The sequence below is a fragment of the Streptomyces violaceus genome (assembly GCF_036014075.1).
GTDB classification, from domain to species: Bacteria; Actinomycetota; Actinomycetes; order Streptomycetales; family Streptomycetaceae; genus Streptomyces; species Streptomyces violaceus.
Window position 1 is genome coordinate 1,937,075 of record NZ_CP107911.1, and the last position, 56,783, is coordinate 1,993,857.

The 56,783-nt window shown below is 71.9% G+C and carries 50 protein-coding genes (2 of these 50 running past the window's edge); 25 read left to right on the plus strand and 25 right to left on the minus strand.

Features of this window, described 5'->3' with window-relative positions:
* The 5 genes from OG542_RS08700 to OG542_RS08720 all read right to left on the minus strand — a co-directional run.
* Positions 1-574, minus strand: partial view of an ABC transporter permease gene (locus tag OG542_RS08700; RefSeq protein WP_328409646.1) — the 5' portion only. Its footprint begins 92 nt before the window's first position; the window shows 574 of its 666 coding nt (coding positions 1-574); its start codon is at positions 572-574; its stop codon lies beyond the left edge, outside the window.
* Positions 571-1,269 carry an ABC transporter permease gene (locus OG542_RS08705; RefSeq protein WP_184589221.1) on the minus strand — a complete coding sequence of 233 codons (699 nt, stop codon included), beginning with the start codon at positions 1,267-1,269 and terminating at the stop codon, positions 571-573. The genes OG542_RS08700 and OG542_RS08705 overlap by 4 nt, the downstream gene beginning before the upstream one ends.
* Positions 1,266-2,402 carry an ABC transporter ATP-binding protein gene (locus tag OG542_RS08710; protein WP_328409649.1) on the minus strand — a complete coding sequence of 379 codons (1,137 nt, stop codon included), beginning with the start codon at positions 2,400-2,402 and terminating at the stop codon, positions 1,266-1,268. The genes OG542_RS08705 and OG542_RS08710 overlap by 4 nt, the downstream gene beginning before the upstream one ends.
* Positions 2,403-2,470: 68 nt before the next feature.
* Positions 2,471-3,952, minus strand: coding sequence for a sensor histidine kinase (locus tag OG542_RS08715; RefSeq protein WP_328409652.1), 1,482 nt, complete (start codon positions 3,950-3,952; stop codon positions 2,471-2,473).
* On the minus strand, positions 3,949-4,647 hold the full coding sequence (locus OG542_RS08720; protein ID WP_311128320.1) for a response regulator transcription factor: 699 nt from the start codon (positions 4,645-4,647) through the stop codon (positions 3,949-3,951). The genes OG542_RS08715 and OG542_RS08720 overlap by 4 nt, the downstream gene beginning before the upstream one ends.
* Positions 4,648-4,853: 206 nt before the next feature.
* Here OG542_RS08720 and OG542_RS08725 point away from each other — a divergent pair, with 206 nt between their 5' ends.
* From OG542_RS08725 to OG542_RS08740, 4 genes are read left to right on the plus strand one after another with little or no spacing between them, the layout of a single operon-like run.
* Positions 4,854-6,140, plus strand: coding sequence for a ferredoxin reductase family protein (locus tag OG542_RS08725; protein ID WP_408057855.1), 1,287 nt, complete (start codon positions 4,854-4,856; stop codon positions 6,138-6,140).
* Between the two features lie 13 nt (positions 6,141-6,153).
* Positions 6,154-6,567, plus strand: coding sequence for an FMN-binding protein (locus tag OG542_RS08730; protein ID WP_328409657.1), 414 nt, complete (start codon positions 6,154-6,156; stop codon positions 6,565-6,567).
* A gap of 4 nt (positions 6,568-6,571) precedes the next feature.
* The gene (locus OG542_RS08735; protein WP_311128317.1) at positions 6,572-7,309 is read left to right on the plus strand and encodes an FAD:protein FMN transferase; all 738 of its coding nucleotides are present in this window, start codon (positions 6,572-6,574) and stop codon (positions 7,307-7,309) included.
* A 42-nt stretch (positions 7,310-7,351) separates the two neighbouring features.
* Positions 7,352-7,894 carry an MOSC domain-containing protein gene (locus tag OG542_RS08740; protein WP_328409660.1) on the plus strand — a complete coding sequence of 181 codons (543 nt, stop codon included), beginning with the start codon at positions 7,352-7,354 and terminating at the stop codon, positions 7,892-7,894.
* 130 nt (positions 7,895-8,024) lie between these two features.
* Here the strand turns inward: OG542_RS08740 and OG542_RS08745 are convergent, their stop codons facing one another.
* The 6 genes from OG542_RS08745 to OG542_RS08770 form a co-directional block, all read right to left on the minus strand.
* A complete protein-coding gene (locus OG542_RS08745) occupies positions 8,025-10,085 on the minus strand; it encodes a beta-galactosidase (RefSeq protein ID WP_328409662.1) in 2,061 nt (686 codons plus the stop codon).
* Positions 10,086-10,111: 26 nt separating this feature from the next.
* Positions 10,112-10,930, minus strand: coding sequence for a carbohydrate ABC transporter permease (locus tag OG542_RS08750; protein ID WP_328409664.1), 819 nt, complete (start codon positions 10,928-10,930; stop codon positions 10,112-10,114).
* Positions 10,927-11,868, minus strand: a complete 942-nt coding sequence (locus OG542_RS08755; RefSeq protein ID WP_328409666.1) for a carbohydrate ABC transporter permease — start codon at positions 11,866-11,868, stop codon at positions 10,927-10,929. The genes OG542_RS08750 and OG542_RS08755 overlap by 4 nt, the downstream gene beginning before the upstream one ends.
* Before the next feature lie 100 nt (positions 11,869-11,968).
* The gene (locus OG542_RS08760; protein ID WP_328409668.1) at positions 11,969-13,318 is read right to left on the minus strand and encodes an ABC transporter substrate-binding protein; all 1,350 of its coding nucleotides are present in this window, start codon (positions 13,316-13,318) and stop codon (positions 11,969-11,971) included.
* 23 nt (positions 13,319-13,341) lie between these two features.
* The gene (locus tag OG542_RS08765; RefSeq protein WP_328409670.1) at positions 13,342-14,403 is read right to left on the minus strand and encodes a LacI family DNA-binding transcriptional regulator; all 1,062 of its coding nucleotides are present in this window, start codon (positions 14,401-14,403) and stop codon (positions 13,342-13,344) included.
* Between the two features lie 222 nt (positions 14,404-14,625).
* Positions 14,626-15,390: an SIS domain-containing protein gene (locus OG542_RS08770; RefSeq protein ID WP_328409672.1), complete on the minus strand. Its 765-nt coding sequence runs from the start codon at positions 15,388-15,390 to the stop codon at positions 14,626-14,628.
* A 153-nt stretch (positions 15,391-15,543) separates the two neighbouring features.
* Between OG542_RS08770 and OG542_RS08775 the strand changes: the two genes are divergently transcribed.
* From OG542_RS08775 to OG542_RS08800, 6 genes are all read left to right on the plus strand, one after another.
* Complete coding sequence (locus tag OG542_RS08775) at positions 15,544-16,428, plus strand: MurR/RpiR family transcriptional regulator (protein ID WP_311128309.1); 885 nt, start codon at positions 15,544-15,546, stop codon at positions 16,426-16,428.
* A gap of 140 nt (positions 16,429-16,568) precedes the next feature.
* The gene (locus OG542_RS08780; protein ID WP_328409675.1) at positions 16,569-20,777 is read left to right on the plus strand and encodes a glycoside hydrolase family 38 N-terminal domain-containing protein; all 4,209 of its coding nucleotides are present in this window, start codon (positions 16,569-16,571) and stop codon (positions 20,775-20,777) included.
* On the plus strand, positions 20,774-21,421 hold the full coding sequence (locus OG542_RS08785) for a peptidyl-prolyl cis-trans isomerase (protein WP_328409677.1): 648 nt from the start codon (positions 20,774-20,776) through the stop codon (positions 21,419-21,421). Before OG542_RS08780 ends, OG542_RS08785 begins: the two co-directional genes overlap by 4 nt.
* Positions 21,422-21,523: 102 nt before the next feature.
* Positions 21,524-22,897, plus strand: a complete 1,374-nt coding sequence (locus tag OG542_RS08790) for an extracellular solute-binding protein (protein WP_328409679.1) — start codon at positions 21,524-21,526, stop codon at positions 22,895-22,897.
* Between the two features lie 2 nt (positions 22,898-22,899).
* The gene (locus tag OG542_RS08795; RefSeq protein ID WP_328409681.1) at positions 22,900-23,940 is read left to right on the plus strand and encodes an ABC transporter permease subunit; all 1,041 of its coding nucleotides are present in this window, start codon (positions 22,900-22,902) and stop codon (positions 23,938-23,940) included.
* Entirely contained in the window at positions 23,937-24,815 is an 879-nt protein-coding gene (locus OG542_RS08800) for a carbohydrate ABC transporter permease (RefSeq protein WP_328409683.1), read from the plus strand. The genes OG542_RS08795 and OG542_RS08800 overlap by 4 nt, the downstream gene beginning before the upstream one ends.
* Here the strand turns inward: OG542_RS08800 and OG542_RS08805 are convergent.
* Positions 24,779-26,950 (minus strand): glycoside hydrolase family 3 N-terminal domain-containing protein, encoded by a 2,172-nt coding sequence (locus tag OG542_RS08805; RefSeq protein WP_328417842.1) that lies wholly within the window; start codon positions 26,948-26,950, stop codon positions 24,779-24,781. The two genes, OG542_RS08800 and OG542_RS08805, sit on opposite strands and share 37 nt — an antisense overlap.
* Positions 26,951-27,030: 80 nt before the next feature.
* Positions 27,031-28,227 (minus strand): N-acetylglucosamine kinase, encoded by a 1,197-nt coding sequence (locus tag OG542_RS08810; protein WP_328409685.1) that lies wholly within the window; start codon positions 28,225-28,227, stop codon positions 27,031-27,033.
* An 18-nt stretch (positions 28,228-28,245) separates the two neighbouring features.
* On the opposite strand from OG542_RS08810, the gene OG542_RS08815 reads away from it, so the two are divergent.
* The gene (locus OG542_RS08815) at positions 28,246-29,514 is read left to right on the plus strand and encodes a glycoside hydrolase 5 family protein (RefSeq protein ID WP_328409686.1); all 1,269 of its coding nucleotides are present in this window, start codon (positions 28,246-28,248) and stop codon (positions 29,512-29,514) included.
* 4 nt (positions 29,515-29,518) lie between these two features.
* Here the strand turns inward: OG542_RS08815 and OG542_RS08820 are convergent, their stop codons facing one another.
* A complete protein-coding gene (locus OG542_RS08820; protein ID WP_328409687.1) occupies positions 29,519-31,003 on the minus strand; it encodes a glycoside hydrolase family 3 N-terminal domain-containing protein in 1,485 nt (494 codons plus the stop codon).
* Positions 31,004-31,230: 227 nt separating this feature from the next.
* Here OG542_RS08820 and OG542_RS08825 point away from each other — a divergent pair, with 227 nt between their 5' ends.
* On the plus strand, positions 31,231-34,089 hold the full coding sequence (locus OG542_RS08825; protein ID WP_328409688.1) for an ABC transporter substrate-binding protein: 2,859 nt from the start codon (positions 31,231-31,233) through the stop codon (positions 34,087-34,089).
* 8 nt (positions 34,090-34,097) lie between these two features.
* Here the strand turns inward: OG542_RS08825 and msrB are convergent, their stop codons facing one another.
* The 4 genes from msrB to OG542_RS08845 all read right to left on the minus strand — a co-directional run bounded on the left by msrB (position 34,098) and on the right by OG542_RS08845 (position 37,458).
* Entirely contained in the window at positions 34,098-34,505 is a 408-nt protein-coding gene (gene msrB, locus OG542_RS08830; protein WP_311128300.1) for a peptide-methionine (R)-S-oxide reductase MsrB, read from the minus strand.
* Positions 34,506-34,519: 14 nt separating this feature from the next.
* Positions 34,520-35,911, minus strand: coding sequence for a UDP-N-acetylmuramate--L-alanine ligase (gene murC / locus OG542_RS08835; RefSeq protein WP_328409690.1), 1,392 nt, complete (start codon positions 35,909-35,911; stop codon positions 34,520-34,522).
* 81 nt (positions 35,912-35,992) lie between these two features.
* On the minus strand, positions 35,993-36,466 hold the full coding sequence (locus OG542_RS08840) for an indole-3-glycerol phosphate synthase (RefSeq protein WP_328409693.1): 474 nt from the start codon (positions 36,464-36,466) through the stop codon (positions 35,993-35,995).
* A gap of 185 nt (positions 36,467-36,651) precedes the next feature.
* Complete coding sequence (locus OG542_RS08845) at positions 36,652-37,458, minus strand: pyrimidine reductase family protein (protein WP_328409695.1); 807 nt, start codon at positions 37,456-37,458, stop codon at positions 36,652-36,654.
* A 37-nt stretch (positions 37,459-37,495) separates the two neighbouring features.
* On the opposite strand from OG542_RS08845, the gene zapE reads away from it, so the two are divergent.
* From zapE to OG542_RS08880, 7 genes are all read left to right on the plus strand, one after another.
* Positions 37,496-38,593, plus strand: a complete 1,098-nt coding sequence (gene zapE, locus OG542_RS08850; RefSeq protein WP_328409697.1) for a cell division protein ZapE — start codon at positions 37,496-37,498, stop codon at positions 38,591-38,593.
* A 199-nt stretch (positions 38,594-38,792) separates the two neighbouring features.
* Positions 38,793-39,221 carry a hypothetical protein gene (locus OG542_RS08855; protein ID WP_328409699.1) on the plus strand — a complete coding sequence of 143 codons (429 nt, stop codon included), beginning with the start codon at positions 38,793-38,795 and terminating at the stop codon, positions 39,219-39,221.
* 82 nt (positions 39,222-39,303) lie between these two features.
* A complete protein-coding gene (locus tag OG542_RS08860; RefSeq protein ID WP_328409701.1) occupies positions 39,304-39,885 on the plus strand; it encodes a carbonic anhydrase in 582 nt (193 codons plus the stop codon).
* A gap of 8 nt (positions 39,886-39,893) precedes the next feature.
* On the plus strand, positions 39,894-41,396 hold the full coding sequence (locus tag OG542_RS08865; RefSeq protein ID WP_193476606.1) for a SulP family inorganic anion transporter: 1,503 nt from the start codon (positions 39,894-39,896) through the stop codon (positions 41,394-41,396).
* Between the two features lie 193 nt (positions 41,397-41,589).
* Entirely contained in the window at positions 41,590-42,492 is a 903-nt protein-coding gene (locus tag OG542_RS08870; protein WP_328409705.1) for a slipin family protein, read from the plus strand.
* Between the two features lie 90 nt (positions 42,493-42,582).
* Entirely contained in the window at positions 42,583-43,965 is a 1,383-nt protein-coding gene (locus OG542_RS08875; protein ID WP_328409707.1) for a PhoX family protein, read from the plus strand.
* A gap of 86 nt (positions 43,966-44,051) precedes the next feature.
* A complete protein-coding gene (locus tag OG542_RS08880) occupies positions 44,052-44,921 on the plus strand; it encodes a PPK2 family polyphosphate kinase (RefSeq protein ID WP_328409709.1) in 870 nt (289 codons plus the stop codon).
* Positions 44,922-44,930: 9 nt separating this feature from the next.
* Here OG542_RS08880 and OG542_RS08885 read toward each other — a convergent pair whose 3' ends face one another.
* Positions 44,931-45,416, minus strand: a complete 486-nt coding sequence (locus OG542_RS08885; protein ID WP_328344697.1) for an SRPBCC family protein — start codon at positions 45,414-45,416, stop codon at positions 44,931-44,933.
* A complete protein-coding gene (locus OG542_RS08890; protein WP_328409711.1) occupies positions 45,413-45,802 on the minus strand; it encodes an ArsR/SmtB family transcription factor in 390 nt (129 codons plus the stop codon). The genes OG542_RS08885 and OG542_RS08890 overlap by 4 nt, the downstream gene beginning before the upstream one ends.
* A gap of 85 nt (positions 45,803-45,887) precedes the next feature.
* On the opposite strand from OG542_RS08890, the gene OG542_RS08895 reads away from it, so the two are divergent.
* From OG542_RS08895 to OG542_RS08905, 3 genes are all read left to right on the plus strand, one after another.
* Positions 45,888-47,405 (plus strand): FAD-dependent oxidoreductase, encoded by a 1,518-nt coding sequence (locus OG542_RS08895; protein WP_328409713.1) that lies wholly within the window; start codon positions 45,888-45,890, stop codon positions 47,403-47,405.
* A gap of 62 nt (positions 47,406-47,467) precedes the next feature.
* Complete coding sequence (locus OG542_RS08900; protein WP_328409715.1) at positions 47,468-48,301, plus strand: polysaccharide deacetylase family protein; 834 nt, start codon at positions 47,468-47,470, stop codon at positions 48,299-48,301.
* 18 nt (positions 48,302-48,319) lie between these two features.
* Positions 48,320-48,499: a hypothetical protein gene (locus OG542_RS08905; protein WP_328409717.1), complete on the plus strand. Its 180-nt coding sequence runs from the start codon at positions 48,320-48,322 to the stop codon at positions 48,497-48,499.
* On the opposite strand, the gene OG542_RS08910 is transcribed toward OG542_RS08905, so the two are convergent.
* The gene (locus OG542_RS08910) at positions 48,491-49,162 is read right to left on the minus strand and encodes an ABC transporter (RefSeq protein WP_328409719.1); all 672 of its coding nucleotides are present in this window, start codon (positions 49,160-49,162) and stop codon (positions 48,491-48,493) included. The two genes, OG542_RS08905 and OG542_RS08910, sit on opposite strands and share 9 nt — an antisense overlap.
* Positions 49,159-50,025 carry an ABC transporter ATP-binding protein gene (locus OG542_RS08915; RefSeq protein ID WP_328409721.1) on the minus strand — a complete coding sequence of 289 codons (867 nt, stop codon included), beginning with the start codon at positions 50,023-50,025 and terminating at the stop codon, positions 49,159-49,161. The genes OG542_RS08910 and OG542_RS08915 overlap by 4 nt, the downstream gene beginning before the upstream one ends.
* On the opposite strand from OG542_RS08915, the gene OG542_RS08920 reads away from it, so the two are divergent.
* Positions 50,024-50,794, plus strand: a complete 771-nt coding sequence (locus OG542_RS08920; RefSeq protein ID WP_328409723.1) for an aminoacyl-tRNA hydrolase — start codon at positions 50,024-50,026, stop codon at positions 50,792-50,794. The genes OG542_RS08915 and OG542_RS08920 overlap by 2 nt on opposite strands.
* A gap of 96 nt (positions 50,795-50,890) precedes the next feature.
* Positions 50,891-51,343, plus strand: a complete 453-nt coding sequence (locus OG542_RS08925) for a DUF7144 family membrane protein (protein ID WP_193476594.1) — start codon at positions 50,891-50,893, stop codon at positions 51,341-51,343.
* Positions 51,344-51,355: 12 nt separating this feature from the next.
* Here OG542_RS08925 and OG542_RS08930 read toward each other — a convergent pair whose 3' ends face one another.
* Positions 51,356-51,928 (minus strand): potassium channel family protein, encoded by a 573-nt coding sequence (locus OG542_RS08930; protein WP_193476593.1) that lies wholly within the window; start codon positions 51,926-51,928, stop codon positions 51,356-51,358.
* A 161-nt stretch (positions 51,929-52,089) separates the two neighbouring features.
* On the opposite strand from OG542_RS08930, the gene OG542_RS08935 reads away from it, so the two are divergent.
* A complete protein-coding gene (locus tag OG542_RS08935) occupies positions 52,090-53,763 on the plus strand; it encodes a DUF692 domain-containing protein (protein WP_328409726.1) in 1,674 nt (557 codons plus the stop codon).
* Between the two features lie 15 nt (positions 53,764-53,778).
* On the opposite strand, the gene OG542_RS08940 is transcribed toward OG542_RS08935, so the two are convergent.
* Both OG542_RS08940 and OG542_RS08945 read right to left on the minus strand, forming a co-directional pair.
* Positions 53,779-55,281 (minus strand): APC family permease, encoded by a 1,503-nt coding sequence (locus OG542_RS08940; RefSeq protein ID WP_328409728.1) that lies wholly within the window; start codon positions 55,279-55,281, stop codon positions 53,779-53,781.
* Positions 55,278-56,783 carry the 3' portion of a GMC family oxidoreductase gene (locus tag OG542_RS08945; protein WP_328409730.1) on the minus strand. Its footprint extends 66 nt past the window's final position, so only the last 1,506 of its 1,572 coding nucleotides appear in the window; its start codon lies beyond the right edge, outside the window; its stop codon occupies positions 55,278-55,280. The genes OG542_RS08940 and OG542_RS08945 overlap by 4 nt, the downstream gene beginning before the upstream one ends.

Here is a 56,783-nt window from a genome sequence, read left to right on the forward strand (position 1 = left end):
CGCCGCCCACCACCTTCTCGTAGTCGCGCTGGTAAAGGCCGTCGACGATGTACCGGCCGAGGCCGCCCAGGCTGACGTACGCGGCGATGGTGGCCGTCGACACGATCTGGATGGCCGCCGAGCGCAGGCCGCTCAGGATCAGCGGCAGGGCGACCGGCAGTTCCACCTGGAAGAGGATCCGGGACTCGTGCATACCCATGCCGCGGGCGGCGTCCACCGGCGAGGGGTCGACGGAACGCATCGCCTCGTAGGTGGTGACCAGGATCGGCGGGACGGCGAGGATGACCAGCGGGATCATCACGGGCAGCATCCCGAACCCCAGCAGGGTGGTCATCAGCACCAGCAGACCGAAGCTGGGCAGGGCCCGCCCGGCGGTGGCGACCAGGGACAGGGCGTTGCCGCCGCGCCCGTAGTGACCGGTGACCAGGCCGACCGGCAGTCCGATCGCGGCGGCGAGGAGCAGCGCCTCCAGGGTGTACTGGACATGCTCCCCGAGCCGGGCCGGGATGCCGTCGTACCCCTGCCAGTGGGCGCTGTCGCTGAAGAACGCGTTGACGAAGTTGAGTACGTTCACCGGGCGGCGTCCTTGAGGGCGGGCGCAGGCTTGCGGCGGACCGTCCCGCTCGGCATCCACGGCGTCAGCAGCACGCGGACGAGGACCAGCAGGGCGTCGACGAGGATCGCCAGGAGCGCCGTGGTGATCACGGAGTTCCAGGTGAGCTCGGGCCGGTTGTAGATCTGCGCGTCGTGGAGCAGGTTGCCGAGCGCGCCCTGGTTGCCGATCAGCATGCCGACGCTGACGAGGGAGATGCTCGACACGGTCGCCACCCGCAGGCCCGCGATGATCGCCGGTACCGCGATCGGCAACTGCACCTGGAAGTACCGCCGTACGGGCCCGAAGCCCATGGCGGTGGCGGCGGCCAGGGTCTCCGGGGGCACCGAGCGCACCCCGTCGACGATCGCCGGGACGAGCACCACCAGGCTGTACACGGCCAGCGGGATCATCACGGTGAGTTCGGTCTGCCCGGTGTAGTCGATGAGCACGACGAAGAAAGCCAGGGACGGGATGGCGTACAGGACGGTCGTCAGGCCGAGGACGGGCGGGTACAGCCAGCGGAAGCGCACGCACAGCTGGGCGATCGGCAGCGCCAGGAGCAGTCCGGCCGCCACCGGCAGCAGAGCCTCCCGCAGGTGCAGCCCGATCAGCCCGAACCAGCTGTGCTGGAGGTCGCTCGGGATGTCGAAGAAGTCGTGGAGGTAGTCGCTCATCCGGCGGCGACCTTCTCGTCGTCGCGCTCGTCGTCGCGCCGCGCCGCGTGGGCGCTGCGGATCGCCTCGCCGATGGTCTGCTGGGCGACCACTCCGGTCACCCGTCCGCCGGCGTCCACGGCGACGGCCCAGCCGGTCGGGGAGAGCACGGCGCAGTCGAGGGCGGCCCGCAGCGAGTCGGTGCCGGGCACGAACGGCCGTCCGTAGGACAGGAGTTGGTCCGTCCTGATGTCCCCGGCCGCCAGATCCTGCGGCGTGCTCCAGCCGAGCGGCCTGCCGTCCGCGTCGGTCACCAGGAGCCAGGGGGCGCCGGGGGCGGCGATCCGCTCGGCGGTGGCGTCGACCGGGATCACCGGGTCGGTGGTCAGCGTGAGCCCCGCGGACGGGAAGAACGACAGGCCCCGGATGCCGCGGTCGGCGCCGAGGAAGTCCTCGACGAAGGCGTCGGCGGGGCTCGCCAGCAGCTCGGCGGGGGGCGCGTACTGGGCGAGGTGGCCGCCTTCACGCAGCACGGCGACCATCGTGCCGAGCTTGATCGCCTCGTCGATGTCGTGGGTGACGAAGACGATGGTCTTGCCCAGCTCGTCCTGGATGCGCAGCAGTTCGTCCTGGAGGACCTTGCGCACCACGGGGTCGACCGCCGAGAACGGCTCGTCCATGAGCAGCACCGGCGGGTCGGCGGCGAGCGCCCGGGCCACGCCGACGCGCTGCTGCTGGCCGCCGGACAGCTGGTACGGGTACCGCTTGGCGAGCGCGGCGTCGAGGCCCACGCGCTCCATCAGTTCGGCCGCCCGGGCCCTGGCCTTCTGCTTGCCCCAGCCGAGCATGCGGGGCACGGTCGCGATGTTGTCGACGATCGTGCGGTGCTGGAAGAGGCCGGCGTTCTGGATGACGTACCCCATGGACCGGCGCAGGGTGGTGACGGGCTGCCGCTGGATGTCCTCGCCGTCGAGGAGGATCGTTCCCTCGCTCGGTTCGACCATCCTGTTGATCATGCGCAGGGTCGTCGTCTTGCCGCAGCCCGACGGTCCGACGAGGACGGTGATCGAGCGGTCGGGTATCTCCATGGAGAGCCGGTCGACCGCCACCGTGCCGTCCGGGTACCGCTTGGTGACTGATTCGATCCGTATCAAGGCGCCGGGGCCCCTTCGGGTTGGCGGAGACTTTTGGCCATGGTCGTACGGGCTGTTGCCGGACGAGTCTAGACGGCGGTGGTTTCCGGACCCGGGGCGGCCGGTGGCCCGTTCCCGTTCAGTGGCAGGCGGACGGTGAAGGCCGTCGCCCCCGGCTCGCTGTCCAGCTCGATGCGGCCGCCGTGCGCCCGGACCAGGGACTGGGCGACCGCGAGGCCGAGGCCGCTGCCGCCGCGGTCGCGGCTGCGGGCCTTGTCGACGCGGTAGAAGCGGTCGAAGACCCGGGCCCGGTCGTCGGGCGGGATGCCCGGACCGGTGTCGGCGACCCGCACCTCGGCCGAACCGGGCGCGACGCACACCTCCACGGACACCTTCGTCCCGGCGGGGGTGTGCACGGCGGCGTTGGTGAGGAGGTTGTCGACGACCTGCCGGATGCGCAGCGGGTCCATCCGCAGCCGCACCGGACGCGGCCCCACGAGCACGGTCAGCGGGTGGCCGGGGCGGCCCGCGCGGAAGGCGTCAGCCGCCTGGCACACCAACTCGGCCAGGTCGGCGTCCTCCAGCCGCAGCGGCTCCTCCACCTCCGCCGCGTCCAGCCGGGCGAGCAGCAGCAGGTCGTCCAGGAGGACGCCCATCCGGGCGGCCTCGGCGCGCAGCCGGGCCAGGTGCCGGTCGCGTTCCTCCGGGGCGTTGGCGGCGGCGTACTGGAAGAGGTCCGCGTAGCCGCGTACCGACATCAGCGGGGTGCGCAGCTCGTGCGAGGCGTCCGCGACGAACCGGCGCAGCCGCTGCTCGGCCTCCGCGCGCACGGCGAGGGAGTCGTCGATGTGCTCCAGCATCGTGTTGAAGGCGGTCCGCAGTTCGTCCACCTCGGGTCCGCCGTCCCGGCCGTCGGCGCGCAGCGGCAGCCGGGCCGCCGACTCGGTCAGGTCGTGCGAGGTGATGCCGTGCGCGGTGGACGCCATGTCGCTCAGCGGTTTCAGTCCGCGGCGCAGCGTCCGGCGGCCGAAGACGACCAGAGCGAGCAGGGCGGCCCCGAAGGTGACGACCTGGATCGTGATCAGCTGCCCGACCGTGTCCTCGATGTCCTCCATGGGCGCGGCGCTGACCAGGACGACCCCGGGCTCGACCTGGCAGGCGCGCAGCCGGTAGGAGCCGGCGCCCTTGAGGTGCTCGGTGCGCAGGAGTTCCGTGTGCGCGGTGGTCTGCGCCCGGGCCATGGAGGTGAAGTCGTCGACGTCCTTCGGCAGGTCGGCGGGGTCCTCGGGCCTGCGGAGCTCGGGCGTGCCGTCCGACACGTCGTACACGGCGTAGAACCAGCTGTAGTACTTCTTGCCCGAGAGCGTGCCGTAGTCCGCGATGCTCTTGGACTGGGCGATCTGGGCCTGTGCCAGCTGGGTGTCGAGCTGGGCCGAGAGATAGTCCCGCATGTACGTGGTCAGGGCCGTGCCGACGACGGCGAACACGACCAGTGCCAGGGCGCCGAGGCCCAGGGCCAGCCGGGTGCCCAGGCGCATCCTGCGGTAGGTCCGCCGCAGCCGGGCGATCACTCGGAGGCCCGCCGCAGCACGTACCCGAATCCCCGCACGGTGTGGATCAGGGGCGCGCCGCCGTCGTCCGTCTCGTCGAGCTTGCGGCGCAGCCGGCTGACGACCAGCTCGACGACGTTGGAGCGGCCGCCGAAGCCGTACTCCCAGACGTGGTCGAGGATCTGCGCCTTGGTGAGCACGGTGGGCGACTTGCGCATGAGGTAGCGCAGCACCTCGTACTCGGTCGGGGTCAGCGACAGCGGTCGCTCGCCGCGCCGCACCTCGCGGGTGTCCTCGTCCATCGTCAGGTCGCCGACCTGGAGTACGGACCGCTGGAAGGCGGGGCCGGCGCTGCGCCGCAGCACGGTCCGCAGCCGGGCCATCAGCTCCTCCACGGCGAACGGCTTGACCAGGTAGTCGTCGCCGCCCCGCGTCAGGCCCGCGACCCGGTCGGCGACGCCGTCGCGCGCGGTGAGGAACACCACCGGCACCATCGTCCCGGAGGCGCGCAGCCGGTCCAGGACGCCGAAGCCGTCCACGCCGGGCAGCATCAGGTCGAGCACCACGATGTCCGGGTGGAACTCGGCGGCCCGCTTCAGCGCGTCCTCGCCGGTGTACGCCGTGACCGCGTCCCAGCCCTCGTAGCGGGCGACGGTCGCGACGAGATCGGCGATGGGCGGGTCGTCGTCGACGACGAGGAGGCGTACTTTTTCCACCCGCTCATAGTGCTTCACCTGTCCCTCGCCTCCATAGCCGTCCGCCCCTTCGTCGCGCGATCGATAAACACTTGAAAGTTGAGCGACAGTATTTCGACAGCTCCCCCGCGACAAGCTCGGTGTCCCAGGATCCGATCAAGGAGCTGCCGACCGTGACGACCCTCCGACAACCTCCCGCGGCGACCCGCCAGGGCGTGCGCCCCACAGTGGTGGGGCGCACCGGCCTGTACGCGGTGCTGCTCGCCAACGCGGTCGTGGTGGCCGTGTTCTTCGTCCAGGCCGGCTTCGCCTCCAACACGCTCATCGTGCTGGGCCGGCTGACCGGGCTGTACGGTTCGCTGCTCATGGCGTTCCAGCTGCTGCTGGTGGCGCGGCTGCCGTGGTTCGACCGGCGGATCGGCATGGACCGGCTGACGTCCTGGCACCGCTGGACCGGCTTCTCGGTGCTGTGGCTGCTGCTCGCGCACGCGGTGTTCATCGTCTTCGGCTACGCCCAGTCCTCGTCCTTGGACCCGGTGAACCAGCTGGTGGACCTCGCCGAGACCGTCGAGGGCGTGCTGCGCGCGATCACCGCCCTGGCGATCATCATCGTGGTCGGCGTGGTCTCCGCCCGCTCCGCCCGGCGCCGGCTGGCCTACGAGACCTGGCACTTCATCCACCTGTACACCTACGTCGCGGTGGTGCTGGCGTTCACGCACCAGGTCGCGGCGGGGACGACGTTCACCTCGTCGTCCACGGCGAAGACGTACTGGTACGCCGTGTGGGGCGTGGCCCTGGCCGCCGTGTTCACGGGCCGCCTGGTGCTGCCGCTGTGGCGCAACCTCCGTCACCGACTGCGCGTGACGGCCGTCGTCCCGGAGAGCGACAACGTCGTCTCGATCTACATCACGGGTCGCGACCTCGGCCGGCTGCCCGCCCGGGCCGGCCAGTTCTTCCTGTGGCGGTTCCTGACCAAGGACCGCTGGTGGCAGGCCAACCCGTTCTCGCTGTCCGCCGCCCCGGACGGCCGTACGCTCCGGCTGACCGCCAAGCGCGCGGGCGACGGCAGCGCGGCCCTGCGGCACCTGAAGGTCGGCACGCGCGTGTTCGCCGAGGGCCCCTACGGCGCCTTCACCACCCTGCACCGCACCCGCCCGGACGCCCTGCTCATCGCGGGCGGCGTCGGTGTCACGCCGATCCGGGCCCTGCTGGAGGAGCTGCACGGCCACGCGGTCGTGATCTACCGGGTGGCCACGGACCAGGACGCCGTCCTCTACGGCGAACTGCGCGACCTCGCGCTCGCCAAGGGCGCCGAACTGCACCTGGTGACCGGCCCGCCCGTGCCGGACCGGCTGGCGCCGCGGGAACTCGCCCGCCTGGTGCCGGACATCGCCGGCCGGGACGTCTACCTGTGCGGCCCGCCGCCGATGATGAACGCGGTGCTCGGCAGCCTGCGCGAACTCGACGTGCCCAAGGCGCAGATCCACTTCGAACGCTTCAGCCTGGCCGGATGACGAGGAGAGATTCGTGAAGCGAGCCATACCCGTCCTCGTCCTCAGCGTCGCGGGCCTGATCCCGGTCTGGCGCTACGCGCCCTCGCACGACACCGGGTCGTCGTCGACCGCCACGGAGGCCGCGGCGCCGGCGTCCACGCCCTCGGCGTCGTCGTCGGGCGGAACCACCTCCACCGTCGTCTCGGGGTCCACGATCGACACCGAGAAGGGCCCGGTACAGGTCGAGGTCACCTTCGACGGGGACAAGATCGCCTCGGTGCGGATGCTCCAGCAGCCGGACCATCCGCAGACCACGGCCGCCGTGCCCCAGCTGATCGAGGAGACGCTCCAGGCACAGAGCGCCGACATCGACACGGTGTCCGGCGCCACCATCACCAGCGACGGCTACAAGGAGTCGCTCCAGGCCGCCATCGACGCGAGGGGCTGACCGGATGCGGCGCGTCGAGCACGTCATGGGGTTCCCGGTGTCGGTACGCGTCGACGACGAGGGCTTCCCCGAGGCGGCGGTGGACGGCCTCTTCGTCTGGCTGCACGAGGTCGACGCGCGGTTCAGCCCGTTCCGGCCGGACAGCGAGGTGTCGCGCCTGGACCGGGGCGAGGTGTCCGAGCCCAGCCCGGCGCTCAGGGAGGTCCTGGACCTGTGCGAGGAGTACCGGGTCGCGACCGGGGGCGCCTTCGACGTACGCCTGCCCGGTCGCGGCCTCGATCCCTGCGCCGTGGTGAAGGGCTGGTCGGTGCAGAAGGGGGCCGCGCTGCTGGCGGCGGCCGGGGCGCGGCGCTTCTGCCTCAACGCGGGCGGTGACGTGGTCGCCGCCGGCGGCCCATGGCGCGTGGGCGTACGCCATCCCGAACACGCCGACCGGCTGTGCACGGTGCTGGACCTCACGGACCGGGCCGTCGCGACGTCCGCCCGTTACGAGCGCGGCGACCACATCATCGACGGACGTACCGGCCGCCCGGCGACCGGGCTGCTCAGCCTCACGGTCGTCGCTCCCACCCTCACCGAGGCCGACACCGTCGCGACGGCGGCCTTCGCCATGGGCGCCGAGGGCGTCGCGTGGGCGGCGGCGCGGGAGAACTGCGAGGTGTTCGCGGTGGACGCCGGGCGCCGGGTCCTGCGGTCGCCGGGGTTCCCCGGGGAACGGACGGCGACGCAACCGACCGGTTAGGCTCCTGAAAGGATCACTGCCGAACGGAAGGGGGCCGAAGGCATGAGCGCGACGGTGACGGCGGTCAGCAGCAACGGCGAGTACTCGTTCACGAAGCCGAACCGGGACAGCATCACCCTGCTCGCGGGGCTGGGGGTGGAGGGCGACGTCCACGCGGGAGTGACGGTCAAGCACCGTTCGCGGATCGCCCAGGACCCTACCCAGCCGAACCTGCGCCAGGTCCACCTCATCCACGAGGAGCTCTTCGCCGAGGTCGCCGAGACCGGGTACGCGGTGGCGCCCGGCGAGCTCGGGGAGAACATCACCACGCGCGGCATCGACCTGCTCGGCCTGCCGGTCGGCACCCTGCTGCACATCGGCGATACCGCGGTGGTGGAGGTGACCGGCCTGCGCAACCCCTGCGTCCAGATCGACGCCTTCCAGGACGGGCTGCTGAAGCAGGTCGTCGGCCGCGACGAGGCCGGCCGGATCGTGCGCAAGGCCGGCATCATGAGCGTCGTACGGGAAGGCGGCGTGGTGCGGCCCGGGGACTCCATCGAGGTGCGGCTCCCCGCCGGACCGCACCGGCCGCTGGAACGCGTCTGAGCGAGCCCTGGTGACGGGCCTGTCAGCCCTCGGGCAAGGCCTCCAGGAAGCCCGCCGGCGGCACGAAGAACAGGCTGCCGGTGACGGCCCGTGAGTAGTCCAGCAGCGGGTCGGGCACGAAGGATGGTTGCTACGGCGCCTCGTCCTGAAGCACCTTCACGTCCCACGGCCCGAGAGGCACCGTGTCGCCGTAGACGGTCTCCGACAGCACGTCCCGCACGGCGGGGGGCACCGGCACGGACACCTCGTCCCACGACCAGTTGTGCAGGAAGCGCACGCGGCGGCCGTCCCGGGCGGTCGCCGAGGTGGCCGTGACGCTCGGGTGGGCGGGACGCCAGGCTCCGTCCGGGGCGTACCGGTCGAACAGGGCCCGGGCGAAGACGGGGTCGGGCACGGTGCCGACGTAGGTGATGCGGCCGGCGCCGTGGCGGTGCGTGGTGACCGCGGGCCAGCGGCCGAAGTGCGGATGGGTGTACGCCGCCAGCGTCTCGGCGCCCTGCGGCCGCAGTCCGTCCGCCCAGTGCAGGGCGTGCGCGTCGGCCGGGAGGGGGAAGGAGTCCGTTCCGGTGACGGGCAGCGGGTCGCGCAGATTGCTGAACTCGTCGTACGCCACCCCGGCCGCGTCGGCCAGCCGGCCGGGCTGGAGGTCGGTGCGGGCCCTGGCCTCGGTGTCGCCGTAGCCGGTGCGGGGGCCGAGGACGAGGTGGCCCCCGGCCTCGGCGTAGGCGCGGAGCCGGTCGAGGACGGTGTCGTCGGCGGCGTAGTAGGCGGGGACGACCAGCAGGGGCGGCAGGTCGGCGTCCGGGAGCTGCCCGGGGTGCAGCACGCGTGCCTGGAGTCCCGCGTCGAAGGCGCCGCGGTAGAAGGCGTCGAAGATCTTCTCGTACGACCTCCCGTCCGGGTTTCCGTCGGCGTCGGCGAGCGGAGGCTGGCCCTTGAGCGCCCATTTGCTGGGCCCGTCGTACAGGAAGGCGATGTCGGCGTCCGGGGTGAGGGCCGACACGAGGTCCCCGGCCTTCTCCAGCTCCGCGCCCAATGCGGCCAGTTCGCGATAGACACGGCCGGGCCTGCCGTTGTGCGGGAGGATGCCGCCCCAGTAGGTCTCGGTGCCGAAGTGCAGGGTGTGCCAGTGCCAGTACTCGATCATCGAGGCGCCGCGGGAGATCAGCGCCCAGGCGGCCTGGCGCCACTGGCCGTCGTAGGCGGGGCGGTTGTCCCACGGCCCGCTGATGGCCTGCGCGTTGGTCTCGGTGACCAGGTAGGGCTCCTGGCGCGATGAGTACATGCGGTCGGCGCTGCGGTACAGCGCCCAGGTGCCGTTGGTCGTCCAGTGCTGCCCGTCGCCGTTCACGTCGGGCAGGGCGAGGGCGTCCTGCATCGTGTAGTACGGGTTGCCCGCGGTGACGTCGAGACGCTCGGTGAGGCGGTCGTCCTCGACGCCCTGGCGGTCGTAGGAGATGCAGGTCGTGACGAACTGGCCGGGGTGGGCGTACTCGCGCACGATCTCGGCCTGCCAGGCGATGAACTCGGTGGTGAGCCGGGCCTGGAAGCGCCGCCAGGCCAGGTCGTACTGCGGCTGGGCGTTGCCGTCCGGGGTCCACAGGTCGGCCCAGGTGGACAGCCGGTGCGACCAGTAGACCAGGCCCCATTCGCGGTTGAGGGTCTCCACGTCGCCGTACCGTTCACGCAGTTCGTCGGTGAAGCGCTGGAAGACGCCGTGGTTGTGGAAGAGGTGCAGGCCCGGTTCGTTGTCGACCTGGAAGCCGATGACCGCCGGGTGGCCGGCGTACCGGCCGACGACCTTGCGGATGATCCGCTCCGCGTGGAAGCGGAACGCGGGGTGGGTGAAGTCGACCTCCTGGCGGGCGCCCCAGCCGATGCGCTCGCCCGTGCGGGACTCCCCCGCGATCTCCGGGTACTGCCGGGCCAGCCACGGCGGCACCGCGTACGTCGGTGTCCCGAGGATCACGGAGATGCCCCGCTCGTGCGCGCCGTCCAGGACCGGCTGGAGCCAGTCGAGGTCGAAGCGGCCGTTCTCGGGCTCCCAGGTGGACCAGACCGACTCGCCGACGCGGATCACCGTGAAGCGGGCCTCGGCCATCAGGTCGAGGTCGTCCTTGAGGCGGTCGTACGGCTGGTACTCGTGGTAGTAGGCGGCGCCGAACAGGACGCGTCGGGGCAGCTCGAACATGCTTCTCCTTCAGGTGAGTTGGCGAGTCAGCCTTTGACCGCGCCCGTGGACAGGCCTTCGAGGAGCTGTTTGCGCAGCATCACGAAGAGGGCGACGGCGGGCAGGACGGCGAGGACGGCTCCGGCGAGCACCAGGTCGTACTGCCGTTGCTCCGACACGAACAGGGTCTGCAGGCCCAGCGGCAGGGTGTACTGGGAGCTGTCGGAGACCAGCACCAGCGGCCACAGGAAGCTGTTGTAGCTCTGCAGGAACTGCCAGACGGCCAGGGCGCCCAGCGAGGGCCGCAGCAGCGGCAGCACGATGGTCCGGAAGATGCCGAACTCGCTCGCCCCGTCGATCCGGGCGGCCTCCAGCACCGAGTCCGGGATGGACTGCACGATGTACTGCTGCATCATGAAGATCCCGAACGCGGGCGCCACCCACGGCACGATCAGCGCGAACCACGGACTGCCGAGCCCGGTCTTCACGAGGATCACGAACAGCGGCACGAGGATCACCGCGAACGGGATCGACAGCGAGCTGAACATGACGTTGAACAGCAGCCGCTTCCCGGCGAAGCGGAACTTGGCGAAGCCGTAGCCGGCGAGCGCGCAGACGAAGACGGACACGGTCGTGGCGACGACGGCGACCACCGTGCTCATCAGGAACCAGCGGCCGAAGGGCTGGTCGGTGAGCAGGGTGCGGTAGTTGTCCAGGGTGAACGGGTCGGGGACGAGCTTCGGCGGATAGCCGAAGATCTCGCCGCGCGGCTTGAACGAGCCGCTCAGCGCCCACAGCAGCGGGGCGAGGAAGCCCAGGAACAGCAGGACCAGTACGCCGTACAGGGGCAGCCGGGCGCGTGTCATGAGGCGGCCCTCCCGATGCCGAGGAGACGGTTGATGAGTTGGCTGAGGCCGAAGACGAGGACGAAGAGGACGACGGCTGCGGCCGCCGCGTAGCCGAACTGCTGGCGCTGGAAGGCGGCCCGGTAGATGAACATGGTCACCGAGAGGGTGGACTCGGCCGGTCCGCCGCCGGTCAGCAGATACGGCTCCTCGAAGATCTGGGCCGCGCCGATGAAGGACGTGACGACGACGAACGCCGTCACCGGCTTCAGCGCCGGCAGGGTGACGGTGGTGAAGGTGCGCAGCCGCCCGGCCCCGTCGATCGCGGCGGCCTCGTACAGCTCCCGGGGCACGTTCTGGAGTCCGGCGAGGAAGAAGACCGTGAGGTAGCCGGTCCAGCGCCACAGCATGACCAGGGCGATGCTCACCTTGGCCAGGCTCGGATCGCCGAGCCAGTCGACGCCACCGGTGCCGAACAGGGCCCGCAGCACCGCGTTCGCGAGCCCGAACTGCCGGTCGAAGATCAGGCCGAAGACCAGGGCGACGAGGATCGGGGAGACGACGATCGGCACGAAGTAAGCGGTCCGCCACAGGTCTCGTGCCCGCAGGCCCCGGGTGTTGAGCGCCTGGGCGATCAGCAGCGCGAGCGGGACGATGACACAGACCGAGACCAGCACGAAGACGGCCGTGTTGCCGAGGGCCCGGTGGAAGCTGATGTCGGTGGCGAGCAGCCGGTAGTTGCGCAGCCCCACCCAGTGCGGGGTGCCGAGCCCCACCCACTCGGTGAGGCTCAGCCACAGCGAGACACCGACCGGGACCAGCATGAACAGGACGTAGAGGAGATAGAAGGGCGAGATGAAGAGGTAGGGCGCCCAGGACCTCTTCGGCCGACGCCGCATGTCCGTCTCACCGACGCGCTCGCGGGTGGATCGACTCGGCCCGGCTACAGCGGTGGTCATGATGAGGGACCTCCTGAACAGCGCCCCGAAAGGGGCGCGGGGGACTGCGCGACCAGCCACGACGCGGCCGCGGACCAACGACGGCACATCACGGCAGCCCCTAACGCCCGGCCTGGTCACGGAAGTCGGTCGCGGTCTGCTTCAAGGCCTGCCGTGGGGTCAGGTTGCCGCGATAGGCGCGCAAGAGGTTGCCCGCCAGAACGTCGTAGAGAATCGACTGGTCGGGACTCTGATGAAACGGCGGCACATCCGGCAGCAACGAGCGATAGAGCCCGAACAGCCGCTGCCCGCCACAGAACTCGTCCTCGTACGCACCCAGCCGCGGATCCTCGTACACGGACCGCCGCGTCGGCAGATAGCCGGTCTCCACGAACCGCCGCACCTGGCCGTCGTGGGTGAGCCACGTCTTGAAGAGGAACTCCGTGGCCGCCCGGGTGTTGGCCTTGTCCTTGATGACACTGAAGCCGGTACCGCCGAGCGCGGCGGTCACCCCGCCCCCGGCCGCGAACCGCGGAAGCGCCCGCACCCGCCACTTGCCCTTCTGCTCGGGCACATTGGGCAGCAGGCCGTAGTTCTTGTACCAGATGGCCATGGGCAGACCGATGACCCGGCCCTGTTTCAGCGCCGTCTGCATGGCGGCCCCGTAGTAGTCGGCGACGTCGACGACGAACCCGCTGCGCAGCCCCTCGCAGAGGAACCGCAGCACCTCCTCGGCCTCCGGCGAGTCCAGCCGCAGGTTCCCGTCGGCGTCGAAGAACGCGCCGCCGCGCTGGTAGAGCAGCATCTGGAAGGACTGCACGACCTGGCCCGGGTCGCTGCCCACCGTGGAGACGACGCACATCGACGCCTCGTGGTCCCGGTACACCCGGGCTCCGGCCTCGGCGAACTCCTCCCAGGTCTGGTCGCCTTGAAGGAGCCCGTACTCGTCGAAGAGGTCCTCGCGGTAGAAGTACACGACCATCGGAGTGTCCGAGTCGAAAGCGTAGACCTGGCCGTCCCTGCTGAAGGGGGCGATGCGGGCGGGCAGCAGGTCGTCCTTCAGGCCGGGGACGGCCTCGATGTCGGGCGTGAAGTCGTGCAGCAGCCGCTCGGCGATGTCGCCGCGCAACATGCGCGGGAAGCTGCCGATCTCGAAGCCCACCAGGTCGGGTGTGCCACGTCCGGCGACGGCCTGGGCGAGCAGCTTGGTGACGATGTCCGAGGGCCCGGAGCGGGTGACCTTCAGGTGGTAGCGGAAGTCGGTGGCGCGGTCGGCCTCCTGGACGCCCTTCACGAAGAACGCCTCGTAACCCGGGTCGTGGGTCCACAGGGAAAGGGTGACGTCGCCGGAGGTGCGGGGGGTCGTATCGCCCGCTCCGCAGGCGGAGAGTGCGGAGGCCGAACCGAGGCCGAGGGCACCGCGCAGCAGGGCGCGGCGAGTCGGAGGGGCGGGGGACGGTGGGGTGTACACACGTGACTCCTCACGTGGTGCGGCTACGGGCGGGGATGCGCGGGGCCCGGATCGCGTACCGGGCCGGTGGAGGCCCGGACGGTCAACTCGACCGCCTGGTCGGCGGGTTCGGCCGGTGCGGGGCGGCCCTCGATGAGGGCGATCAGTACGTCGACGGCGCGGTCGGCGACGGCGGCGAAGTTCTGCCGGACGGTGGTCAGCGGCGGGGAGAGATAGGCGGCGGCGGGGATGTCGTCGTAGCCGACGACACTCACGTCGCCGGGGACGGCGCGGCCCGCGTCGGCGAACGCGCGCAGGGCCCCGATGGCCATGTCGTCGTTGGCGGCGAACACGGCTGTGACATCGGAGAGGCGAGCGAGCTGCCGTCCGGCGGCGTACCCGGAGGCCGGGCTCCAGTCACCGGTCGAGGGCAGGGGCGGTTCGGGTGCGCCGGCGGCGGCGAGCGCCTCGCGCCAGCCGCGCAGACGGTCTCGGGCGGCCCACCAGTCCTGCGGGCCGGGCAGGTGCCAGACGGTGCGGTGGCCCAGGGAGAGCAGATGCTCGGTGGCGATCCGGGCGGCGGCGACGCCGTCGCCGCCGACCACGGCCCCGGTGCCGCGGGTCAGCTCCACCCCCTCGCCGACGCTGACCATCGGCACGTCCGCGCTCAGCCTGAGCGGCGTGCCGTCGTCGATGGGCTCGGAGAGCACGACCCCGTCCACGCCCTGTTCCAGCAGCGCGTCCACGGCGACCGAGACTTTCTGCCCTTCCAGGGTGCTGGCCAGGGCGATGGAGTACCCGGCGCGCTGCATGGCCCGCTCCAGGGCGATGAGCAGGGTCGACGGGCCGTAGAGCGAACTGCCCAGCGAGACCACGCCGATCCGCCGGTAGCGGCCGAGGAGCAGGGCCCGTGCCGCGGTGTTGGGACGGTAGTCCAGTTCGCGGATGGCCCTCAGGACGCGGTCGCGCACCTCCGGGCTGACATGCGGCTCACCGTTGACGACCCGCGACACGGTCTTCTGTGACACCCCGGCGGCTCGTGCGACCTCGGTCATGCCGGGACCACGACGGGGACGCCCGCCGGCGGCGGCACCAGTCGCTGTCATGAGGGCTCCCAGAGATGGCACGGGGCATGGACTACGTAGTCAAGCGCACTCCACTGAAGAGAAGGGCTTGCATGACTACGTAGTCAGGCCAGTGTGGGAGTCGCGGCGGGCGGGGTCAATGGCACGGACGGAACCTGTCTCCGGCGCCCTGTGGACTCCGGCTCAGGCTGCCTCCTGGAGCAGCGCTCCAGGCGCCGTCCCTACGGTTCGGTTCGGTCCGGTTCAGCTCGCGGTGCGGCGGATCCGGCCCTCGTACTTCTTCTCCAGTTCCAGGTTGCCCTCGAAGCCGCCGGGCACATTGGCCGAGACGTAGACCGGAGGGCGTTCGCCGGCCGCGAGGAGGCGTCCGGCCGCCTCGGCGACGGTCATCTGGACCAGCATCACGCCGGTGAGCGTGGACAGGGCGCAGACCGAGCCGCCGCCGGGGAGTTCGAGCAGGGAGTCGCCGGGCGGGGCCGCGTTGTCGAGGACGACGTCGGCGATGTCGGCGAGCTTGCGGCCGCTGGGGTGGGCGGCGGGGACGGCCCGGGTGTGGGAGAGGGAGGTGAGGGCCAGGACGCGGTGGCCGTGCTCCTTGGCGTGCAGGGCCATCTCCACGATGACGTTGTTGACACCGGAGTTGGAGATGACGACGAACAGGTCCTGGGGGTTCGGGGCGGCGAGGTCGTAGATCCGCTGCGCCACCCCGGCCTGCCGTTCGAGGAGCGGATCGTCGAGGACGGCCGGGTCCTCGCCGCCATGGAGGACGAGGTCGGCGATGCTCAGCCGGTTGGTGGGGACCAGTCCGCCGGCCCGGCCGGCGAGTTCGAGGACGAGGGCCTGCGAGTGGCCCGTGCCGAAGGCGTGGACGACACCGTCCGCGCGCACGCACTCGGCGACCAGGTCGGCGGCGGCGGCCACATCGTCGCGGGCGGACTCGATGACCTGCTGGAGGACGGCGAGGCTCTCCCGCGCGAACCCCTGGGCGCTCACAGACTCGACGGACACGCGACACACTCCCCACTGATGGATTGAACCACCCTATACTTCTCCATCGATGAATCAATAAATCGCCCTTCAATAAATCACACAGCTTCTCGGCGTTCAATCGGGTCCTGGTATCCAAGTCATGCCATGAAGGGTGGCTGGTACCTTCTCCCCATGCCTCCCACGGACGTCACCACACTGATCCGTACCGAGCTGCCCCGGCTGGCGGGCTCCCTGCGGAAGGTCGGCGAGCTGATCCTGGAGGATCCGGCCGCCGTCACCCACTGTTCGGCCGCCGAGCTGGGCCGGCGCACCGGCACCTCCCAGGCGACGGTGACCCGCTTCTGCCGGGCCATCGGGCTGGACTCCTACCAGCACCTGCTGATCGAACTGGCCCAGGAGCGCGGCCGGGGCGAGGTCTCCGAGTGGGGCACCGCCGAGATCGGCCCGGACATCTCGCCCGACGACAGCCTGGAGCGAGTCGTACAGGTCGTCGGCAGCGCGGATCTGCGGGCGGTGCAGCAGACCATCGACCGGATCGATCTCGACGCGGTCGAGCGTGCGGCGCAGGCCACGGCCCGGGCCCGCCGTATCGACGTCTACGGCGTCGGCGGCAGCGGGGCCGTGGCCCAGGAGACCGAGACCCGGCTGTTCCGGATCGGCTGCGCGGTGCGCGGCTGGACCGAGGTGCACGCCGCGACGACCTCCGCCGCCCTGCTCACGCCCGCGGACGTGGCGATCGGCATCTCCCACTCCGGGGCGACGCGCGAGACCATCGAGCCGTTCGAACTGGCCAAGGAGCGCGGGGCCACCACCATCGCGATCACGGCCGACACGCGCTCGCCGCTCGCCCGGGCCGCCGATGTCCGGCTCGTCCCCTCGTCCTCGGAGACCAGTTTCCGCACCGGCAGCATCGGGGCCCGGCACAGCGTGCTGGTGCTCATCGACTGCCTGTACGTCCGGGTCGCCCAGCTCTCCTACCAGCGCGCGAGCGCCTCGCTGGCGCTGACCGACCATATCGCCGGGCAGCATGCGGTGAAGTCCCGAAGGGCCAGGTGAGCATGGCCGAGGGGGCGCGAGACGCCGAACGAGCATGGCCGAGGGTGCATGGATGAACCACCAAGTTGACGTGAAGATGGTTGTTTGAATCACTCCTGCCGTGCAGGATGGGGCTCCCCCAGAGCACTCGTAGGAGCCCCATGCGCGTCACCTCTGTCGAGTCGACCGAGCTCTTCACCGGGACCACCGAGCAGCCGCGCCAAGTGGTGGCCGTCGAGCTGAGCCACGCCCCTGGCCGGTCCGTCCGGCTCACCATCGAGGGCCCTGGCCTCACCGGCACCACGGAGACCACCGTCGGCGAGGACGGCACCGTACGCGCCGAGATACCCGTCACCGGCGAGGGCCTGGTTCCCGGCGACCGCCGCGAGATCACCGTCACCGCCACGGACGGGGACGAAGTCACCACCCGCACCGGCGAGTTCACGGCGGCCGAACCCGGCTGGACCATGTTCATGGTCAGCCACTTCCACTACGACCCCGTCTGGTGGAACACCCAGGGCGCCTACACCGAGACCTGGGACGTCGCCGACGATCCGGCCACCAGCGGACTGCCCGCCCGCACCTTCGACTCGCGCGGCCAGTCCGGCATGAGCCTGGTCCGGGCCCACTGCGACCTGGCCCGCCGCGACCCGGCGTACACCTTCGTGCTCGCCGAGGTCGACTACTTCAAGCCCTACTGGGACTCCTTCCCGGAGGAGCGCGCCTTCCTGCGGCAGCTGATCCGCACCGGCCGGGTCGAGATCATGGGCGGGACCTACAACGAGCCCAACACCAACCTCACCGGCGCCGAGGCGACCGTGCGCAACGCCCTGTACGGCGACGGCTTCCAGCGCGGGATCATCGGGGCGTCCCCGGAGACCGCCTGGCAGCTGGACGCCTTCGGGCACGACCCGCAGTTCCCGGGGCTGATGGCGGACGCCGGGGTCAGTTCCAGTTCGTGGGCGCGCGGGCCGTTCCACCAGTGGGGGCCGACGCTGTCGGTGTTCGGCGAGGAGCCGAGGGACCCGGGCCGGATGCAGTTCCCGGCCGAGTTCGACTGGATCGCCCCGTCGGGGCGCGGCCTGCTGACCGCGTACATGGTCAACCACTACGGCGCCGGCTGGGCCATCGACAACGCGCCCACCCTGCCGGAGGCGAACGCCGCCGCGTACAAGCTGTTCCAGCGGCTCAAGCAGGTCGCCCTCACCCGCAACGTGCTGCTGCCGGTGGGCGGGGACTACGCGCCGCCGTGCCGCTGGGTCATGGACATCCACCGCGACTGGAACGCGCGGTACGTGTGGCCGCGGTTCATCAGCGCCATCCCCCGGGACTTCTTCGCCGCCGTCCGCGCGGAACTCGAGGCGGAGGGCCGCAAGGCCTCCCCCCAGACCCGGGACATGAACCCGGTCTACACGGGCAAGGACGTCTCCTACATCGACACCAAGCAGGCCCAGCGCCACGGCGAGTCGCTCCTCGCCGACGCCGAGTCCTGGGCGACGCTCGCCTCGCTCGTCACCGGGCACCCCTATCCGGACGCGGCCCTGGACAAGGCCTGGCGGCAGCTCGTCTACGGCGCCCATCACGACGCCGTCACCGGCTCGGAGTCGGACCAGGTGTACATCGACCTGATGACCGGCTGGCGGGAGCTGCACGACCTGGCCGCGAGCGTGCACGCCGACGCCACCCAGGCCCTGGCCGACCAGGTCGCCCCCGGCGACGGCCCCGACCTGGTCGTGTTCAACTCCGCGACCTGGGCGCGGCGGGACGTGCTGACGGTCGACGACCCGGGGCTCGTCCCCCGAGGACTCCCCGCGGTCCGCGAGGACGGCCGCCTCCATGTCGTCGTCCCGGAGGTTCCCGGCATGGGCCTCAAGGCCGTCCCGCTCGCCGAGGGGTCCGTCCCGGGATGGGCGCCCGCCGAGGGCCTCACCATCCGCAACGAGTTCTACGAGGTGACGGTCGACCCGGCACGCGGCGGGGGCGTCAGCAGTCTGCGCGCACTGACCGAGGGCGGCCGGGAGCTGCTGCGCGCCGGGGACATCGGGAACGAGATCGTCGTCCAGGAGGAGTACCCGAGGCATCCACGCTTCGGCGAGGGCCCCTGGCACCTCACCCCGACCGGCACCACCGCCGCCCGCGGCCGGGACGTGACCGCCGAGGTGCGTGCCGAGCACTCCGCCGCCGGTTCCCGCCTCACCGTCACCGCCGACCTCGGCCTCTTCCGCTGCACCCAGCGCCTGACGCTGTGGCAGGGCGTCGACCGGCTCGACGTCACCACGACCGTCGACGGGTACGACGGCACCGACCGGCTCATCCGGGTGCGCTGGCCGTCGGACGTGCGGGGCGGACTGCCGGTGCACGAGGTGGCGGACGCGGTGATCGGGCGCGGGTTCGGGTTCGTGGAGGTGGACAGCGAGCGGTTCCCCTGGACGCTCGACAACCCGGCGAACACCTGGTTCGGCCTGGGCTCCACCGCACGGGTCGCGGTGCACGACGAATCCGGCGCGCTCCTCGGGCACCGCTCGATCGGCGTCGCCGAACTCGTGTACACCGACTGGGACGTGGCGGGCGACCTCGGCACTCCGCTCGCGGCGGCCCTGGTCCGGGCCGGGGTCACGGCGACCTCGACCATCGCGGGCGGCCCCCGCTACGGCGACCTGGAGGTCGACTCCAACCTCCCCGACATCCGGATCGCCGTCGGCGGCCCCGACCGCAACCCCGTGGTCGCCGAGGCGCTCGGCTGGGACCCTGCGGCCGGACGGGAACTCGGGCGGCAGCTCGCCGAGCGGGGCGTGGCCGCCGTCTGGGTCGCGCCGCGCGCCTCTCTGCGCGAGGAGTGGATCCCCGGGGCCGACCTGCGCGACCTGGAACGCCTGCCGCTGCTCGTGGTGGCGGGCGCCCGCCCGGAGGACGACGCCAAGGCGGTCGACGCGCTCGTCACCGACCTGGACGACTTCACGGTGACGGCCACGGCCGCCGGGGGCGGCGAGGCCCTGCCGCCCGGTGACGCCTGGGACGGGCGCGGCTTCGCCGTCCTCAACCGTGGCACGCCCGGCTGCGTGGTCACCTCCTCCGGCGACCTCTACATGTCCCTGATGCGCTCCTGCACCGGCTGGCCGTCCGGCATCTGGATCGACCCGCCGCGCCGGACCGCCCCCGACGGCTCGGGGTTCCAGCTCCAGCGCTGGTCGCACACCTTCGAGTACGCCGTCGTCGCGGGCCCGGGCGACTGGCGTGAACTGCGCCTGCCCCAGGCCGGGCACGCGTACAACCGTCCGCTGACGGCACGGCTGCGGCGGTCCTCGGGTGCGCTTGCGAGGGAAGTCGCTCTGCTGGGCCTGAAATCCGACGGCGAGGTGCTGCTCGACGCGTTCAAGCCGGCCGGCTCCCCGCTGGCCCGGGGCAGCGCGGCGCCCGTGGATCCGGGGCAGGGAGTCGTCGTCCGCGTGCACGAGGCCGACGGACGCCCGGTGCGGGCACGGGTGACCGGCCCGGTGGCATGGGCCTCGGGCGCCCGCGCCGACGTCCTGGAGACGCCCGGGGAGCCACTCGCCCCGGGCGGGGACGGCTGTCTGGACGTCGCTCTGACCGGCTTCGAGGTCGCCACGATCCTGGCCACACCGGCCCACGCGCCCGACCTCGCGCCCGGACCGGGCACCGACGCCCACGAGCCCGCCCAGCCGATCGCCACCCGCTACTGGCTGCACAACTCCGGCCCCGCCCCACGCGGCAACATGCCGGTCGCGGTGTACCTCTCCCCCACCGCCCTCACCGCCGACGGCCCCGTCACCGCGACCGTCCGGGTCTCCTCGGAACTGACCGACGCCCCCGTGTCGGGCACGGTGGCCTTCGAGACCCCATCGGGCTGGACCGCCGAGCCGGCCGAACTGCCCTACAGGCTCGCCCCCGGCGGCTTCACCCTCACGGACATCACGGTGACACCACCGCCGGACGCCGCCCCCGGCCGGCACCGGCTCGCCGCACGGCTGTCGTACGGCGGCCAGACGTACGAGGACGTGGTGGCCCTGGACGTGCCTGACGGGCACACCGGCCCGACTCTGGTGACGGATCTGGGAGTCGAGCGAGTGACCGTCCGCCGGGGAGAGCGGGCCCGGATCCCCGTGACCCTGCGGAACCCCACGCGCGGCCCCGTCAACGGCACGATCTGGGCCGTCTCCTCCTGGGGCACCTGGCCCGGCGTCACCCCTGCCTGCCAGGGCTTCACGGCGCCCGGCGGGGAGCGGGTCGAGTGCGTGATCGAGGTGGACGGCACCGCGATACCGCCGGGTTCGTACTGGCTGATGGCCAAGGCGGCCTGGCACGGCCGCGTGGCGTACACGAAGGCCGTGGTACTGGAGGTGACGCCTTGACGGAGGACTACGCAGCGCGCGTTCAGGGTGAGGCCATCCTGAAGGAACGCGTGGCCCACTTCCTGAATGCCGGCTCTACATCGCCCTCCAGGGGCGCGGGGAACTGCGCGACCAGCCACAACGGCGCCGCACGTGCAGATCGCCAACGACAACGCTGGGCAACCCAGGTAGTCATCACAGACGAACTCGCCCGCCGAGCCTGCGCGCAACGAAGCCTCGCCCCACCGGACGACGTCCTGCCGACGCAGCTGCTCACCGTTCCCGAAACCGACATCGCCGACCTAGGCAGCATCATCGCGGCAGCCCTGGCCCACTCCCCCGCAGCCCGAGCCCTGCTCGCCGACCTGGAACGCGACCAAGACATCCCGGAAACGGCCGTACAGGACTACTACACCCGCAACCGGGACCGCTTTCTCACCCCCGAAGCGCTACGCCGCGGGGTCGACCCGTTCGCCCCGGCGGAACCCTCGGACGTCCTCCCCTACGACCACGTCCGCGAGGACATCGCACACGAACTACGCCACGCCGCGGCCCGCCGCGCCTTCTTCAACTGGCTCGACGAGGCCCGGGCGGACGTCGAGTACGCCGAAGGCTACGAGCACCCCGGCGACCCCACGCACCAGGACCACGAACACCGTCACTGAGCAAAACCATTGACCTCCGATGAATTCTGGTCCACATTTTCATCAATCGAAGTCCAACTTGGTGATTTGAGCCAGCACCGACTGGTTCCCAGGAGGGCAGCAATGCGCGCAAGAAGACTCACCGGCTCCCTGACCTGTCTGGTCGTCCTGACCCTGACGGCCGCCGGCTGCGGCCTGTCCGGCGGTGGTTCCGACGGCGGTGACGCCACAGCCGGCGGCTGCAAGGTCGACAAGGGCAACGTCGGTTCCGGCAAGCTCTCCGGCGAGGTCAAGGGAAAGATCACTTTCCAGACCACCAACCTGAAGAAGGACTTCGGGAAGTACTTCAACGGCGTCATCGACGCCTTCGAGCAGGCGCACCCCGGCACCGAGGTCAACTGGATCGACGACCCGGGCGACGCCACCTTCACCCAGCGCCTGGTCGCCGACGCCCAGGGCTGCACGCTGCCGGACGTGGTGAACATCAACGTCAACACGGCGGTGGCGCTGACGAGGAACGGCTACCTGCTGAACCTGGACGACAAGGCACCGGAGGCGGGCAAGCCGTTCGCCCCCGCGCTGTGGAAGTCCAGCATGTACGCCGACGCGGACGGCAAGAAGGTGCACAGCGTGCTGCCCTGGTACTCCGGCGGCATCGTGCAGACCTTCAACACCGACCTGATGAAGAAGGCGGGCCTGGACCCGGCCAAACCTCCGACGACCGTGCTGGGCCTGTTCGACGACGCGGAGAAGGTGGCCAAGGCCTCCGGCGGCAAGTACTACGCGTTCCTCGCCAACCCGCAGCTGCGCATCCCGGCCGACTGGCAGCAGATGGGCATCGAGATCCTCTCGGCCGACGGCAAGAAGTTCACCTTCGCCGACGACCCGAAGACCGCGCAGTGGGTCGAGGCCATGGCCGAGCTCTACAAGGCCGGCGGCATGCCCAAGGACTCCCTGTCCTCCACGCAGGACCCGGCCAACGTCTACGGCCAGGGCAAGCTCGTCTACGGCCCGACCAACCCCAACTTCCTGCGGTTCATCCAGCAGAACAACCCGAGCGTCTACAAGAAGACCGGCGTCGCCCCCTTCATGCTCGACGCGCTCGGCCACACCGTCGGCGCCCCGCAGTACGTCGGCACCGCGTCCACCAGCAAGAACGCCTCGACGGCGCTGGCCTTCGCGCAGTTCCTGACGAACGCCGAGAACCAGCTCGCCTGGGCCAAGGACCCGAACGTCGTCATCTTCCCCTCCACCACGGCCTCCCTGAACGACCCGTTCTTCCAGTCGGTCAAGGGCGACGACCCCTTCGCCGAGGCCCGCAAGATCGTCGCCAGTGACCGCAAGACCGCCACGGCCGACGAGATCGCCCTGACGCCCGGCGAGCTGAACGCCATCTCGGCCCAGATACAGCTGGCCATGCAGGGCAAGAAGAGCGCCGAAAACGCTCTGAAGGAGGCGCAGTCCAAGGCGAACCAGCTGATCGAGCAGGGCAGCTGAGGATGACTCAACCGACCGTCCACGAGGCGCCCGTCCCCGCTCCCCCGGGTGCGGGCGCCCGACGCCCCGGCGGCGCTTCCCCCTCGCCCCGGCCGCCGGGGCTCCTGCGCCGCGCCCTTCGCTTCGTGACGCCCGGCCCGAGCGCCGACGCGGGGGGCGCGGCGCTCCACCGCCGCTGGTGGCTGCCCTGGCTGTGGATGACCCCGGCACTCGTCGGCGCGACCGTGTTCGGGGTCTTCCCGTTCCTCAACACGGTCGTCGTCTCCTTCACCGACGCCAAGCCGCTCGGTGGCGCCTACAACCTCGTCGGCCTGGACAACTACCGCCGGATGCTGGGCGATCCGGACTTCTGGCTGGCCACCCGCAACAGCCTGCTGTACGCGCTGTTCGTCGTCCCGCTGATGGTGCTGCTGCCGCTGCTGCTCGCGATCCTCGTGGAGAAGAACCTGCCGGGCATCGGCTTCTTCCGCTCCGCCTTCTACACGCCGGTGCTCGCCTCCAGCGTGGTCGTGGGCCTGAGCTGGCAGTGGCTGCTGAGCGACCAGGGGCTGGTCAACACCTGGCTGCAGCAGGCGCACCTCATCCGGGAGGCCATCCCCTTCCTGTCGGACTCGTGGCTGATCCTGCTGTCGGCGATGGGCCTGACGCTGTGGAAGGGCCTCGGCTGGTACATGATCTTCTACCTGGCCGCCCTCGGGAACGTCCCCAAGGAACTGCACGAGGCGGCGGCCGTGGACGGCGCGGGCGCCGTGCGCCGCTTCTGGCACATCACCGTGCCCGGCGTACGCCAGTCGATGATGCTCGTCGGCACCCTCACCGGCATCGGCTCGCTGCGGGTCTTCACCGAGATCTACATGCTGGGCGGTTCCACCGGCGGCCCCGGCGGCGCCGACCGCACGCTGCCCTTCTACATCCGCGACGTCGGCCTGGACCCGCTCACCGGCAACGCCGGCTACGGCGCCGCCGTCAGCGTCGCCCTGTTCGCCCTGACCCTGGGCCTCACGCTGCTCGCCCAGCGCCTGACGAAGGAGGACGAAGCATGACGACCGCCGTCGACAAGCGCCATCGCCTGATGCCCCGCTGGCGGGACTACGGCCGCCCGCGCGAACTGGTCGTCCGCTACCTGCTACTGGTGTTCGTCCTCTTCATCACCATCGGCCCGCTGCTGTGGCAGCTGCTGTCGTCCCTCAAGGGCGCGGGCGAGGACGTCTTCGGCGCCGGTGCGTCCCTGATCCCCCACCACCCGACCCTGCGGGCCTACCGCGAGATCTTCGACCAGGTCCCGGTGTGGACGTACATCGGGAACAGCCTGGTCATCGTCGCGCTGTCCGTCACGAGCCAGCTCGTCTTCTCCACCCTGGCCGGCTACATGCTCTCCAAGCCCGGCTGGAAGGGCCGCAAGCTGGTCTGGGTGGTGCTGATGGCGTCCATGATGTTCCCCTTCGAGTCGATCATGGTGTCGCTGTTCCTCAGCATCCGGGACATGGGCCTGGTCGACCATCTGGCCGGTGTCTGGCTGCCCGGCTTCGTCGCCGCGATCAACGTCCTCATCATGCGGGCCGCGTTTCTCGCCGTACCGCGCGAGATCGAGGACGCGGCCATGCTGGACGGTGCGGGTGAGTGGAAACGCTTCCGGTACCTGTATCTGCCCTCCGCCTACGGCGCGATCCTCGTCGTCACCATCAACACCTTCATCAGCGCCTGGGACGACTTCCTGTGGCCGCTGATCGTGCTGCGCTCGGAGGAGCACTTCACCCTGACGCTCGGTCTCGCCCGGCTCCAGAGCTCGTCGTTCGGCTACGACCAGCGGATGGTGATGGCCGGCTCGGTGATCTCCGTGATCCCGGTGCTCGTGCTGTTCGTCATCACCCAGCGGTGGTTCTACAAGGGGGTTTCCTCGGGGGCTGTGAAGCTCTGAGTCGGTACGGCGGTCAGGGCGGCCCGCGCGGATTCGGCGACGCGGAACTCGACCACCGTGCCGGGCGGAACGGCGGTACGGAGGTCGGCGCCGAGCGGGAACGCGACCGTGCGGGTCTCGCCCGGCGCCAGATCGACAGCCCGGAATCCGTGCAGCTCCAGCGTGCGCGGCCAGACGGGGGTTCGCAGCCGCCGCAGGTAGAGCTGGGCGACGGAACGGCCCCGGCGCCGGCCCGTGTTGGTGATGTCGGCCTCGACGGTGTGCCCTGACAGCCGCGGCGGGCCGTACGCGAAGCTCGTGTACGACAGCCCGTGCCCGAAGGAGTGGAGCGGCTCGGCGCTGTCGTCCACGTAGCCGCCGTACTCGGTTTCCTTGTGGTTGTAGTGGACGGGGAGCTGGGCCGCGGAGCGGGGCAGGGAGACGGGCAGCCGGCCGAGAGGCTCGGCGAGGCCGAGCAGCACCTCGGCGATCGCCTCACCGCCCCACGGGCCGGGGTACCAGGCGGTGAGCAACGCGGCCGCCATGTCGGGCACGAGGTGCGGGCGGCCCTGGATCAGCACGACCACGGTCGGCGTCCCCGTCGCGACCACGGCGTCCAGGAGCGCGTACTGTGCGTCGCCCAGCCGCAGTCCGGCCAGATCGACGCCCTCGCCGCAGGTCATCTCGGACACGACGGTGCGCGCGGCGCCGTTGGCGTCGAACTCCGTGCCGGGCGTACGGGCGCTGCTGCCGCCCAGCACGAGCACGGCCAGATCGGACGCGGCGGCCTCGGCGATCGCCTCGGGGATGCCGGAGAGGTCGTCGCCGGTGAGGGCGCAGCCCTTGGCGTGGCGTACGTCGATGCCGGTTCGCCGGAGTGCGTCGAGGACGCTGGTGCCGGTGCCGGGGCGTTGCGGGGCGGTGTAGTCGCCCAGTTGGTGGGCGACGGTGCCGGCGTGCGGCCCCAGGAGGGCGATACGGGAACCGGTCGATACGGGCAGCACGCCGTGGTCGTTGTGGAGCAGGGTGACGGCGGCACGGGCGAGCGCGGTGCTCAGCTCGCGTCCGACGGCCGGGTCCGGGAACGGGACCGCGCTGTAGGGCTGTTCGAAGAGCCCCAGGCGGAACTTGAGCCGCAGCACCCGGGCGACGGCCTGGTCCAGGGCCTCCTCGCTCACCAGCCCCCGCTCGACCGCCTCCTCCAGATGCGTGAAGCCCTCGTCCCACAGGCTCAGGTCGACCCCGGCGTCCAGGGCGAGGGCACCGGCGGAGACCTTGTCGCCGGTGACGCGGGCCAGCCGGTCCACGGCCAGTCCGTCCGCCATGACCAGTCCGTCGAAACCCCAGCGGTGGCGCAGCAGTCCGGTGAGCAGGGCGCGGTTGCCGCAGCAGGGCATCCCGTCGACCTCGTTGTACGCGGCCATGAGGGCGGCGGCTCCGGCCCGGACACCGGCGTGGGCGGCGGGCAGGTGGATCTCGTGCAGTTCCCGCAGGCCGAGTTCGGACTCGGCGGAGTTGCGGCCGCCGACGGTGGCGCCCTGTCCTGCGAAGTGCTTGAGGACGACGGGGGCCTTGTCCGGGGCGAAGGGCCCGCCCGGTTCCCGCTCTCCCTGCATGCCGCGGACGAGCGCCTCGGTGAGCCGGGCAGCGAGGTACGGGTCCTCGCCGAAGCACTCCTCGGTCCGGCCCCAGCGCGGGTCCCGGGCGATGTCCAGGGCCGGGACCAGGGCGACATGGCCGCCGCGGGCGCGCAGTTCGACGGCGGCGTGGGCGGCGGCCCGCTCGTACAGCGCGGGGTCCCAGCCGGCGCCGACGGCCAGGTTGACGGGCAGGACCGTGCCGTCGAGGGCCATGTGCCCGTGCGGCACCTCCTCGACGAACAGGGCCGGGATGCCGAGCCGGCTGTGCTCGACGACGTGCCGCTGGACGAGGTGGGCCAGTTCGGCACCGGCCTCGGCGCCGGACCCGGTGGTGTGGCCGACGCCCGACCAGGCGTCGGCGCGCAACAGCCCGTACAGGGCCCCGAGTCCGGCGAAGCGCTCGGTCTCGGCGTGGAGGGCGTCGGTGAGCGCGAAGCCGCCGTCGGAGGTGCGTCGGTAGGCGTCCCAGCCGTACATCCGCTGGTTGAGCTGACCCGCCTTCTCGCGCAGGGTCATACGCGAGAGCAGGTCGCGGACGCGGTCGTCGACCGGGGCGGTGGGGTCGCGGTACAGGGGCGTGCCCTGCCGGGTGGCGGTCACGTACGGCCCTGGTGAGCGAGCCGGGCCAGGGCCACGGCACCCCGGCGGCCGTCGGGGACCCAGTCGAGGTGCAGGCCGAGGGACTGGAGGAGGCGGGCTTCCAGGCGCGGGGTGAGCGGCCCGCCGGGCCCGAGCAGACCTCCGGTGGCCACGACCCGTTCCCCTGGGCGTGGGTCCAACGCCCTTACGGCTTCAGTGAGTTGGTCGGCCGCCTCGTCCAGGATGGCCAGAGCGACGGCGTCCCCGGCCGCCTCGACGACCAGCGGTGCGAGCCGCGCCAGACGGATGGGCGGCTCGGCCATGACGGCGGGGAGCAGGTGCCTGCGGTAGGCCTCGCGGTGGAGGCGGGACCAGGGCGTGTCGTCGTGGGGCGGGAGGGGGCGCCGGTCGACCGGGGAGCCGGTCCCGGCCGCTCCGGTCCGTGCCGGGCCGGCCGACTGCCCGCCCGCGGGCGGCACCGCCTCGCGCCGCGCCTCACGCGAGGCACCCTCCGCGCCGCCCTGGACCACGTCGGGCGACAGCCTCCGCACCGCACCACCGGACGCTCCGCCGGGCAGCACCTCGCCCGGCACCCCGAGTTCTCGCCCCACCAGCTCCGCCAACACGGTCGGCGCGCCCCTCCCGTCGGCCATCCGCAGTGCCGCCCGGACCGCCGCGCGGCCGATCCAGAAGCCGCTGCCGTCGTCGCCGAGGAGCCAGCCGTCGCCGTCCACGGTGGCGGTGCCGCGCCGGCCGGTGATGCGCATGGCGACCGCGCCGGTGCCGGCCACCAGGGCGAGGCCGTCGGCCGGGGCGCCCGGGGCGGAGGCGAAGGCCGCTTCGATGTCGCTGCTGATGACGGGCGGGCCGGCGTCGATGCCCAGCCGGCGCAGGGCGGCGGTGAGGGCGGCCAGGGCGTTGCGCCGCCCCGGTTCGTCGGCGACGGCGTCCGTCGCGCCCGCGAAACCGCCGGCCACGGCCACGACCCGGTCACGGACGGACTCGGGCACGGCCTGTCCGACGGCCTCGGCGAGATGCTCGGTGAGCTGCGGCACCGGGACGGTCAGGGCGTTGCCCGGCCCGGCGGCGCCCTCGCCCAGCGGACGTCCGTCCGCGGCGGTCGCCAGGACCGCCCGGGTCCGCGTGCCGCCCGCGTCGAGGCCGACCACCAGAGACGAGCCGCCTTGACGCTCCTGGTTCAATTCATTACCCATCGCCGACTATGGTGATTGATGCATTCACCCAGAGCAAGGGATCTGGGTGCTCGACCCGAGGAGGATCCCATCCCCACGCTCCGCTTCGGCGTCAACTACACGCCCCGCCGCGGCTGGTTCCACGCCTGGCACGACTTCGACCCGGCGCATGCCCGCGAGGACCTGGACCAGATCGCCGCGCTCGGCCTCGACCACGTCCGGGTCTTCCACCTGTGGCCGCTCCTGCAGCCCAACCGCACGCTCATCCGCCCCGCCGCCGTGGACCAGCTGGCGCACCTGGTCGACCTGGCCGCCGAGGCCGGTCTCGACGTCCTCGTGGACGGCGTGCAGGGCCATCTGTCCAGCTTCGACTTCTACCCGGAGTGGACGCGCAGCTGGCACCACCGCAATGTCTTCACCGACCCGGAGGCCGTCGCCGCCCAGGCCGAGCTGATGCGGACCCTCGGCCGCGCCCTGGCCGGCCGCCCCAACCTCATCGGCCTCCAGCTCGGCAACGAGCTCAACAACCTGGTCGAGCACAACCCCGTGACCGCGGACGAGGTGGACCACTACCTCGACATCCTGCTGTCCGCCACCCGCGAGCACCTGCCATCGGGCCGGCTCGCGACCCACTCCGCCTACGACGCGGCCTGGTACGGGGACGACCACCCCTTCACCCCCGAGGCCTCGGCCCGCAAGGGCGATGTCACCACCGTCCACCCCTGGGTGTTCTCCGGCGACTGCGCCCGCCGCTACGGCCCCCGCTCCCCCCAGGTGCTCCACCTCGCCGAGTACGGCACGGAACTCGCCAAGGCCTACGCCGAGCACCCGGCCCGCCCGGTCTGGGTCCAGGAGACGGGCGCCCCGGAACCCCACATCCCGGCGGCCGACGCCCCGGACTTCGCGCGGGCGACCGTACGGAACGCGGCCGGGTGCGAGGGACTGTGGGGCGTGACCTGGTGGTGCTCCCACGACGTGGACCGCTCCCTGGCCGACTACCCCGAACTGGAGTACACCCTGGGCCTGTTCGACGCGCGTGGCGATGCCAAGCCGATCGCCACGGCCCTGTCCGAGACCGTCGCCGAGGTGCGCGCGGGGCGCCACCCCGCCCGGTCCCGCGGCACAGCCCTGGTCCTGGACTGCACGCCGTCCACGCGTTCCGTCTCCGGGCCGGGAGGCGCGTACTTCGACGCGTGGATGGCCCTGCGCACGGAGGGCGTCCACCCGGCGGTGGTCCTGGCCGGGCGGGCGGACGACGCGGCGTACCTCGCGGCGCGCGGCATCAAGGAGGTCGTACGGGTGCCGTGAACTCTCAGGTGCCCGCCAGCGCCTCGGCGACGGCCCGCAGATTCACCCGCCCTCGCCCGTAGGAACAGAGCGCGCCGCCCTCCGGCAGCCCGGTGTCGATCCGTACGGCATCGGGCCGCCGGGACATCAGGGCGGCGCGCAGCCGCTCCTGCCAGGGATGGAGCCCGGCATCGCAGGTGGCGACGGCCAGCGGGGTGTCACCACAGGCGCGCAGAATCTCCTCCACGACCGCGTCCGGGTCCGTCGGCTCTCCGGTGACCGCGGTGCCCGTGGCCGTGGGGTCGACGGCGCGCACCGCCGTCAGCAGGTCCTCGCCGCCCCAGTTGAGCGCGGGATGCGGCGGCGGGAACAGGTCGACGACGTGGGCGCCCCGCACGGCCGACGGCACCGGCCGGCCGCGGACAGCCCGGCGGGCGGCCTCGAGACCGGCCCACGCGTCCCAGCCGTCGGCCGCCCCGGCCGGAGCGGCGTACCGCACGGCGAGGCGCCGCACCCGCCCGGCGGCCTCCCGCACCCGTTCCTCGGGCAGCACACCGGTGCGCAGCGCGCCGAGCACCGTGTCCCGGCAGGCCAGGGTGATTTCCAGGTCCGGCACGGCCACGATGACCTGGTCGGCGCCCGCCGCGAGGGCGATCCGCGCCCCGGCGGCCTCGCCGTAGCGGTCGGCGATGGCCTTCATCTCCAGGGCGTCGCTGACCAGGACCCCGTCGAAGTCCAGCTCGTGGCGGAGCAGATCGCCCAGGATGCGGCGGCTCAGGGTGGCGGGCCGCTCGGGGTCCAGCGCCGGGTAGACGACATGAGCGCTCATGATCATCGGCACGCCCGCGTCGACGGCCGCGCGGAACGGCTCGAAGTCGGCCCGCAGTTCGTCGTACGACCGCGGGTCGACGGCGATGCCGTGGTGGCTGTCGGTCTCGGTGCCGCCGTGCCCGGGGAAGTGCTTGGCGCAGGAGGCGACGCCCCGCCGCTCGGTGGCGGCGATCCAGGCCCGCAGATGGCGGGCCGCCAGCGCCGGTTCGGCACCGAAGGACCGGGTGCGCACGATCGGGTTGCGCGGATGGTGCTGGAGGTCGGCGACCGGCGCGTAGGACACCGTGATGCCGAGCGAGGCCAGATGCCCGGCCAGGGCGTCGGCGCAGCGGCCGGTCAGCGCGGGATCGTCGGCCACTCCGAGCGCGAACGATCCGGGCACCTCGGGAGCGCCGGCACCCACCAGGTGCCCGATCCCGCCGCCCTCGTTGTCGATCCCCACGAGCAGGTCGGGCCGCAGGGCCCGCAGCTCCGCGGTGAGCCGCCGCACCTGCTCCGCGTCCCGCACGTTGCGGGTGAACAGGATGACGCCGCCGAGCCCTCGGTCGACGAGCCGCTTCAGCTCGTCCGGAACCCCGGCCGTCCCGTCGAACCCCGCGACGAGACAGCGGTGAGCGGCCTCGTCGAGATCGACGGGAAGGCCGGCGGGACGTGCGGGCGGATGCGCGGAGGAGGTCACTCCGCCCATTTTCTGGCTCGATCATCCATTAGTCAACAGGGTGATGGATCATTCATTCAGCACGAGGAGGGTGACGGACCAGGCAGAAACGTTCCTGAAGTTCCTCCGTCACCCACTCCCGCCCCACCCCCACCCGCTAGCCTCGTAAGTCACCGAAGGCGAACGGGGGATTGCCCATGGTGAACGCTGATCGCACGCCGCCGGACTGCCCTGGGGGGCATGAGGGCATGCCGGAGCGTGGCGCCGGGCTCCACCTCCAGGATCAGCTCGAAATCCTCATCCAGGACTTCCGCACGAGCGCCGAGCCGCCGATGCCGGTGTTCGTCGTGCACGCGCAGGAGGGCGCGGACGACGACGCGGTGACCGGTCTGGTCCGGCAGCTCCACGCGGGCCAGGAGGCGCACGGCACGCGTTGCGCGGTGGCGCAGGACTCCTACGAGGGCGCCACAGAGGTGCGCCGGGCCGCGGCCATGGTGCGGGCGCTGAGCGAACCGAAGAAGTGGGGCGGCCCGAAGGCGGTCTACCGGCGCTACGCGTTCCCGCGGCTGCGACTGGTGCATGCCATCGACGACGCGGTCGCGGCCCTCGGCGAGACCTGGCCGACGCCCGAGCCGGGCAGCCCCGAGGCCGGCCAGGACCAGCGGCAACGGCTGCTGAACCAGCTCGCCCAGCAGCGCTGGCGGCCGAAGAACACCGCGCGCTGGCGCTCCGGTCTGCCGCTGTTCGACATGGCGCACATCCTCCCGGCGAGCCTCGTGACCGTGCTGGCCGCGCTCATGGCCCGCAGCGAGTGGTACGTGGCGGTGGGCGCCGGCCTCGTCTTCCTGCTGCTGCTGACCGTCCTCAACTACGTCCTGCCGGGGCGGGCGCCGATCTTCCTGTGGCTGCGCCGGGAGAGCCGCTGGTTCATGACGACGACCTTCCTCAGGGCGGCGGACCACGAGGATCCCACCGAGGTCTCGCTGCTGCGGCCGGTGCGCTCCTGGAAGGCGATCGCGGCCCGGGCCTACGACGTGGCCGAGGCGCTCACGGCGGGCGGCGACTTCCACCTCCAACTGTGCGTGCTGGCGCTGCGGGAGGACCTGCGGGACAACCACCGCCGCTGGAGCTGGGACCTGCGCGGCTTCAAACGGCCGCGCCCGCCGATGCTGTTCCTGCCCCACGCGGACGCCCGCAACGGCGGCGTCGAACTGATCCGGGCCATCAGCGACGTCCGCAGCCGCCGCAGCGAACTCGACCCGCTGGTGGTGGTCGCCGCGGTGCACACGCACGACGTGCCACGCCTGGAGCGCGGCGTGGTTCCGACGAGGCCCGACCCGGCCGCCGTACCGCCCAGGTTCGGCGAGCGGCTGCGCACCTGGCACCGGGAGTGGGCGCACAACCTGCGCGCCGAACAGTCACCCAGCCGGGAGCGGTCCGTCCTGCCCTGGGTGATGAAGATCCCGCTGCCGCACGACCAGCTCGGCCCCGTCGAGGAACGCACCCGCCATCTGCGGGCCTCCGCCCGCCCCACGCCCGCCCGGCTGGTGTGGGCCCTGCACACCCTGGTCCTGGTGATCGCCCTGCTGACCGCCGGGACCGTCATGCGGGCCGAGGCCCTGCACGACCGGTACTGCTCGGCGTCCGTGCTGACCGCCAACCGGGACACCCGGCGCGAGCAAGCACCCGGCGGCGGCACGGAATGCATCGGCATAGCGACGGACGGCGTCCGCTTCGCCGACTGGCTGCCCGCTCCCGGCCCCGGCGACGAGCCGAAGGCCCTGACGGCCGGGGACGCGACACCCTGGACGGTGGACGAGCTGGAGGACCGCATCGCCGGGCAGAACGCGAACGTCCTCGCTCACCACACCGGCAAGTACGTCACCGTCGTCTACGCCGGACCGCTCAGCGCCGATTCCTCGGACGGCTCCTCGCTCGTGAAGGGCGCGGAGGAACTCGCGGGCGTGTACCTGGCACAGGCCGTCATCAACAAGAACTCCAGTGTGAAACTGCGGGTCCTGCTCGCCAACGGCGGCGTGGACCTGGGCCACCAGGAGGTGATGGCCGAGGAGATCGCCGCGTACGCCGCCCAGGACCCGACCGTGGTGGGGGTCGTGGGCACCGGCCGCGACCTGAAGTCGAGCAGGGCGACGACCCGCACGCTGATGGAGGCCGGCCTGCCGATCGTCTCCGGCACGAACTCCGCCACCTATCTGCCCCGCGAGTTCGCCAACTGGTTCAGCCTGGCCGCCACGGACCAGTGGCAGATCGAGCAACTCGGCCTGGTCGCGGCCCAGTTGCGCACACCGAAACGTCGGCAGTACGCCCTCGTCCTCGCCCGCGACACGGCGAAGACCGATGACCTATACACCGACGAACAGGCACGCTACGGCCAGGACATGCTGCGCGGGCAGGGCTTCACCCCGCTCGAGCAGCGCCGCTACACCCTCAGCGGCGGCAAGCCGGAACTCCGCTCGCACGCCCAGGAGATCTGCCGGGGCGGCCGGGTCCCGTCGGTGATCTACTTCGCCGGCCGGGTGGAGGACATCGATCCCCTGATGACCCAGCTGGGCACCGAGCCGGGCTGCGCCGGAACGCCCCTGGCCATCCTCACCGGCGACGACCTCTCCAAGGCCGACTTCACCGCCGGCGGACAGTCCGTCGCGCCGAAGGTCACGCTGTACCACTCGGCCCTGGCCGAGCTGAAGACGGCCGCAGCCAGGACGACCTTCTACCTGGACGCCGCCACGTACCTGCCGGGACTGCGGGGCGGGAACCTGCGCTACGACAGCCCCGCCCTGGCCAGCGGCCAGACCGCCCTGGCACACGACGCGACCCGCGCCCTGTACTGGGCGGCCACCCGGGACGACCGGCCCCAGAGCCGCGCCTCGACCTGGGTCAACCTGCGCAACGTCAAGATCGAGGGCATGGCCACCGGCACCATCGACTTCACCCGTGCCCCGCTGTACGGCGACCGCACCGGCCACAGCATCGTCCTCAAAGTGGTCCGCCGCGTCGGCGACGGCACCTCCAAGACCGATGTGGTGTGCAGGCGCACCGCAGGGGACACGAAGCGCCTCACCCAGAAGGAGTGCCGGATCCGCTGAGGGCTCTCTCAGTCCTCGGCGGCGGTCAGGCGGAGCGCGATGCTGTTGATGCAGTACCGCTGGTCCGTGGGCGTCGGATACCCCTCGCCCGCGAACACGTGCCCGAGGTGCGAGCCGCAGCGCGCGCAGCGCACCTCGGTACGCACCATGCCGTGGGTCCGGTCCTCGATCAGTTCCACCGCGTCGGTGTCCCTCGGGTCGAAGAAGGACGGCCAGCCGCAGTGGGACTCGAACTTCGTGTCCGAGGTGAACAGCTCCGCACCGCAGGCACGGCAGGAGTAGACCCCCTGGGTCTTGGTGTCGGTGTACTCACCGGTGAAGGCGGGCTCCGTGGCCGCCTGGCGCAGCACCGCGTACTCGCCAGGGCTCAGCTCCGCGCGCCACTGCTCGTCCGGCTTCTCGACGTCGTACGGCATGAGCCTCCAGCCCCTCAGTTCGACAGACGGTCCAGGATGCGCGGGCCGAGGTCGGTGACGTCGCCCGCTCCCATGGTGAGAACGAGATCCCCCGGCTTCGCCATTCCCGCGACCACGGAGGGGACGTCCGCCTTGTCGTGCACCGGCGTCACGTCCGCGCCCGCCGCCCGGGCCGCCTCGATGATCAGCTCGCTGGTCACGCCGGGGATCGGGTCCTCGCGGGCCGGGTAGATGTCCAGCACGACCGAGGCGTCCGCGAGGGCCAGGGACCGGCCCATCTCCTTGCCCAGCTCCTGCGTGCGGGAGAAGAGGTGCGGCTGGAAGACGACCAGGATCCGGGAGTCGCCCGCCGCCGCGCGCATCGCCTCCAGGTCGGCGGTCATCTCGGTGGGGTGGTGCGCGTACGAGTCGATGACCTGCACGCCCGCGGCCTCGCCCTTCAGCTGGAGCCGCCGCTTCACGCCCGTGTACGCCCCCAGCGCCCGGGCCAGCTCCTCGGCGGGGACGCCGAGCGCCACGCCCGCCGCCAGTGCGGCCACAGCGTTGTGCGCGTAGTGCCGGCCGGGGACGGACACCGTGAAGGTCAGCTCCTGCCCCTCCAGCACCACGGTGACCTCGCTCTTCAGGCCCTGCGGCACGACCGACAGGATGCGCACCCCGGCGTCCTGCGACTCGCCGTACGTCACCACCCGCACGCCGCGCCCCGCGACCCGGCGAGTCAGCTCCCGGGCGCCCTCCTGGTCGGCCGCGATCACCAGCGTGCCGCCCTCGGTGATCCGGTCCACGAACGTCTCGAACGACTCGTAGATCTCCTCCATCGAGGCGTAGTTGGCGTGGTGGTCGAGCTCGACGTTGAGGACGATCGCGACCTCGGGCGCGTACTTGTGGAAGCTGCGGTCCGACTCGTCCGCCTCGGCGACGAAGATCTCGCCGTCGCCGTGCAGCGCGTTGGAGCCGGGCGCGTCCAGGTCCCCGCCGATCGCGTACGACGGCGTAAGGCCCAGCTCCCGCAGCGACACCGCCAGCATCGAGGTCGTGGTCGTCTTGCCGTGCGTACCGGCGACCGCGATCGGCCGCAGGCCCTCCATCAGGGCGGCGAGCGCGTCGGAACGGTGCACGACGGGGATGCCGAGTGCGGCCGCCCGGGCCAGCTCGGGGTTGTCCTGCCGGATCGCCGACGACACGACCACACAGCTCGCGTCGTCGGCCAGGTGCTCCGTGGCGTGCCCGATGTGCACCGTCACGCCCAGCGCCCGCAGCGCCTCGGCCGTCGCCGACTCCTTCGCGTCACTGCCCGCCACGGCGGCCCCGCGCTGGGCGAGGATCTTCGCGATACCCGACATCCCGGCCCCACCGATACCGATGAAGTGCGGTCGGTCCATGGCGGTGGGAAGGCCGGGTGCCATGCGTATCTCCAAGAGCGTTCTGGGACGGTGAGCGCCCACAGCCTATTTCAGAAGCGCCACTGCATCAGCCCGGCACTACGACTACGCCTTGCTGTGCGAGAACAGCTTCAGCACCGGCACCCCCACCTTGTGCCGGGCCCGTGACGCCCAGTCCCGGTGGAAGAACTCCTCCACGTAGTGGGGGTCGGTCAGCACGATGACCTCGTCCGCCCCGACCTCCTCCACCAAGGACTTCAGCGCGTCCAGCGGATGGTTCTCGATCAACCGTCCCTGCGCCCCGCTCCCGGACGTCCGCAGCGCCGCGAGGGACACCTCCAGCGCCCGCTGCCCGACGCTCAGCGCCTCCTCGCCCTCCGGCGTCTCCCCCTCGCGGACGGCATCGTCGAGTTCGCCGAGCGCGACGTCGTCGATGGCCCGCAGCAGACGGTCCGCCTGCTCGCCGCGCGGCTGGAGCAGCACCTGGAAGGAGACCTGCTCCTCCCCGTGCAAGGTGGTGACGAACTCCACGTCGGCGGACGTCAGGGCCTTCTCGATCATCAATACGCTTGTGAACACCAGGCGCCCCTTCTGATCCTTGCGGAAACCATCCTGCCCCGTGTTCGCACGGGAACTGCCGGGTCCAGTGTGCCCTCCAAAATCCAAACAGAACGGCATATTCCGAACGTACCGACCGGTCCGGCTTCCTGAGCGCCGACACCTGTACCCACGTGCCGCTACCCCGTGCCGCGCGGTTCAGTACGTCAGGACCGCCCGTACCGCGTGAACAGGAAGCCGTCCTCCTCCAGCATCGACACCAGCGCGAAGCGCCGCGGGACCGTGACGGCGGGCCCCCCGGCGATGCGCTGCGCGCCGCCCGCCGTGAGCATCGGGGAGACCGTCAGACAGAGCTCGTCGAGCACGCCGGCCGCCACCAGCTGCCCCAGCAGCCGCGGGCCGCCCTCGGTCAGCAGCCGGGTGTGGCCGAGGGCGGCGAGGGCCTGGACGGCGCGGGCGGGGTCCACGCCGATGCCGTCCCCGGCGGTCACCACACGGGCGCCCGCCTTCTCGGCGGTGGCGACGCGGTCCGCGGCGGCCGCGGCTCCCGTGAGGACCAGGGTGGGCACCAGGGGTGAGGTGAACAGCGGGAGCGAGAAGTCAAGGTCGAGGCTGGCGGTGACGACCGCGATCGCGGGGGCGGGGGCCTGCCCGGCCGCCTCCCGCGTCGCGGCGAACTCGGCCCGCGCGCGTGCCGGCCGGTACCCCTCCTGGCGCACCGTTTCCGCGCCCACGACGACCACGTCCGCCAGCGCCCGCAGTGTGCCGAAGATCCGCATGTCGGTCGCGCTGGAGATGGGCTGGGAACGGCCGTCGTGCTGGGCGGCCCCGTCCAGCGTGGACACCATGTTGGCGCGCAGCCACGGCAGCGGCCCCCCGGCCCCCGGCTCGGGATAGGCGTACGCGGCCGCCAGCTCGGCCAGGCCCCACTCCCGCCCGACACTCTCCTCGCCGGACGCGCCACCCGGGGCCGGAGCTGCTGTTTCATCGGTCACAGGGAACAGACGTCGCATGCCGTGCAGTGTTCCACGCGCCGTAGCATGGTGAACCGTGTCCTCCTCTCCCGCCCCCTCCGGTACCGGCTCGATAGCCGACGCGGCCCCGCTGTCCCTGTGCGCCCGTGAGCCGCACGTTCCCGCGGATCGGCTGGTCGCCGAGATGGTGCCGCCGCCACGGTTCGACTCGGTGCGCTTCAGCACGTACATCCCGGACCCGAACCAGCCCAGCCAGACCGAGGCCGTCCAGGTCCTGGAGAGCTTCGCGGCGGGTCTGGGCGGGACGGCCGACTCGGGCAAGCGGCGGCTGTTCGGTTTCGGCAGGGCGCCGAAGAAGGCCCCGGCCGGCCCGCGCGGCGTCTACCTCGACGGTGGCTACGGCGTCGGCAAGACCCACCTGCTGGCCTCCCTGTGGCACGCCACCCCGGCCGAGCCCGAGCTCAAGGCGTTCGGCACCTTCGTGGAGCTGACCAACCTGGTCGGCGCCCTCGGGTTCCAGAAGACCGTCCAGACCCTGTCCGGCCACCGGCTGCTGTGCATCGACGAGTTCGAGCTCGACGACCCCGGCGACACCGTCCTGGTCTCCACCCTCCTCGGCAAGCTCGTCGACGCGGGCGTGGCGCTCGCCGCCACCTCCAACACGCTGCCCGGCAAGCTCGGTGAGGGCCGGTTCGCCTCGGCCGACTTCCTGCGGGAGATCCAGGGCCTGTCGGCCCACTTCCGCGCCCTGCGCATCGACGGCGAGGACTACCGCCACCGCGGTCTGCCCGAGGCGCCGCCGCCGTACTCCGACGAAGAGGTGGCCAAGACGGCGCGCGCCACGGAGGGCGCGTCCCTCGACGCATTCTCGCCCCTCCTGGAGCACCTCGCCCGGGTCCACCCCAGCCGGTACGGCGCGCTGACCGACGGAATCAGGGCAGTGTGCCTCACTGGTGTGCGGCCGGTTCCCGACCAGTCGACGGCCCTCAGGCTCGTCGTCCTGGCGGACCGGCTCTACGACCGCGAGGTGCCCGTGATGGCCTCCGGTCTACCCTTCGACCAGCTCTTCAGCGAGGAGATGCTGAACGGCGGCTACCGCAAGAAGTACTTCCGGGCGATCTCCCGGCTCACCGCCCTGGCCCGCGACGCGGGCAAGCTGGCGAACTCCCGGTGACCACAACCCCAATACCGCACCAACTGCCGTGAGGCCAAGGGGTGTTTCAAGCCAACCCACCCACGGTTTTCAGGCTCTCTTCAGCTTGAAACGTTAAGTTAACCCTGCAAATGACTTTGCAGGGTTAACGTGTTTCTTGACCAGTCATTGACCAAGTGTTGGTCAGCGCTAGACGTGTGAATCATCTGAAGGGGGGCGCATGTACCGAGGTACGACGGTACGGACCATGGTTTCGATCCTCGCCGCCGTCCTGCTCGCCCTTCAGTTCTTCGCACCGACGGCGTCCTTCGCATCCGCGCACACGCCCCGTAAAGCCGAGGCCAAGGCACAGCCCGGAACTGAACCCTCCGACACGACCTCGCGCCCCGGAATCAAGTTCTCCGGGAAGGCACTGCGCGACGAGATCGCCACCTGCCGCGCCGGACACCACGGGGACCCGACCGGTCCCCTGCGGACCCGCGACCGGTTCCACCACGCCGACTCCGCGCCCTCGGCGCCGGAGCGGCCCCTGCTGCGGCACATCCCGCCGACAGCACCGGACCAGGTCAGAGCCGGCGCCGCGCACCATCGCGCGTCGAGATCCTCGACGTCGCACACACCGGCAGCGCTTCAGGTCTTCCGCTGCTGAGGAACAGAGTCGTTCCGTCCCCCACCTCTGTCATGCCCGTCCGACGCGCCCCCACTGCGCGCCAGGAGGAGTCACCACGCTCATGCAACCCCTCATCGACAACGCCCGCATGTTCGGACAGCGCCCTGAGGAGTTCGCTCGCCTCGCCGAGGGCCAGTCCCCCGACGTCCTGTTCATCACCTGCTCCGACTCCAGGGTCGTACCGGCCCTGATCACGGGCGCCCGGCCCGGCGAGCTCTTCGAGCTGCGCACCGCGGGCAACGTAGTTCCCCCCTACGCCTTCGAGCACCCCACCTCGGAGGCGGCCACGATCGAGTACGCCGTGGAAGTGCTGGGCGTCAAGGAGATCGTGGTCTGCGGCCACTCGCACTGCGGCGCCGTCGGCGCGGTGGTGCGGGGCGACGACCTCACCGGCGTACCCGCCGTGCGCGACTGGCTCGCGCACGCCTGCGACGAGCCCAAGTGCGCGGACCCGACCGACAAGACGGTCACCGAAGCCGTGCAGAACCACGTCCTGACCCAGGTGGAGCGGCTGCGCGCCTACCCGTGCGTGGAGAGCCGTCTGACGGGCGGCCGGCTCCGGCTGCACGCCTGGTTCTACGAAGTGCACACCGGAACCGTGCGGGAACACCGCGCGGACACCGACTCCTTCGAGAAGCTGTGAGGGACACCATGACCAAGTTCCCTTACCTGAGGCAGGACTTCCTCGCCTCCATCGTCGTCTTCCTCGTCGCCGTGCCGCTCTGCATCGGCGTGGCCGTCGCCTCCGGCGTGCCGGCCGAACTCGGCCTGATCACCGGCATCGTGGGCGGCCTCGTCACCGGCTTCATGCGCGGCAGCAGCCTCCAGGTGTCCGGGCCCGCCGCCGGCATGACCGTGCTGGTCTTCGAGGCCGTCAGCGAGTTCGGCGTGGCCGCACTCGGTGTGATCGTGCTGATGGCCGGTCTGCTCCAGCTCGCCATGGGCTTCCTCGGGATCGGCCGCTGGTTCAGGGCCATTTCCGTCTCCGTCGTCGAGGGCATGCTCTGCGGCATCGGTCTGGTGATCATCGCCGGGCAGATCTACGCGGCGGCGGGCCTGAAGGCCCCGGAGACCGGCATAGGCAAGATCGCGGGGCTGCCGGGGGCGTTCACCGACGCACTGGGCAGCACCGAGGCCATGACCTCGCTCGCGATCGGCGCGGGCACCATCGCCGTCATCGTGCTGTGGAAGAAGCTGCCGAAGGCCGTGCAGTCCGTGCCGGGCGCCCTCGCGGCGGTGGTCCTGGCCACGCTCGCCACGCTCGCCTTCAGCCTGCCGGTCGCCACCGTCGAGGTGGAGGGCCTCCTCGGCGTCATCCAGCCGCCCGGGACCGAGGCCCTCAGCCAGCTGGCCGGTCCGGCCATCTGGGGCACGATCATCGCGTTCGCGCTGATCGCCTCCGCGGAGAGCCTGTTCAGCGCGGCGGCCGTGGACCGGCTGCACGACGGTCCGCGCACTCAGTACAACAAGGAGATGATCGCCCAGGGCGCGGGCAACACCGTGTGCGGTCTGCTCGGCGCGCTGCCCATGACCGCGGTGATCGTCCGCAGCTCGGCGAACGTCAACGCGGGTGCGAAGACCAAGGCGTCCCGTGTGCTGCACGGTGTGTGGCTGCTGCTGTTCGCCGCCGCGATGCCGTGGGCCCTGGCCCTGATCCCGCTGCCCGCCCTCGCCGGCATCCTCGTGCACGCGGGCTGGAAGCTGATCCCGTTCCGCCAGGTCGTGGCACTGTGGCGGGCCCACAAGGGCGAGGCGCTGATCCTCGTGGTCACCGCCGTGTCGATCGTCGCGGTGAACATGTTCGAGGGTGTCCTGATCGGACTGGCCCTGTCGGTCGTCAAGACCGCCTGGGAGGCCTCGCACGTCAAGCTCGAGGTCATCGACAAGGGCGCCGGCCCCATCCAGGCGTACCTGTCGGGCAACGCGACGTTCCTGCGGCTGCCGAAGATCCTGGACAACCTGGAGAGCCTGCCGCAGGACCGCCCGGTCGAGCTGGACCTCTCGGGGCTGCACCACCTCGACCACGCCTGCCGCACGGCCCTGGAGAACTGGGCCGAGCGCCACAGCGCGACGGGCACGGAGCCGGTGAAGGTCACCGAACCCGAGCTGGAGTCCGAGCAGTCGAAAGAGAGCGAGAAGGTGACGGTGGCCTAGCGGCCCGCCGCAACGCCGACACCCTTGGCCCGGGACGCGCCCCCAAGCGCGCCCCGGGCCATTCGCACGTCCGCCGCGGGCCGGTGAGGGCTCGTCCCGCAGTTCCCGCGCCTCCGAGGCATGGCCCCGAACCCCAGTCCCGGCATATCGTTGCAGAAATAGACGAAACGGACCTCTGGACGAGGAGGTCGGCATGGTCCAAGAGCTGATCGGGGCGGTGGCGGCGGTCGGCGCCTGTGGTCTGGTGTATCTGGCCTCGGCGGCGCGGGTCGTCAAGCAGTACGAGCGAGGGCTCGTCTTCCGGCTCGGGCGCCTGCACGGTGACGTGCGGCGGCCCGGGTTCAACTTGATCGTTCCCGTGGTGGAACGGCTGCGCAAGGTCAACATGCAGATCGTGACCATGCCCGTGCCCGCCCAGGAGGGCATCAGCCGCGACAACGTGACCGTGCGGGTCGACGCGGTGGTGTACTTCAAGGTCGTGGATCCGGCGGCCGCGATCGTCAACGTCGAGGACTATCGCTTCGCCGTCTCCCAGATGGCACAGACCTCCCTGCGCTCGATCATCGGCAAGAGCGAGCTGGACGATCTGCTGTCCAACCGGGAGAAGCTCAACCAGGGCCTGGAGCTGATGATCGACAGCCCGGCCGTGGAGTGGGGCGTGACCATCGACCGGGTGGAGATCAAGGACGTGTCCCTGCCGGACACGATGAAGCGCTCCATGGCCCGCCAGGCCGAGGCCGACCGTGAGCGGCGGGCCCGTGTGATCAACGCCGACGCCGAGTACCAGGCCTCGAAGAAGCTGTCCCAGGCCGCCCAGCAGATGGCCGACACGCCCTCGGCTCTCCAGCTCCGGCTGCTCCAGACCGTGATGGCCGTGGCGGCGGAGAAGAACTCCACGCTGGTGCTGCCCATCCCGGTGGAGCTGCTGCGGTTCCTGGAACGAGGCCATGAAGAGGGCCGGCAGGCACAGACAGGGACACAGACACAGGCACAGACGGAGTTGGAGACAGAGGCACCGGCACCGGCGGAGCACGCCCTCGACGTCGACGAGACCGACCCGGCCATCGAGGAGCTGCGACGGGCGGTGGAGCAGTGACCCGCGCTACGCGCGTGGTTCACGTTGCCCGCACCAGGTGATAGACACAGCGGGATCACAGTTCCTGTCCGCCAGCAGGAAGGTTCCGCCATGACCACTACCGGTCGTTCCGCCACTCGACGTCAGATGCTCGCCGGGACAGGTGCCCTGGGCGTCGGGATCGCGTTCTCCGGCGCCCTGTCCGAACTCTTCGCAGGCACCGCCGCCGCACAGGGCCTGGGCCACACCGGCTACGGCCCGCTCGTCCCCGACCCGAAGGGCCTGCTCGACCTCCCGGAAGGCTTCCGCTACCGGGTCCTCTCCCGCGAGGGAGACCGACTCCGCTCGGGTGAGGGCAAGGTCCCCTCCAACCACGATGGCATGTCGGCCTTCGCGGGCAGAGAGGGCCGGGTCCATCTGGTCCGCAATCACGAGAACCGCGCCGACGGCAAGGTCCCGGTCCCCACGATCGAGGGCCTCACCTACGACCCGGCCGGCAAGGGCGGCTGTACGGCCCTGACGCTGGACTCCCGCGACAACGTCCTGTCGGAACGCGTCGCGATCGCCGGCACCGCCGTGAACTGCGCGGGCGGCCCCACCCCGTGGGGCACCTGGCTGACCTGCGAGGAGACCGAGGACAAGGCCGGTACCAACGGCTACACCAAGGACCACGGCTTCATCTTCGAGGTCGACCCGGTCGACCCGCGCCGCACCGGAGCCGTACCACTGACCGCGATGGGCCGCTTCCAGCACGAGGCGATCGCCGTCGACCCCCGGCGGGGTGTGGTGTACGAGACGGAGGACGCCTTCGAGAAACCCTTCGGCCTCTTCTACCGTTTCCTGCCGAAGAAGCCGCTGGGCGGCCGGGGTTCGCTGCGCGCGGGCGGCCGGCTCCAGGCCATGCGGGTACCCGGCGTGCCCGACCTGTCCACGATCCAGGAGATCGGCGCCGAGTTCGACGACATCGAGTGGGTGGACGTACCGGACCCGCGGGCCGCGCAGACGCCGATCCGGTTCCAGGACTTCGGCCGCGGGGGCATCACGCACGCGCAGAAGCTGGAGGGCTGCTACTGGGGCGGCCGGTCGGTGTACTTCGTGTCGTCCTTCGCCCGACGCTCGGACGGTTCGACGGCCGACCACTACGGGCAGATCTGGCGCTACGACCCCGAGTGCCGCCGGCTGACCCTGGTGATCGTCTTCGGCCCGGACACCGACATCCAGATGCCGGGAGAGTCGCCGGACAACATCTGCCTGGCACCCAGCGGCGGCCTCATGGTCTGCGAGGACGGCAACGGCGCCCAGCACGTCTACGGCGTGACCAGGCGCGGCGAGGTGTACGCGATGGCCCGCGGCCGGCAGAACATCGGTACCCCGGAGGAACCCGAGTGGGGTGAGTTCGCCGGTGTGACCTTCTCCCCCGACGGCGACACGATGTACGTCAACTGCTACACACCCGGCACCACGTTCGCGGTGACGGGCCCCTGGCGCCGGTAGCCGCGGCCGCGCTCCCGGCCGGGGCGCCGGGTGCGGAACCCGGCGCCCCGGCAGACGATCGGTACACAGGACCGTAAGGGGGCCCGGTGGCGCAGAAGGACAAGAAGAAGCACAGCACCTCGCTGCGGGAGCGGCTGCGCGTCCCCGGCGGCGAGCCGCTCGACCTGTCCCGTCACGACGCCGCCGCCACCCCCGGCGGCCCGGACGGCAAGCGGGCGGGCACGGCCGCCACGGCTCGGATCGGTGAGCGCCTCGCCGCCCTCCAGGAGCGGCTGTGGGCGGCGAGCACCGCGGGCGACCGGCGCCGCGTCCTGCTCGTCCTCCAGGGCATGGACACCAGCGGCAAGGGCGGCACGGTCAAGCACGTCATCGGCCTGCTCAACCCGTCCGGCTGCCGGATCACGGCGTTCAAGGCACCCACGGCCGAGGAACGCGCACACCCCTTCCTGTGGCGCGTGGAGAAGGCGCTCCCGCTCCCCGGCGAACTGGGCATCTTCGACCGCTCGCACTATGAGGACGTCCTGATCGCCCGCGTCCGGGGCCTCGCACCCGCCACCGAGATCAACCGGCGCTACGAGCAGATCAACCGCTTCGAGAAGTCCCTGGCCGACGCCGGCGTGACCCTGATCAAGTGCTTCCTGCACATCTCCTACGAGGAGCAGCGCCGCCGACTGCTCAAACGTCTCGACGAGCCGGAGAAGCACTGGAAGTTCGCCGCTTCCGACATCGACGACCGGGCCCTGTGGCCCGCGTATCAAGAGGCCTACGAGATCGCCCTGGAGCGCTGCGGCACCTCGTACGCCCCCTGGTACCTCGTCCCCGCCGACCGCAAGTGGTATCGCAACTGGGCGGTCAGCACCCTGCTCCTGGAGCATCTGGAGGAGCTGGACCCGCGGTATCCCGAGGCGGACTTCGACGTGGCGGAGATCCGGAAGCGGCTGCTGGGGCAGTCCTGATCCGGCCGGTCAGGCGGCCAGCAGGGCGTCGATCTGGCCGACGGCCTCCTTCAGGCCCTCCTCCATGCCCATGGTGACCAGTTGCTCCATCTGCTCCCGGGAGTCGAAGAGGGAGTGCATCTCCATCCGGGTGCCGCCTTCGTGTTCGGTGAGCCGCACCCGCACCGAGGTGGTCGGCATGTCGTCCTTGGGCTTGCCGTCGTCGTCGGCGAAGCCGTCGGTGAACTCCAGGGCCGTGGGCGGGGTGACCGAGGAGATCCGCCACCAGCCGCGGTGCCGGTCGCCCTCCGGGCCGGTCATGAAGTACGTGACCTCCCCACCCGGGGTCAGGTCGTGCTGCTCCACGGTCGCCGGGTAGGTCGGCGGCCCCCACCAGCGCTCCAGCTGCCGGGGGTCGGCCCACAGCCGCCACACCCGCTCGACGGGGGCGGCGAAGTCGGCGATCAGGGTGAGGGTGAGGTGGTCGAGATCCTTGTCGACACTGGTGACACTCATCTCTCGGGTCCTTCCGTCGTGTCGTTCTCTTCGGTGTCGTTCTCTTCGGTTCCGGGGTCCTCGGCGAGCAGCCGGGCCATCCGGTCCACGCGCCCGCGCCATGCCGACTCGAGCTCGTCGAGGGCCTGGCGTGCGCGGCCCACCGCTTCGGGGTCGGTGCACACGAGCTGCTCCCGTCCGCTGCGCTGCTTGGTGACAAGACCCGCCCGCTCCAGCACGGCGACGTGCTTCTGCACCGCCGCGAAGCTCATCGGGTAGGCCTCGGCCAGCCGCGACACCGACAGCTCCCCGCGCACGCAGCGGCGCAGTATGTCCCGGCGCGTGGCGTCGGCCAGGGCGTGGAACAGCCGGTCCACCGTCTCGTCGCTCAGCTCATCTACAACCATTTGGTTGTACGTTAGCTCTGCCGGCCCCGTCTGTAAAGCGACACATCGGACACTGAAGCGGGCGGAAGGGGGTACTCAGTGCCCCATGAGCGAGAAGCAGCAGGTCAGCAGCTCGTACTGGCTAGAAACGGCACCGGACGGCCACCGCCCGGCCCTGACGGAGGACCTGGACGTCGACGTGGCGGTGATCGGCGCCGGGATCGCCGGACTGTGCACGGCGTGGGAGCTGACCCGGGCCGGGCGGAGCGTGGCGGTCCTGGAGGCCGGGCGGGTCGCGGCCGGGGTCACCGGGCACACCACCGCCAAGGTCACCGCACTGCACACACTCGTCTACGACAAGCTGCGGCGCACCCGCGGCCCCGAGGGCGCGCGACTGTACGCCCGCTCCCAGTCCGAGGCGATCGAGCGCGCGGCCGGGATCGCCGGGGAACTGGGCATCGACTGCGAGTGGGAGACCCGGGACGCGTACACCTACGCGTGCGACGCGGGCCGGGTGGACGAGCTGCGCGCCGAGGCACGGGCGGCGGCCGAGGCCGGGCTGCCCGCCTCGTTCGTGACGGAGACCGGGCTGCCCTTCCCGGTGGCGGGCGCGGTCCGGGTCACCGGGCAGGCCCAGTTCCATCCGCGCAAGTACCTGCTGGCCCTCGCCGCCGACCTGGTCGAACGCGGCGGGCGGATCTACGAGGACACCGCCGTCCTCGGCCTGGACGAGGGCGAGCCGTGCCGGCTGTCGACCACGACCGGGGCGCCGGTCAGGGCCCGGGACGTCGTCGTCGCGACGCACTACCCGATCTTCGACCGGGCCCTGCTGTTCGCCAGGCTGTCGCCGCGCCGCGAGCTGGTCGTCGCCGGGACGATCCCGGCCGGCCAGGACCCGGACGGCATGTTCATCACGCCCGACGAGGGCATCCGCTCGGTGCGCACCGCCCCGCACGAGGGGGGCCGGCGGCTGCTCGTGGTCACCGGCGAGCACTTCACGCCCGGCACGGGCGACCCACGGGCCCGCTTCGAACACCTCACCGCCTGGGCCACCGGCCACTTCCCGGACCTGGACGTCACCCACCGCTGGGCCACGCAGGACATCGACCCCACCGACACCGTGCCGATGGTGGGCCCGCTGCACCCGGGTGCGCGGCACGCCTATGTGGCCACCGGCTTCGGCGGCTGGGGCATGAGCGGCGGCATGATGGCGGGCCGCCTCCTCACCGCGCAGATCACGGGCGAGGAGTGCGCGTGGAGCGGGCTGTACGACCCGCGGCGGCTGCGTCCGGCCGTGCGTGAGGCGCCGTCGTTCCTCAAGACGCAGGCCAAGGTCGCCGGGCACTTCGTGGGGGACCGGCTGCGGCCCGTGCCGCCCGTGGAGTCCCTGCCGCCCGGCGAGGGCGCCGTGGTCCGCGCCGACGGCCACCGCCTCGCGGTCTACCGGGACGACGACGGCACCCTGCACGCCGTCTCCGCCCGCTGCACCCACCTGGGCTGCCTGGTCGCCTTCAACGGCGCCGAGCGCGCCTGGGAGTGCCCCTGCCACGGCTCCCGCTTCGACACGGACGGCAAGGTGATCCAGGGCCCGGCGACCAAGCCGCTGGAGCAGCGGGACATCTGACGGCCGGGTGACACCCGCGGTCGTGACGCATAAGGGATCGATTCCGCTCATATCTTCATACGGTGATCACCCTCCTCCGCCGTGCCCTCGCCGTATGCGCCCTGGGCACGGCCCTCGCCGCCTGTGGGATCGCCCGGCCCCCACAGGCGGCCACCCCACCGGTGCCCGCACCACCGCCGAGGCCCCCGACCCTCGCCCCCGGTCCGGGCGGCCTCACGCCCGTCTTCGAGCACGGTCCCCGCACCCGAGGCCGGACCGTCGCGCTCACCTTCGACGCCGACATGACCGCCGGGCAGGGGGCGCGGGCGGCGGCGGGTGAGCGGTTCGACCATCCGCGGCTGATCTCGACGCTGCGGGCGCTGAAGGTGCCGGCCACCGTCTTCATGACCGGACGGTGGGCCGAGGAGTACCCGGACCAGGCCCGCTCCATCGGCCGGGACCCGCTCTTCGAGGTCGCCAACCACTCCTACAGCCACTACGCCTACACCCGGGACTGCCACGGCCTGCCGACCGTGCCCGAGGAGCGGGAACGCTCGGACGTGGAGCGGGCGTACGCCGCGTTCCGGAAGGCCGGCGTACGGGATCCGATGCCGTACTTCCGCTTCCCCGGCGGCTGTTACGACCGCCGGGCCCTGAAGGCCCTGGCCCCGGCCGGGGTGACCGCCGTGCAGTGGGACGTGGTCGGCGGCGACGCGTTCGAAACGGACCCGGACGTGATCGTCCGGCAGGTGCTGGACGGGGTGCGGCCCGGCTCGGTGGTCGTGCTGCACTGCACGCGCAGTGCCGCCCCGGCGACCGAGCGGGCCGTGCGCACGATCGTGCCGGAGCTGCGCCGCAGGGGCTTCGGATTCGTGAAGGTGTCCGAGCTGATCGGCGCCGTGGGCGAGCGCCGCTGACCGGCCTACGCTGGACATATGAGCGAGGACGACTACTGCCTGATCGACGCGGCCAGGCCGCCCAGGGCGGACGGGCCGCCGTACGCCGAGTGCGTGCTGTGCCGGAAGCCCACGGAGTACCCGGAGTCGTACAAGGGCATCACTCTCTGCCCGGTCTGCGAGTGGCAGGAGGCGCAGCGCACGAGCTGCTCAGGGTGATCGGCGGGAGGCGAGCGCACCGGCCAGGGCCAGCGCCGCGGCCGTGACCAGGGCTGCCGCGGCAAGGGGCAGCAGCGGGAGCGGGACGGTGCCCGACCGGGAGCCGGTCACCAGGCCCTGCACCGCCGCCTGGGCCGGGGAGCCGGTGGCCACCAGGGACAGCAGCGCCGCGAGCAGTAGGGCCAGGACGGCACGGCCCCGCGACCGCAGCAACGGCCGGCTCGTGAGCGCGCCGACCGCCGTACCGAGCAGGGCGCAGGCCAGGGCGGCGAGCAGCCCGGCACCGCAGGCGGGGGCGAGCGGCACCCGGGTGCGGTGGTCCGAGGCGACCGGGTCGCTGAGCAGTGTCACGAGAAGGGTCGTGACCGAGCCGAGCGCCGCCGCGCCGGCCAGCCCCACCAGCAGGCAGGCCACATGGGCGCGGGCGGGCCCGGCGGCCGCCGCCACACAGCCGCGCGCGGCCTCCGGCTCACTCGTGACGCAGATCCGGGCCAGCCAGGCCGCGACGGGCAGCAGCGCGGCGGCGGAGTAGCCCAGCGAGTCGAGCACCGGCTTGCCGGCCTGGACGCTGATGGCGAGGAAGGCGGCGTACAGCAGGAACGGCGGCAGCCAGCGCTGTGAGCGCAGCAGCAGAGCGGCGTGGTAGCGCAGGAGGGCGGTCATCGGCTGCTCCCGGGGGTGTCTGCCCGCGGTGCCACGCTCACCACGTGCCAGGGCGGGCGGGCCGCGAGCAGGGCGCGGAGCAGGACGTCGGACTGCGGGGCCGGGACGGTGAGGCGGTAACTGCCGGGCGCGGTCTCCTCGGCGGAGGTGACGGCCCGCCGCACGTCGCCGGGAAGCCGCCCGTCCGGCGGGCCCTGTGCCTCGACCGTGACGTGCGGTCCGGACGGAAGCGGTCCCGCCACGTCACAGGGGACGAGGCTCCCGTCGCGCACGGCGTACGTCGCGTCCGGCAGGCCCGCGAGGCGGCGCGGGTCGTGGTCGACGAACACCACGGATCCACCGGCCGCCGTGCGCTCGGCGACCGCCCGCTCCAACTCGGCCCGGGCACCGCTGTCCAGACCGGTCCACGCCTCGTCGAGCACCAGCAGCTCCGGCTCGGCCAGCAGGGCCTGGGCGACCGCGACCTTCTGGCTGCTGCCCTTCGACAGCCGGGCCATCGGCGTATCGGCGTACGCGGCGGCCCCGAGGCGCTCCAGCCATTCGCCGGCGGCCCGGGCGGCCGCCGTGCGGGACAGGCCGTGCACGGTGCCGAGGTGGGTGAGGTAGCCGGCGGCCGTGAAGGGCAGGGCCGGCGGGAACCGCTCGGGGACGTAGGCCGTGCGCGGCCTGCCGGTGATCCGGCCTTCACTGGGGGCGTCGATACCGGCGAGCAGCCGCAGGAGGGTGGACTTGCCGGTGCCGTTGGCGCCCTCGACGCGGACGAGCCGGCCCGGGGCCACCGTCAGGTCGACGCCACGCAACACCCAGGGGCCGCGCAGGCCGTAGCGGCGGCCCGCGTTCTCCAGGCACAGGTCGGGTCGCATGGGGCCCATCCTGCACGATCTCGCGGCTGGCACACTGGGCTTCGTGAGCGAAGACCCGACGTCCGTGAGTGACAGCCCTTTCCGGTCCGAGACCTCGCTGCGCGACGCGGCACCGCAGTTCGTGCTGCCGCTGGTCGTGCGGATCGAGCGGGCGGACCCGCCGGCGCGTGCGGACGCGCTGGCGACGGCCGCTCGGGCCGTGCTGACCATCCTGGGCGACGAGCGGTCGGCCGGGGACGGCGAGTGGGCGCAGGCCATGCGGGACTGGCAGGACGCCCGGATCCGCAAGGTGGTGCGGCGGGCGCGCGGCGCCGAGTGGCGTCGGGCCGAGGCGCTGCCCGGCATCACCGTCACCGGCAAGTCCGCCGAGGTGCGGGTCTTCCCGCCGGTCCCGCTGGACGGCTGGCCAAAGGACCTGGCCCGGCTCCAGGTCTCCGGCACCGACCTGGACGACCCGGAACCGCCGGTGGACGCGGACCCGGCCGCCCCCGTGCTGTGGCTGAACCCCGATCTGGGCATGTCGGCCGGCAAGGCGATGGCCCAGGCCGGACACGCCGCACAACTGGCCTGGTGGGAGCTGTCCGAAGAGGAGCGGGCCGGCTGGCACGACGCGGGCTTCCCCCTCGCCGTACGGACGGCCGACCCGGCCCGCTGGCCCGAACTGACCGGCAGCGGACTGCCGTTGGTCCGCGACGCGGGGTTCACGGAGATCGCGCCCGGCTCGTGCACGGTCGTCGCGGACCACCCGGCGTTGCGCCGGGAGCGGTAGGCCCCCGGCGGCCACCCGTTCGGCGCAGCCGCAGGCGCGCATGTCGGGGGCGGGTGCTCCAGTGGGGTTACCAGACTCCCGACCCAGGAGGCAGCCATGACCAGTGCCGCGCCCCCTCCCCCCGCTCCGCCCGCCCCCGACAGCGGTCCCGGCGACCGGGGTGGTACCGGCGACCCCTGGGCGGCCGGTGGCCTGACGCTCGGCGGCACCCTGATGGTCGTCTACGGCCTCTTCGCGGTCCTTCAGGGCATCACCGCGATCGCCGACGACGAGGTGTACACGAGCTTCGGCGAGTACGTCTTCGCGTTCGACCTGACCGCATGGGGATGGATCCACCTGATCGTCGGTGTGCTCGTGGTGGCGGCCGGGCTCGGCCTGTTCACCGGAGCCACCTGGGCCCGGATCGTGGGCGCGGTCGTGGTCGGTCTGGCGCTGATCGCGAACTTCATGTGGCTGCCGTACCAGCCGTTCTGGTCGATCATCATGATCGTGACCGGTCTGTTCGTCCTGTGGTCGGTGTTCAACTACCGCTCCTCCCGCCCGGCGTAGCCGCCGCCCGGGTCAGGACGGCGGCGGACGCCGGTCGCGTTCGGCGACCACGGTGTACAGATGGCGCGTCAGCGCGGTGGCCGCCGCCGTGAGGAAGACGAACGCGTACAGGATCTGGACGACCGCCACCATGCGGGCCTCCTGCCCGCTCGGGGTGATGTCGCCGTAGCCGACGGTCGCGAGCGTGACGACGGTGAAGTACAGCGCGTCGACCCGGGTGCGCAGGCCGGTGAACTGGCCCGGCTGCTGGGCGAGGGCGTAGTAGCCGGAGGAGAAGACCAGCACGGCCAGGCACATCAGCAGCGAGATCACGAGGCCCGACCGGGTGTGCGGCCTCTCCAGCACGATGTCGCGCACCTGGCGCAGCAGCAGCGCGGCCACCAGCCCCAGGCACAGGACGAACAGCGGCCAGCCCAGCCAGGGGCGGTCGGCGGCGAGCCCTTCCAGGGGGAGCAGGAAGTAGGCCGTGCCCCCGGCCAGGACCAGGGCCCCGGCACCGGCCCACAGCCACCGGACCACGGCCGGACTCCCCGGGTCCCGTCTGCGCTTCCGCGCGGGGTGGTGCGCCTGCTCGCCGTCGCGCATACGTCCGGTCTACGACGCATCAAGGGGTGGCGCGAGCCCGGTGCTCCGTCGGTGAACCTCAAATGTTCCTCTGAAGGAGTCGGTGGCAGGGTTCGGGGCCGGGCGGCTGGGCCATACCCCCCTCACGTTCGAGGATCGGGCCGTGCGGAGGAGGGGGACGAATGGAGCGACTGGGGACGGGCATCGGGTGGCGACCGGAGATCGCGGACGCCGTGGAGCGCATGCCGGGGATCGACTGGGTCGAGGCCGTGGCCGAGAACGTCTGCCCCGGGCACCTGCCCGAGTCGCTGGAGCGGCTGCGCGAGCGCGGCGTCACCGTGGTGCCGCACGGCGTCTCGCTGGGCCTCGGGGGCGCGGACCGGCCCGACGAAGGCCGGCTGGCCGCGCTGGCCGAGCGGGTGGAGGCGCTCGGCTCGCCGCTGGTCACCGAGCACATCGCGTTCGTCCGCGCGGGCGGTGCGCTGACGGCGTCCCCGCACCTGGAGGCGGGCCATCTGCTGCCCGTCCCCCGGACGCGGGACGCCCTCGACGTCCTCTGCGAGAACGTCCGCATCGCGCAGGAGTCACTGCCGGTGCCGCTGGCCGTCGAGAACATCGCCGCGCTGATCTCCTGGCCGGGCGAGGAGATGACGGAGGGCCAGTTCCTGTACGAGCTGGCCGACCGTACGGGGGTCCGCCTCCTCATCGACGTGGCCAACCTGCACACCAACCACGTCAACCGCGGCGAGGACCCGGCCAAGGCCCTCGCCGAGCTGCCCCTCGAGGCCATCGCCTACGTCCATGTCGCGGGCGGCTTCGAACGCGACGGCGTCTGGCACGACAGCCACGCCCACCCCGTCCCCCGGCCGGTCCTCGACATCCTGACCGACCTCGCCTCCCGCGTCTGCCCACCGGGCGTCCTCCTGGAACGCGACGAGAACTTCCCGGAACCGGCGGAGCTGGAGCGGGAGCTGGGCGCGATCCGGCGGGCACTGGGGACGGGAGCGGTCGAACGCGTGAAGACACAGCTCCTGGAGGCGGGCAGCGCGGCGACCCGACGGGCGGAGGCGGGGGAGGTCGGACCACGGAACGGCGACGCACCCGGGGACGGCGACGCGTCCGGGAACGGTGACGCACCCGGGGACGGTGAAGCGTCCGGGAACGGCGACGCGTCCGGGAACGGTGACGCGTCCGTGCGGACCCGAGGGGCCCGGGGCGCCGAAGGCGAGCTGCTTGCGGGGGCCGGCGCCGAGCGACCCGGCAACGAGCCCGAGGACGCCGAGGGCCGGTTGCTCGCCGGCACCGAGCGACCCGGCGAAGAGCCCCGGGCCGCCGAAGGCCGGCTGCTCGCCGATGACGGTGCCGGGCAGCGGGGCGAAGAGACCGGGGCGGTCGGGGCGACACGGGGCGCCTTCGACCTGCCCCACCCCAGTGAATGCCGTGCCGCTCGTCAGCGGCTGGGGCTCGCGCAGGCCGCGTTGCTGTCCGCGCTGGTCGCCGGGACGCCCGTGCCCGAGGGGTTCGACCGGGTACGGGTCGGCGTACAGGCGCGGGCGCTCGCCGCGAAGCGGGCGGATGTCGTGGCGAAGGTCGCGCCCGAGCTGCCGGTGATCCTCGGAGAGGACTACCGCACCGCTTTCCTCGGCTATGCCCAGACCCACCCGATGACCGGCGGCTACCGACGCGACGCGCTCACCTTCGCCGAGCACCTGCTTTCCGCCGGGCGCCCCGGGGGCGCGCAGGCGCGGCGGGAACTACGGGAGTGGTGGCTGGAGCGGTCGGGGCCCTCGCCGCGCTCCCGGCGCCCGGTCCACCGACTCGCTCGCGCCACGCGCAAGGTCCTGCTGCGGCGTTGAGGGGACCCCCACATCTCACTCGCGCCGCGAGCCCGGCCCGCCGGAGGCAGCGGCCCGCTTCTCCGGTACCGCGTCGCCCGCCAGAGCCTCGCCCCGGCCGTAGTGGTTCGTCGTGAACATGTAGATCAGGCCCGTCCCCACCACCACGCCGCCGCAGAGCAGGACGATCCAGTTCTCCCACCAGGCCTTCTCCGGGGTGCGGGCCCAGCAGATGTTGATGATGGCGAGGATGCCGTAGGCCAGCGCGGCGATGTTCACCGTGAGGCCCCAGCGGCCCAGGGTGAACTCCCCGGCCGGTTTCCAGCCCTTGAGCCGGGCGCGCAGCGCGGCCAGGACCACCATCTGGAACGAGCCGTAGATGCCGAGGATCGCGAACGAGACGATGTTGGTGAGGGCGTCCTCGGAGAGCAGTGAGGCGAAGGCGATGATCAGCGGCACCGCCGCGGACACGAACAGCGCCCAGCTCGGCACCGCACGGGCGTGGACGAACCGCCGCAGCAGCCGGTACCCGACGATCATCTCGTCCCGGGCGTAGGAGTAGATGAGCCGCCCGGCCGCGGCCTGGAGGCTGATCGTGCAGGACAGGAAGGAGATCAGCACCACGGCCATCACCATCCGCGCCCCGGTCTCGCCCATCGCGTCGAACAGCACGTCCACCACCGGGTCAGCCTGCTCGCCCGAGATGATCGCGTTGAAGTCCGTGACCGACAGCAGCAGCGACATACAGGTGAACGTGGCCGCCGAGCCGCCGATGTAGATGGTGCGGCGCATCGCGCGGGGGATGACCCGGCCCGGGTGGGCGACCTCCTCGGCGGTGTCGCCGCACGCCTCGAAGCCGTAGTACTGGTAGAGGCCGATGATGCCGGCTGCCAGGAACGCCGGCAGGTAGGAGCCGTCTCCCTCGGTGCCGTAGGTGTCGAAGATGACGCCGAGGCCCTGGTGGCGGTGGGTGGACAGCAGGTAGACGCCGACGACGAGGGCGCCGATGAGCTCGCCGGCGAAACCGATGAGCGCCGCCGTCGACAGTGCCTTGGTGCCCATGTAGTTGATGAGGATGGCGACGACGATGAGCACGGCGGTGCACAGCACGGTGGTGTGCACGGTGGCTCTGAAGCCGAAGAGGATGGCGATGTAGGGGCCGGCGCCGTAGGCGACGGAGGTGATGGTCACCAGCAGCGCCCACATGTACACCCAGCCGGTCATCCACGCCCAGCGCTTGCCCCAGAGCCGCCGGGCCCAGGGGTAGACGCCGCCCGCGATCGGGTACTGGGCGACGATCTCCCCGAAGATCAGCGCGACGAGGAACTGGCCGCAGCCGGCGACCAGGAACGCCCAGATCATCGGCGGTCCGCCGTCGGCGATCGCGATGCCGAAGAGGGTGTAGGTGCCCACCACCGGGGAGAGGTAGGTGAAGCCGAGGGCGAAGTTGGCCCAGGGGCTCATGTCCTTGCGGAACTCCGAGCCGGGCTCCCCTCCCGGGGTGCCGGCCGCCGGTGCGGGAGGCTGTGCGGCGGTCACTTTCCGGCCCTCCGTGCCGCGGCCGGCGTGCGGCCGCTGATCAGGTCGGCGGCGCGTTCGGCGGTGAGCAGGACGGTCACCATGGGGTTGATCGTGGGCATCGTCGGGAACACCGACGCGTCGATGATCCGCACGCCCTCGAAGCCGCGCAGTCTCAACTCGGGGTCGCAGACGGCCAGCGGATCGTCCGGGGCGCCCATGCGACAGGTGCCCGCGGGGTGGTAGACGGTGTGGGCCGCCCGGCGGCCGTACTCCGACAGGTCGGCGTCGGAGACGACGTCCGGGCCGGGCGCGACCTCGCGGACGAGCCAGTCGCGCAGCGGGTCGGTGGCGGCGACCTCACGGGCGACCTTCAGCCCGTCCACGATGGTGCGCTCGTCGTGCCCCTCGGGGTCGGTGAAGTACCGGAAGTCCAGGGCGGGGTGCTCGGCGGGGTCGGCGCTGCGCAGCCAGATGCGGCCGGTGGAGCGGGCGCGCGGCACGTTCGGCGTCATGCACACCCCATGCTGCGGCACGGGGTAGCCCAGGCGTTCGGTGTTGACGGTGAACGGCACCTGGTAGAAGTGGAACATCAGGTCGGGGCGCGGCCCGCTCTTGTCGCGACGCAGGAACAGTCCGGCGTCGGAGTCCATCGCGGAGTTGGGCGGCAGCGGGCCGTCGGTCTCCCAGACGATCACGGACTCGGGGTGGTCCAGCAGGTTCTCGCCCACGCCGGGCAGGTCGGCCCGTACGTCGATGCCCAGCTTGCGCAGGTCGTCGGCCGGGCCGATGCCGGAGAGCATCAGCAGGCGCGGAGTGTCGATGGCTCCGGCGCACAGCAGGAGTTCGCGTTCGGCGCGCACGGTGGCGGGTTGCCCGTCGGCGCCGCGGACGGCGACCCGGGTCAGCCGCCCCGACTCGTCGGTGAGCAGCCGGTGCGCCCAGGTCTCCAGGAGGAGCGTGAGGTTGGGCCGGTCCATGACCGGGTGGAGGTAGGCGACGGACGCGGAGGAGCGCAGATTGCCCTCCGGCTCGTAGGCCAGCGAGAAGAAGCCGGTGCCGTCGGCGAAGGGCTTGGCGTTGAAGTCGTCGACGACGGGGACGCCGAGGGCGCGGGTGGCCGCGGTGACGAAGTCCTTGGCGATGGGATTGCGGTCGGCCTCGGCCACCGGGACGATCTGCGTGCGCAGCCGGTCCCGGTAGGGGAGGATCGTCGCCGGGTCCCAGCCGGGGCAACCCCGGGCCACCCAGTCGTCGAGATCCTGCGGCAGCGGCAGGAAGCTGATCAGCGTGTTGTGGGAGGAGCAGCCGCCGAGCACGCGGGCCCGTGAGTGCAGGATGTGGGAGTTGCCGCGCGGCTGTTCGACGGTGGTGTAGCCGTAGTCGAACTCCGAGCCGAGCAGGTTGATCCAGTTGCGCAGACGCAGGATGCGCTCGTCGCCGACATCGCTGGGGCCGCCCTCGATGACGCAGACGCGGCAGTCGGGGTCCTCGCTCAGACGGGCGGCGAGCACGCAGCCGGC

What these genes read in the sequence shown, in the direction of transcription:
- OG542_RS08705 (WP_184589221.1), bottom strand. Translation starts at nt 1,269, where the DNA reads ATGAGCGACTACCTCCACGACTTCTTCGACATCCCGAGCGACCTCCAG.
- OG542_RS08735 (WP_311128317.1), top strand. Translation starts at nt 6,572, where the DNA reads ATGCGGCGCGTCGAGCACGTCATGGGGTTCCCGGTGTCGGTACGCGTC.
- OG542_RS08740 (WP_328409660.1), top strand. Translation starts at nt 7,352, where the DNA reads ATGAGCGCGACGGTGACGGCGGTCAGCAGCAACGGCGAGTACTCGTTC.
- OG542_RS08745 (WP_328409662.1), bottom strand. Translation starts at nt 10,085, where the DNA reads ATGTTCGAGCTGCCCCGACGCGTCCTGTTCGGCGCCGCCTACTACCAC.
- OG542_RS08750 (WP_328409664.1), bottom strand. Translation starts at nt 10,930, where the DNA reads ATGACACGCGCCCGGCTGCCCCTGTACGGCGTACTGGTCCTGCTGTTC.
- OG542_RS08755 (WP_328409666.1), bottom strand. Translation starts at nt 11,868, where the DNA reads ATGACCACCGCTGTAGCCGGGCCGAGTCGATCCACCCGCGAGCGCGTC.
- OG542_RS08765 (WP_328409670.1), bottom strand. Translation starts at nt 14,403, where the DNA reads ATGACAGCGACTGGTGCCGCCGCCGGCGGGCGTCCCCGTCGTGGTCCC.
- OG542_RS08775 (WP_311128309.1), top strand. Translation starts at nt 15,544, where the DNA reads ATGCCTCCCACGGACGTCACCACACTGATCCGTACCGAGCTGCCCCGG.
- OG542_RS08780 (WP_328409675.1), top strand. Translation starts at nt 16,569, where the DNA reads ATGCGCGTCACCTCTGTCGAGTCGACCGAGCTCTTCACCGGGACCACC.
- OG542_RS08790 (WP_328409679.1), top strand. Translation starts at nt 21,524, where the DNA reads ATGCGCGCAAGAAGACTCACCGGCTCCCTGACCTGTCTGGTCGTCCTG.
- OG542_RS08795 (WP_328409681.1), top strand. Translation starts at nt 22,900, where the DNA reads ATGACTCAACCGACCGTCCACGAGGCGCCCGTCCCCGCTCCCCCGGGT.
- OG542_RS08800 (WP_328409683.1), top strand. Translation starts at nt 23,937, where the DNA reads ATGACGACCGCCGTCGACAAGCGCCATCGCCTGATGCCCCGCTGGCGG.
- OG542_RS08805 (WP_328417842.1), bottom strand. Translation starts at nt 26,950, where the DNA reads ATGACCCTGCGCGAGAAGGCGGGTCAGCTCAACCAGCGGATGTACGGC.
- OG542_RS08810 (WP_328409685.1), bottom strand. Translation starts at nt 28,227, where the DNA reads ATGGGTAATGAATTGAACCAGGAGCGTCAAGGCGGCTCGTCTCTGGTG.
- OG542_RS08815 (WP_328409686.1), top strand. Translation starts at nt 28,246, where the DNA reads ATGCATTCACCCAGAGCAAGGGATCTGGGTGCTCGACCCGAGGAGGAT.
- OG542_RS08825 (WP_328409688.1), top strand. Translation starts at nt 31,231, where the DNA reads ATGCCGGAGCGTGGCGCCGGGCTCCACCTCCAGGATCAGCTCGAAATC.
- msrB (WP_311128300.1), bottom strand. Translation starts at nt 34,505, where the DNA reads ATGCCGTACGACGTCGAGAAGCCGGACGAGCAGTGGCGCGCGGAGCTG.
- murC (WP_328409690.1), bottom strand. Translation starts at nt 35,911, where the DNA reads ATGGCACCCGGCCTTCCCACCGCCATGGACCGACCGCACTTCATCGGT.
- OG542_RS08845 (WP_328409695.1), bottom strand. Translation starts at nt 37,458, where the DNA reads ATGCGACGTCTGTTCCCTGTGACCGATGAAACAGCAGCTCCGGCCCCG.
- OG542_RS08855 (WP_328409699.1), top strand. Translation starts at nt 38,793, where the DNA reads ATGTACCGAGGTACGACGGTACGGACCATGGTTTCGATCCTCGCCGCC.
- OG542_RS08860 (WP_328409701.1), top strand. Translation starts at nt 39,304, where the DNA reads ATGCAACCCCTCATCGACAACGCCCGCATGTTCGGACAGCGCCCTGAG.
- OG542_RS08865 (WP_193476606.1), top strand. Translation starts at nt 39,894, where the DNA reads ATGACCAAGTTCCCTTACCTGAGGCAGGACTTCCTCGCCTCCATCGTC.
- OG542_RS08870 (WP_328409705.1), top strand. Translation starts at nt 41,590, where the DNA reads ATGGTCCAAGAGCTGATCGGGGCGGTGGCGGCGGTCGGCGCCTGTGGT.
- OG542_RS08875 (WP_328409707.1), top strand. Translation starts at nt 42,583, where the DNA reads ATGACCACTACCGGTCGTTCCGCCACTCGACGTCAGATGCTCGCCGGG.
- OG542_RS08885 (WP_328344697.1), bottom strand. Translation starts at nt 45,416, where the DNA reads ATGAGTGTCACCAGTGTCGACAAGGATCTCGACCACCTCACCCTCACC.
- OG542_RS08890 (WP_328409711.1), bottom strand. Translation starts at nt 45,802, where the DNA reads ATGGTTGTAGATGAGCTGAGCGACGAGACGGTGGACCGGCTGTTCCAC.
- OG542_RS08895 (WP_328409713.1), top strand. Translation starts at nt 45,888, where the DNA reads ATGAGCGAGAAGCAGCAGGTCAGCAGCTCGTACTGGCTAGAAACGGCA.
- OG542_RS08905 (WP_328409717.1), top strand. Translation starts at nt 48,320, where the DNA reads ATGAGCGAGGACGACTACTGCCTGATCGACGCGGCCAGGCCGCCCAGG.
- OG542_RS08910 (WP_328409719.1), bottom strand. Translation starts at nt 49,162, where the DNA reads ATGACCGCCCTCCTGCGCTACCACGCCGCTCTGCTGCTGCGCTCACAG.
- OG542_RS08920 (WP_328409723.1), top strand. Translation starts at nt 50,024, where the DNA reads ATGGGGCCCATCCTGCACGATCTCGCGGCTGGCACACTGGGCTTCGTG.
- OG542_RS08915 (WP_328409721.1), bottom strand. Translation starts at nt 50,025, where the DNA reads ATGCGACCCGACCTGTGCCTGGAGAACGCGGGCCGCCGCTACGGCCTG.
- OG542_RS08925 (WP_193476594.1), top strand. Translation starts at nt 50,891, where the DNA reads ATGACCAGTGCCGCGCCCCCTCCCCCCGCTCCGCCCGCCCCCGACAGC.
- OG542_RS08930 (WP_193476593.1), bottom strand. Translation starts at nt 51,928, where the DNA reads ATGCGCGACGGCGAGCAGGCGCACCACCCCGCGCGGAAGCGCAGACGG.
- OG542_RS08935 (WP_328409726.1), top strand. Translation starts at nt 52,090, where the DNA reads ATGGAGCGACTGGGGACGGGCATCGGGTGGCGACCGGAGATCGCGGAC.